General features: G+C 66.8%; 49 protein-coding genes and 1 tRNA gene (2 of these 50 cut by a window edge). 24 read left to right on the top strand and 26 right to left on the bottom strand.

The features are described from left to right. Positions 1-100, bottom strand: partial view of a hypothetical protein gene (locus AC5RU7_RS07515; RefSeq protein WP_494051743.1) — the 5' end (the start) only. The gene continues 149 nt to the left of window position 1, outside the view; 100 of the gene's 249 nt are visible here — the first part of the coding sequence; its start codon is at positions 98-100; the stop codon falls past the left edge of the window. A 170-nt stretch (positions 101-270) separates the two neighbouring features. Here AC5RU7_RS07515 and AC5RU7_RS07510 point away from each other — a divergent pair, with 170 nt between their 5' ends. Further along, on the top strand, positions 271-1,452 hold the full coding sequence (locus AC5RU7_RS07510; protein ID WP_494051742.1) for a zinc-dependent alcohol dehydrogenase: 1,182 nt from the start codon (positions 271-273) through the stop codon (positions 1,450-1,452). 40 nt (positions 1,453-1,492) lie between these two features. On the opposite strand, the gene AC5RU7_RS07505 is transcribed toward AC5RU7_RS07510, so the two are convergent. The 5 genes from AC5RU7_RS07505 to AC5RU7_RS07485 all read right to left on the bottom strand — a co-directional run bounded on the left by AC5RU7_RS07505 (position 1,493) and on the right by AC5RU7_RS07485 (position 7,919). After that, positions 1,493-2,641 (bottom strand): serine hydrolase domain-containing protein, encoded by a 1,149-nt coding sequence (locus AC5RU7_RS07505; RefSeq protein WP_494051741.1) that lies wholly within the window; start codon positions 2,639-2,641, stop codon positions 1,493-1,495. A gap of 89 nt (positions 2,642-2,730) precedes the next feature. Then, a complete protein-coding gene (locus AC5RU7_RS07500) occupies positions 2,731-3,543 on the bottom strand; it encodes a bifunctional allantoicase/(S)-ureidoglycine aminohydrolase (protein WP_494009474.1) in 813 nt (270 codons plus the stop codon). A 16-nt stretch (positions 3,544-3,559) separates the two neighbouring features. Then, on the bottom strand, positions 3,560-4,837 hold the full coding sequence (locus AC5RU7_RS07495; RefSeq protein ID WP_494051740.1) for a DUF6986 family protein: 1,278 nt from the start codon (positions 4,835-4,837) through the stop codon (positions 3,560-3,562). A gap of 3 nt (positions 4,838-4,840) precedes the next feature. Then, a complete protein-coding gene (aceB, locus tag AC5RU7_RS07490; RefSeq protein WP_494051739.1) occupies positions 4,841-6,439 on the bottom strand; it encodes a malate synthase A in 1,599 nt (532 codons plus the stop codon). A 34-nt stretch (positions 6,440-6,473) separates the two neighbouring features. After that, positions 6,474-7,919, bottom strand: coding sequence for an NAD-dependent malic enzyme (locus tag AC5RU7_RS07485; protein WP_494051738.1), 1,446 nt, complete (start codon positions 7,917-7,919; stop codon positions 6,474-6,476). Between the two features lie 210 nt (positions 7,920-8,129). Between AC5RU7_RS07485 and AC5RU7_RS07480 the strand changes: the two genes are divergently transcribed. Together AC5RU7_RS07480 and AC5RU7_RS07475 are read left to right on the top strand one after the other, a co-directional pair. Next, positions 8,130-8,885, top strand: a complete 756-nt coding sequence (locus AC5RU7_RS07480; protein WP_494051737.1) for an IclR family transcriptional regulator — start codon at positions 8,130-8,132, stop codon at positions 8,883-8,885. 114 nt (positions 8,886-8,999) lie between these two features. Next, positions 9,000-9,248 carry an SCO4226 family nickel-binding protein gene (locus AC5RU7_RS07475; protein ID WP_494009469.1) on the top strand — a complete coding sequence of 83 codons (249 nt, stop codon included), beginning with the start codon at positions 9,000-9,002 and terminating at the stop codon, positions 9,246-9,248. 58 nt (positions 9,249-9,306) lie between these two features. Here the strand turns inward: AC5RU7_RS07475 and AC5RU7_RS07470 are convergent, their stop codons facing one another. After that, on the bottom strand, positions 9,307-10,812 hold the full coding sequence (locus AC5RU7_RS07470; RefSeq protein ID WP_494051736.1) for a nucleobase:cation symporter-2 family protein: 1,506 nt from the start codon (positions 10,810-10,812) through the stop codon (positions 9,307-9,309). Positions 10,813-10,981: 169 nt separating this feature from the next. Then, on the bottom strand, positions 10,982-11,896 hold the full coding sequence (pucL, locus tag AC5RU7_RS07465; protein ID WP_494009467.1) for a factor-independent urate hydroxylase: 915 nt from the start codon (positions 11,894-11,896) through the stop codon (positions 10,982-10,984). A gap of 348 nt (positions 11,897-12,244) precedes the next feature. Here pucL and AC5RU7_RS07460 point away from each other — a divergent pair, with 348 nt between their 5' ends. Continuing rightward, positions 12,245-12,424, top strand: a complete 180-nt coding sequence (locus AC5RU7_RS07460) for a hypothetical protein (protein WP_494051735.1) — start codon at positions 12,245-12,247, stop codon at positions 12,422-12,424. Positions 12,425-12,429: 5 nt separating this feature from the next. Here the strand turns inward: AC5RU7_RS07460 and ligD are convergent, their stop codons facing one another. Together ligD and AC5RU7_RS07450 are read right to left on the bottom strand one after the other, a co-directional pair. Then, positions 12,430-13,674: a non-homologous end-joining DNA ligase gene (ligD, locus tag AC5RU7_RS07455; RefSeq protein ID WP_494051734.1), complete on the bottom strand. Its 1,245-nt coding sequence runs from the start codon at positions 13,672-13,674 to the stop codon at positions 12,430-12,432. Positions 13,675-13,792: 118 nt separating this feature from the next. After that, positions 13,793-15,160, bottom strand: coding sequence for an 8-oxoguanine deaminase (locus AC5RU7_RS07450; protein ID WP_494051733.1), 1,368 nt, complete (start codon positions 15,158-15,160; stop codon positions 13,793-13,795). A gap of 404 nt (positions 15,161-15,564) precedes the next feature. On the opposite strand from AC5RU7_RS07450, the gene AC5RU7_RS07445 reads away from it, so the two are divergent. The 7 genes from AC5RU7_RS07445 (at position 15,565) to AC5RU7_RS07415 (ending at position 24,432) form a co-directional block, all read left to right on the top strand. After that, positions 15,565-16,059 carry a nucleoside deaminase gene (locus tag AC5RU7_RS07445; RefSeq protein ID WP_459791214.1) on the top strand — a complete coding sequence of 165 codons (495 nt, stop codon included), beginning with the start codon at positions 15,565-15,567 and terminating at the stop codon, positions 16,057-16,059. Between the two features lie 15 nt (positions 16,060-16,074). Then, on the top strand, positions 16,075-17,595 hold the full coding sequence (locus AC5RU7_RS07440) for an NCS2 family permease (RefSeq protein ID WP_494051732.1): 1,521 nt from the start codon (positions 16,075-16,077) through the stop codon (positions 17,593-17,595). 150 nt (positions 17,596-17,745) lie between these two features. After that, on the top strand, positions 17,746-18,969 hold the full coding sequence (locus AC5RU7_RS07435) for an XdhC family protein (RefSeq protein ID WP_494051731.1): 1,224 nt from the start codon (positions 17,746-17,748) through the stop codon (positions 18,967-18,969). Further along, a complete protein-coding gene (locus AC5RU7_RS07430) occupies positions 18,960-19,892 on the top strand; it encodes an FAD binding domain-containing protein (protein ID WP_494051730.1) in 933 nt (310 codons plus the stop codon). Before AC5RU7_RS07435 ends, AC5RU7_RS07430 begins: the two co-directional genes overlap by 10 nt. Positions 19,893-19,894: 2 nt before the next feature. Next, a complete protein-coding gene (locus AC5RU7_RS07425; RefSeq protein ID WP_494051729.1) occupies positions 19,895-22,717 on the top strand; it encodes a molybdopterin-dependent oxidoreductase in 2,823 nt (940 codons plus the stop codon). A gap of 79 nt (positions 22,718-22,796) precedes the next feature. Beyond that, complete coding sequence (locus AC5RU7_RS07420; RefSeq protein WP_494051728.1) at positions 22,797-23,777, top strand: aldo/keto reductase; 981 nt, start codon at positions 22,797-22,799, stop codon at positions 23,775-23,777. 13 nt (positions 23,778-23,790) lie between these two features. Next, entirely contained in the window at positions 23,791-24,432 is a 642-nt protein-coding gene (locus AC5RU7_RS07415) for a uracil-DNA glycosylase (protein ID WP_494009458.1), read from the top strand. Here AC5RU7_RS07415 and nboR read toward each other — a convergent pair. Continuing rightward, entirely contained in the window at positions 24,421-25,041 is a 621-nt protein-coding gene (gene nboR / locus AC5RU7_RS07410; RefSeq protein ID WP_494051727.1) for a nicotine blue oxidoreductase, read from the bottom strand. The two genes, AC5RU7_RS07415 and nboR, sit on opposite strands and share 12 nt — an antisense overlap. A gap of 88 nt (positions 25,042-25,129) precedes the next feature. Further along, complete coding sequence (gene aceE / locus AC5RU7_RS07405) at positions 25,130-27,871, bottom strand: pyruvate dehydrogenase (acetyl-transferring), homodimeric type (protein ID WP_494051726.1); 2,742 nt, start codon at positions 27,869-27,871, stop codon at positions 25,130-25,132. A 122-nt stretch (positions 27,872-27,993) separates the two neighbouring features. Here aceE and AC5RU7_RS07400 point away from each other — a divergent pair, with 122 nt between their 5' ends. Both AC5RU7_RS07400 and AC5RU7_RS07395 read left to right on the top strand, forming a co-directional pair. Further along, complete coding sequence (locus AC5RU7_RS07400; RefSeq protein WP_494051725.1) at positions 27,994-28,758, top strand: SDR family oxidoreductase; 765 nt, start codon at positions 27,994-27,996, stop codon at positions 28,756-28,758. Between the two features lie 150 nt (positions 28,759-28,908). Beyond that, on the top strand, positions 28,909-29,922 hold the full coding sequence (locus AC5RU7_RS07395) for a putative endonuclease domain-containing protein (RefSeq protein WP_494051724.1): 1,014 nt from the start codon (positions 28,909-28,911) through the stop codon (positions 29,920-29,922). A gap of 78 nt (positions 29,923-30,000) precedes the next feature. Here the strand turns inward: AC5RU7_RS07395 and AC5RU7_RS07390 are convergent, their stop codons facing one another. After that, positions 30,001-30,378, bottom strand: a complete 378-nt coding sequence (locus tag AC5RU7_RS07390; protein ID WP_494009925.1) for a sterol carrier family protein — start codon at positions 30,376-30,378, stop codon at positions 30,001-30,003. A 300-nt stretch (positions 30,379-30,678) separates the two neighbouring features. Between AC5RU7_RS07390 and AC5RU7_RS07385 the strand changes: the two genes are divergently transcribed. The 4 genes from AC5RU7_RS07385 to AC5RU7_RS07370 all read left to right on the top strand — a co-directional run bounded on the left by AC5RU7_RS07385 (position 30,679) and on the right by AC5RU7_RS07370 (position 36,339). Further along, on the top strand, positions 30,679-31,959 hold the full coding sequence (locus AC5RU7_RS07385; protein ID WP_494051723.1) for a glycosyltransferase: 1,281 nt from the start codon (positions 30,679-30,681) through the stop codon (positions 31,957-31,959). Continuing rightward, positions 31,956-33,806: a right-handed parallel beta-helix repeat-containing protein gene (locus AC5RU7_RS07380; protein WP_494051722.1), complete on the top strand. Its 1,851-nt coding sequence runs from the start codon at positions 31,956-31,958 to the stop codon at positions 33,804-33,806. The genes AC5RU7_RS07385 and AC5RU7_RS07380 overlap by 4 nt, the downstream gene beginning before the upstream one ends. After that, positions 33,803-34,885: a right-handed parallel beta-helix repeat-containing protein gene (locus AC5RU7_RS07375; RefSeq protein WP_494051721.1), complete on the top strand. Its 1,083-nt coding sequence runs from the start codon at positions 33,803-33,805 to the stop codon at positions 34,883-34,885. Before AC5RU7_RS07380 ends, AC5RU7_RS07375 begins: the two co-directional genes overlap by 4 nt. A 62-nt stretch (positions 34,886-34,947) precedes the next feature. Continuing rightward, positions 34,948-36,339 carry a UDP-glucose dehydrogenase family protein gene (locus AC5RU7_RS07370; RefSeq protein WP_494051720.1) on the top strand — a complete coding sequence of 464 codons (1,392 nt, stop codon included), beginning with the start codon at positions 34,948-34,950 and terminating at the stop codon, positions 36,337-36,339. Here the strand turns inward: AC5RU7_RS07370 and AC5RU7_RS07365 are convergent. Continuing rightward, positions 36,322-37,338, bottom strand: coding sequence for an asparaginase (locus tag AC5RU7_RS07365; RefSeq protein WP_494051719.1), 1,017 nt, complete (start codon positions 37,336-37,338; stop codon positions 36,322-36,324). The genes AC5RU7_RS07370 and AC5RU7_RS07365 overlap by 18 nt on opposite strands. A gap of 43 nt (positions 37,339-37,381) precedes the next feature. Next, on the bottom strand, positions 37,382-38,950 hold the full coding sequence (locus AC5RU7_RS07360; protein ID WP_494051718.1) for a molybdopterin-dependent oxidoreductase: 1,569 nt from the start codon (positions 38,948-38,950) through the stop codon (positions 37,382-37,384). A 100-nt stretch (positions 38,951-39,050) separates the two neighbouring features. On the opposite strand from AC5RU7_RS07360, the gene purD reads away from it, so the two are divergent. Both purD and AC5RU7_RS07350 read left to right on the top strand, forming a co-directional pair. Beyond that, positions 39,051-40,367 carry a phosphoribosylamine--glycine ligase gene (gene purD / locus AC5RU7_RS07355; RefSeq protein WP_494051843.1) on the top strand — a complete coding sequence of 439 codons (1,317 nt, stop codon included), beginning with the start codon at positions 39,051-39,053 and terminating at the stop codon, positions 40,365-40,367. Position 40,368: 1 nt separating this feature from the next. Then, positions 40,369-41,307, top strand: a complete 939-nt coding sequence (locus tag AC5RU7_RS07350; RefSeq protein ID WP_494051717.1) for a phosphoribosylaminoimidazolesuccinocarboxamide synthase — start codon at positions 40,369-40,371, stop codon at positions 41,305-41,307. A gap of 33 nt (positions 41,308-41,340) precedes the next feature. On the opposite strand, the gene AC5RU7_RS07345 is transcribed toward AC5RU7_RS07350, so the two are convergent. Beyond that, a complete protein-coding gene (locus AC5RU7_RS07345; protein WP_494051716.1) occupies positions 41,341-42,618 on the bottom strand; it encodes a helix-turn-helix domain-containing protein in 1,278 nt (425 codons plus the stop codon). A 130-nt stretch (positions 42,619-42,748) separates the two neighbouring features. On the opposite strand from AC5RU7_RS07345, the gene AC5RU7_RS07340 reads away from it, so the two are divergent. Further along, positions 42,749-42,991, top strand: a complete 243-nt coding sequence (locus AC5RU7_RS07340; protein ID WP_494051715.1) for a hypothetical protein — start codon at positions 42,749-42,751, stop codon at positions 42,989-42,991. A gap of 185 nt (positions 42,992-43,176) precedes the next feature. Here AC5RU7_RS07340 and AC5RU7_RS07335 read toward each other — a convergent pair. From AC5RU7_RS07335 to AC5RU7_RS07315, 5 genes are all read right to left on the bottom strand, one after another. Then, positions 43,177-43,253 (bottom strand) — tRNA-Pro (locus AC5RU7_RS07335). A 76-nt stretch (positions 43,254-43,329) separates the two neighbouring features. Continuing rightward, complete coding sequence (locus tag AC5RU7_RS07330; protein WP_494051714.1) at positions 43,330-45,156, bottom strand: ABC transporter ATP-binding protein; 1,827 nt, start codon at positions 45,154-45,156, stop codon at positions 43,330-43,332. Beyond that, positions 45,153-46,961 (bottom strand): ABC transporter ATP-binding protein, encoded by a 1,809-nt coding sequence (locus AC5RU7_RS07325; protein WP_494051713.1) that lies wholly within the window; start codon positions 46,959-46,961, stop codon positions 45,153-45,155. The genes AC5RU7_RS07330 and AC5RU7_RS07325 overlap by 4 nt, the downstream gene beginning before the upstream one ends. 144 nt (positions 46,962-47,105) lie before the next feature. Continuing rightward, complete coding sequence (locus AC5RU7_RS07320) at positions 47,106-48,050, bottom strand: metallophosphoesterase (protein WP_494051712.1); 945 nt, start codon at positions 48,048-48,050, stop codon at positions 47,106-47,108. A gap of 2 nt (positions 48,051-48,052) precedes the next feature. Continuing rightward, positions 48,053-50,389 (bottom strand): transglycosylase domain-containing protein, encoded by a 2,337-nt coding sequence (locus AC5RU7_RS07315; protein ID WP_494051711.1) that lies wholly within the window; start codon positions 50,387-50,389, stop codon positions 48,053-48,055. Positions 50,390-50,426: 37 nt separating this feature from the next. Here AC5RU7_RS07315 and sp36 point away from each other — a divergent pair, with 37 nt between their 5' ends. From sp36 to AC5RU7_RS07300, 3 genes are read left to right on the top strand one after another with little or no spacing between them, the layout of a single operon-like run. Further along, on the top strand, positions 50,427-50,582 hold the full coding sequence (sp36, locus tag AC5RU7_RS07310) for a Sp36 family protein (RefSeq protein ID WP_009359196.1): 156 nt from the start codon (positions 50,427-50,429) through the stop codon (positions 50,580-50,582). Between the two features lies 1 nt (position 50,583). After that, positions 50,584-51,117: a RidA family protein gene (locus tag AC5RU7_RS07305; protein ID WP_494009939.1), complete on the top strand. Its 534-nt coding sequence runs from the start codon at positions 50,584-50,586 to the stop codon at positions 51,115-51,117. 15 nt (positions 51,118-51,132) lie between these two features. Then, the gene (locus AC5RU7_RS07300; RefSeq protein WP_494009940.1) at positions 51,133-52,044 is read left to right on the top strand and encodes an NUDIX hydrolase; all 912 of its coding nucleotides are present in this window, start codon (positions 51,133-51,135) and stop codon (positions 52,042-52,044) included. 13 nt (positions 52,045-52,057) lie between these two features. On the opposite strand, the gene AC5RU7_RS07295 is transcribed toward AC5RU7_RS07300, so the two are convergent. Both AC5RU7_RS07295 and AC5RU7_RS07290 read right to left on the bottom strand, forming a co-directional pair. Continuing rightward, positions 52,058-52,246: a hypothetical protein gene (locus AC5RU7_RS07295; protein WP_494051710.1), complete on the bottom strand. Its 189-nt coding sequence runs from the start codon at positions 52,244-52,246 to the stop codon at positions 52,058-52,060. A gap of 111 nt (positions 52,247-52,357) precedes the next feature. Continuing rightward, positions 52,358-53,035: a Crp/Fnr family transcriptional regulator gene (locus tag AC5RU7_RS07290; protein WP_009359192.1), complete on the bottom strand. Its 678-nt coding sequence runs from the start codon at positions 53,033-53,035 to the stop codon at positions 52,358-52,360. 186 nt (positions 53,036-53,221) lie between these two features. On the opposite strand from AC5RU7_RS07290, the gene AC5RU7_RS07285 reads away from it, so the two are divergent. Then, entirely contained in the window at positions 53,222-54,406 is a 1,185-nt protein-coding gene (locus AC5RU7_RS07285) for a MarP family serine protease (RefSeq protein WP_494051709.1), read from the top strand. Positions 54,407-54,427: 21 nt separating this feature from the next. Here the strand turns inward: AC5RU7_RS07285 and aroQ are convergent, their stop codons facing one another. The 3 genes from aroQ to acs form a co-directional block, all read right to left on the bottom strand. Continuing rightward, positions 54,428-54,892, bottom strand: coding sequence for a type II 3-dehydroquinate dehydratase (aroQ, locus tag AC5RU7_RS07280; RefSeq protein WP_494051708.1), 465 nt, complete (start codon positions 54,890-54,892; stop codon positions 54,428-54,430). 52 nt (positions 54,893-54,944) lie between these two features. Beyond that, positions 54,945-55,742 carry a DeoR/GlpR family DNA-binding transcription regulator gene (locus tag AC5RU7_RS07275; RefSeq protein WP_494051707.1) on the bottom strand — a complete coding sequence of 266 codons (798 nt, stop codon included), beginning with the start codon at positions 55,740-55,742 and terminating at the stop codon, positions 54,945-54,947. A 92-nt stretch (positions 55,743-55,834) separates the two neighbouring features. Further along, positions 55,835-56,456: the end of an acetate--CoA ligase gene (gene acs / locus AC5RU7_RS07270; RefSeq protein WP_494051842.1), read on the bottom strand. The gene runs 1,379 nt beyond the window's last position; 622 of the gene's 2,001 nt are visible here — the last part of the coding sequence; its start codon lies beyond the right edge, outside the window — the gene reads right to left on this strand; its stop codon occupies positions 55,835-55,837.

Here is a 56,456-nt window from a genome sequence, read left to right as displayed (position 1 = left end):
TGCGGTAGGTATTCACCAGCGCCTCGAGGCTCTCCTCCGTCCACTCGCCCGGGCGTATGCGGGTGGAGATCTCGACCGGTTCCGGCTGGTACAGCGACATAGTGTTCCTCTTTCACTCGCACGGGCGTAGGGCTGGCCCTTCCTACGCTAGAAGCCCCCGGCCGGGACGACAAGTATTTGATCAGCCTGCTTACTTTTTTTGGCACAAGCCGATAGCGTCGAAGAACGGGCGTTCCGCTCGGCGGGAACACCAGAAGAGAAAGGGAAACCGTGAAAGCTCTGACCTGGCAAGGGAAACGCTCGGTAAGCGTCGAGGAAGTGCCGGATCCGGTGATCCAGGAGCCTACCGATGCGATCGTGCGCATTACCTCGACGGCGATCTGCGGCTCGGACCTGCACCTGTACGAGGTGCTGGGCCCCTACATGCACAAAGGCGATGTGATCGGCCACGAACCGATGGGCATCGTGGAAGAAGTGGGCAGCGCAGTCACCAACCTTCGCCCCGGGGACCGCGTGGTGGTGCCCTTCAATATCTCCTGCGGCCGCTGCTACATGTGCGAACAGGGCCTGCAGTCCCAGTGTGAAACCACCCAGGTGAAGGAGAAAGGTTCAGGAGCGGCCCTCTTCGGCTACTCGGAGCTGTACGGCTCGGTCCCCGGCGGGCAGGCCGAGTACTTGCGGGTCCCGCATGCGGACTACGGCCCGGTAAAGGTGGGAACAGAGCTTCCCGATGAGCGCTATCTTTTCCTCTCCGACATCCTTCCCACCGCCTGGCAGGCCGTGGAGTACGCGGACGTCCGGCCAGGCGGCACCCTTGCCGTGTTCGGCCTGGGGCCGGTGGGCCAGTTCGCCAGCCGGATCGGCGTCCACCGCGGCTTCCGCGTGGTGGGTGTGGACCCCGTCCCGGAGCGCCGGGAGATGGCCGCGCGGCACGGGGTGGAAGTGTTCGACTACACCAAGACCATTTCGGACGAACTGCGGGAGATGACCTCCGGCCGCGGCCCTGACGCGGTGGTAGACGCCGTCGGCATGGAAGCCCACGGTTCGCCGGTGGCAGGCTTCGCCCACCAGGCGCTGGGCCTGCTGCCGGACAAGCTGGCCCAGAAGGCTATGGAGACCGCCGGCGTGGACCGCCTGGCGGCCCTGCACACTTCGATCGACGCCGTGCGCCGCGGCGGGACCATCTCGCTGAGCGGCGTGTACGGCGGGCAGGCGAGCCCCATGCCGATGCTGACGCTGTTCGACAAGCAGATCCAGGTGCGGATGGGCCAGTGCAACGTCCGGCGCTGGACCGATGACCTGCTGCCGCTCGTTGAGGACGACGCCGATCCGCTGGGGGTGATGGACCTGGTCACCCACCGCTCAGGCCTGGAAGGTGCCCCTGCACTGTACGAAAAGTTCCAGAAGAAGGAGGACGGCTGCATCAAGGTGGTCCTGAACCCGGGCGCCTGAGCCGTTTACCAGCGGAGGCAGGGGCCGGGAGGCCTGAACGTCAACAGAAGCTGTTCATGGCCTCCTGGGCAACCTCCTGCATCTCGAACAGCAGCGGGTTCACCCCGAGGGTGGGCGGCCCGGGAGGGTAGGCCACGGTGATGGCCAGCTGTTTGCTGCCGTCCTCGCTGGTCATGGCGATGGTTCCGTAGCCGTCCACATCCCCGGGAAGCCCGTAGTAGAAGCGGTTGTTGCAGGTGTTGTTCCAGCGCCGCAGGGCAAAGCCGTAGTACTGCGAGTAGCCGCCCTTCATGGCGGTCACGGTGTCAGGTGCCAGCAGCCTGCCCTGCAGCAGCGCCGCGTAGAACCTGTTCACTTCCTGCACTGTGGATACGGCTCCATTGGAAGGTGCCTCGGCCAGCCAGGCGGGCGCGGCCGCGTCCCTGGGGATGCCCTCGATGGTGACGTAGCCGTGCACCATGCCTGCGGGCTGCGGGCCCCCAAGCGTGGTTGCCTCCAGCCCCAGGGGGCCGGCAATGTCGGCTGCCAGGACCCGCCCGATGTCCTGGCCGCGGAGCCGCTCAACAATCAGGGCCAGCACCGCGTAGTTGGAGCGGGAGTAGTCGAAGATCCGTGCCAGCCTGCCGTCCCACGGCAGGGTGGCGGCGAGGCCCAGCTGCTGTTCGAGGGGGAGCGGCCGGCCCGCCAGCTCCTCCCAGTGTCCGGATGCCAGCAGGGGGAGGGAGAAGTCCGGAAGCCCGGATTCATGCGTCAGCAGCTGCCGGACGCTGACGGGGCCGGGCGGCTTCAGGACGGCGCCGAACTCCGGCAGGTATTCGCTGGCCTGGCCGTCAAGGTCCAGCCTGCCCTCCTCCACCAGCTTCAGCACGGAGACGGCCACCATGGACTCCGTGATCGTGCCGACGTGGACGGGATCGGCCACCGTTGCCGCTTCACGGGTCTCCAGGTTCCGGACCCCGGCGGCGTGGGTCCATGCGTCCTCGCCCATGGTGACGGCGATGAGGACTGCCGGGGCGCCGTCGTCGACCATCCTGGAACTGAAAGCCTCCAGCAGCGCGATGGCGGCGGGCTTGTCCGGGTCCGGGTCCGGGGGCTCTGGCTGCCCGATGCAGCCCGGACCGGCCAGCAGGATGACGGCACACAGCACAGCCGTCATGCACCTTGTGATGCGGCCCCTGCGGCTACCCATGGAACTATTCTTCCCCCAACTAAGTAGCGCCACCTGTCGTTTTGGGGTTCCAAAACGAGAGGTGGCGCTACCTGGTTGGGGAGTGCGGCTCAGGTGAGGCGGACCTGCCGGTTCATGTCCTTGTAGAGCAGGTACCGGAACTCGCCCGGGCCGCCGGCGTAGCAGGCCTGGGGGCAGAAGGCGCGCAGCCACATGAAGTCGCCTGCCTCTACCTCAACCCAGTCGTTGTTGAGCAGGTACATGGCCTTGCCCTCAAGGACGTACAGGCCGTGTTCCATGACGTGGGTTTCGGGGAACGGGATCACGCCGCCGGGCTGGAACGTCACGATGTTGACCTGCATGTCGTGTGCAAGGTCGTTGGAGTCGGTGAAGCGGGTGGTCTTCCAGACGTCGTTGGTGTCCGGCATCGACGTCGGCTCCACGTCCTTCTCGTTGGTGACGAAGGACTTGGCCTCGTATCCCTCCAGGCGTTCATAGGCCTTGCGGATCCAGTGGAAGGAGACGATATCGTCCGAGACGTTCTCCAGGCCCCACTGCGAGCCAGCAGCCAGGTAGGCGTAGCCGCCTTCCTCGAGCTGGTGCAGCTCGCCGTCCAGCGTCAGGTTGAGTTTGCCCTTGGTGACAAAGATGACGCCCTCCACGCCTTCCTCGAACTCGGCGCGCGGTGCTCCGCCGCCCGGGGCGATCTCCACGATCAGCTGGGAGAAGGTGGTGGCAAACCCGGAGATGGGGCGGGCGATGATCCACGAGCGGGTGTTGCTGAAGCCCGGCAGGTTGGAGGTGACGATGTCCGTCAGCACCCCCTTGGGAATCACTGTGTAGGCCTCGGTGACGATGGCGCGCTCGGTGGTGAGGTGGGTCTGCGGCGGCAGGCCGCCTTGCGGGTAGTAGTACTTGCCCATGGAGGGATTCCTTTGCTTAGGAGTTGGAGGTGGTGGCGAGCCTCGGGTGGGCCAGCGCGGTGAGCTGGGGAAGCCCGACGCCGGCGAGCGCCTGGACCTCATCGGCCCCCACTGCACCGCACTGGACGCCGCGCAGGACGAACGCGGCCAGTGCCCGGGCGGTGGCGGGTTCGTCCATGACGCCGCCCGCGGTCTGTTCCACGTAGTTGCGCAGCCGGGCTGCCGCCGCGGGCAGGCCCTGCCGGTAGAAGGCGTACGTGGCGGCAAACCTGCTGGGCAGCTGGGCAGGGTGCAGGTCCCAGCCCTGGTAGTAGCCCCGTTCCAGGGACCGCCGGACCAACCGCCCGTGCAGTTGCCAGGCGTTCTCCACGTTGTCGCCCACGGGGATGATGTTGGTGGAGCCGTCCGAGAGCCGGATGCCGGTGCCGGCCACCGCGAGCTGCATGACTTCCTTCGCGAAGTCCGCCACGGGATGCTCCATGGACTGGTACTCCGCGGAGATCTGCAGCGACGCCGAGTAGTCGTAGGTGCCGTAATGCAGGCCGCTGATCCGGCCGGGCACTGCGTGCGGCAGTTGCGCCACCGGTGACGTGCCCTCCGGACCCAGGATGAGCTGGGGCGTTTCCACCTGGACCTCGAAACGCAGCCGGCCGGCGGGCAGCGAGTGCACCTGCTCCAGCCGGGACACGGCGAAGTCCATGGCCTGGACCTGGGCCACGGTGGTCACCTTGGGCAGGGTCAGTACCAGCCCCTCCGGCAGCTCGCCGGCGGCGGCCAGGCCGGAGACGAACAGGTCCAGTGTGCGCAGCCCGCGGGCCCGGGTGGCCGCTTCGAAGCACTTGAACCTGATACCGATGAATGGGGGAGCGGACCCGGCCGCGGCTGCGGCGGCCACAGCGGAAGCCGCGGCAACCGCCGCTGCGTCCTCGGCGTCGTCGCCCCTGTCTCCGAACCCGTCCTCGAAGTCGAGCCGGAGATCCTCGATGGGTTCGGAGGCCAGCTTCGCTTCCACCCGCGAGGCGACGGCCTCGGCGAGGCCGGGCTCCTGGCCCAGCAGGCTCCCCAGCCTCCCGAAGCCGCCGTGGGCCTCAACGGCAGCCTTGGCTTCGGTGCCCCACTCGGCAGCGAGCGACGGCGTGAAGCGGTCTGCGGGCACGTACACCGTGTGCACGGGCTGGCGCGAGCCGTCGTCGCCGGGATAGTTGTGTTCCAGGAGCCGGTCCGTGTCGGCCAGCTGGCCGTCGATGTGCGCCAGGTCCCCGGGTGTGAGCGAGGGTCTGGGTGATGCGGGCATGCCTCAGCCCACCAGTTCGTAGGCGGGGGTGGTGAGGAAGTCGGTGTAGTCGTCCGAGAGGCAGATGTTCGCGATCAGTTCGCTGGCCGGCTGGTAGTAGCGGCGGAACGCCTCGTCACCGAACTCGGTGCGGAGCCGCTCGGTTTCCTCGCCCAGGATCCGCTCCACCAGCTCCTTGGTCACCGTGTTGCCGGTATCCGCCAGGACGGACTTGTTCCGGATCTGCTGCCACACCTGGGAACGGGAAATTTCGGCGGTGGCGGCGTCCTCCATCAGGTTATGGATGGCCACCGCGCCGTTCCCCGAAAGCCAGACCGCGGTGTAGGCCACGGCGACGTAGAGGTTCAGCCGAAGGCCGGCCTCGGTGACCTGGCCTTCGGCGGAGGAGACGTCCAGCAGCTGGCCGGCGGTGACGTTGACCTCCGGGCGCTGCTTGTCCAGCTGGTTCGGCTTGCTTCCCAGGACGGAGTCGAAGACCTCGCGGCAGGTGGGAACCAGGTCCGGGTGGGCAACCCAGGAGCCGTCGAATCCGTCGTTCGCTTCGCGGGTCTTATCCGCCCGGACCTTCGCAAACGCCGCCTCGGTCACTTCGGGGTGGCGGCGGTTGGGAATGACGGCCGCCATGCCGCCCATGGCGAAGGCGCCGCGCTTGTGGCAGGTCTTGACCAGCAGTTCGGTGTAGGCGCGCATGAACGGCGCGGTCATGGCCACCGAGGCGCGGTCCGGCAGGACGAACTCTTCGCCGGCGTCGCGGAAGTACTTGATGAGGCTGAACAGGTAGTCCCAGCGGCCGGCGTTCAGGCCGGAGGCGTGGTCCCGGAGTTCGTAGAGGATCTCGTCCATCTCGAACGCTGCCGGAATGGTCTCGATCAGCACTGTGGCGCGGATGGTGCCCTGGTGCAGGCCCAGGAAGTCCTGGGCGAAGACGAACACGTCATTCCAGAGCCGGGCCTCAAGGTGGCTCTCCATCTTGGGCAGGTAGTAGTACGGACCGTGCCCGTTGAGGACCAGCTGCTTGGCCACGTGGTAGAAGTGCAGGCCGAAATCCACCAGCGCACCCACGGCCGGTTCGCCGTCAATCAGCAGGTGCTTTTCCTGCATGTGCCAGCCACGGGGGCGGGCCACCACGACGGCGAGCGGCGCGTCGGTGCGGAGCCTGTACTCCTTGCCCTCGTCGGAGGTGTAGCTCAGGGTGCCCTGCGCGGCATCACGGAGGTTGAGGATGGCGTCGATGACGTTGCTCCAGGTGGGGGTGCTGGCGTCCTCAAGGTCCGCGAGCCACACCTTGGCGCCGGAGTTCAGGGCGTTGATGGCCATCTTCGCCGGCGACGCCGGGCCGGTCATTTCCACCCGGCGGTCCTGCAGGGCTGCCGGTGCCGGCGCGACCTTCCAGTCGCCGTCGCGCACGTCCTGGGTTTCCGGCAGGAAGTCCAGCTTTCCGGTCTCCGCGACGCGCTGCCGCTTGGCGGCGCGGGCTGCCAGCAGCTCGTTGCGGGTTCCGGCAAAGCGCTTGTGAAGCTCCTCCACGAAAGCCAGCGCCTTGGGGGTGAGGATCTCCTCGGCGCGGTTGATCGGCCGGGGATCTGTGACGGTGATGGCCATTTCTGGTCCTTTCCTATGGCTGGAAGTCGGGCGGTCAGGCGTTGGCGAGGGCGGCCACGGGAACCTCGGCGGCATCCGTGCCCTTGGTTGCCACGTTGGCGGAACGGGCGGCCCCTGCCACTGCTGCAGCCACGTCGGCGGCCACATGGGGATCGAAGACGCTGGGGATAATGTAGCTGCCATTGAGCTCGTCGTCAGCAACCCGGTTGGCGATGGCCTCGGCCGCGGCCACCAGCATGTCCGGCGTGATGTCACTTGCCCCGGCGTCCAGCAGGCCGCGGAAGAATCCGGGGAAGGCCAGCACATTGTTGATCTGGTTCGGGAAGTCGCTGCGCCCGGTGGCCACCACGGCGGCGTGCTTTGACGCAATGACGGGGTCGATCTCAGGGGTGGGGTTTGCCATGGCGAAGACGATCGCGTCCTCGGCCATGGAGGCCACCTGTTCCTCGCCGATGACGTGCGGGGCGCTGACGCCGATGAACACGTCCGCTCCCTTGAGGGCGTCGTGGAGGCTGCCGGAGAAGCCGTCCTGGTTGGTGTTCGCGGCAATCCAGGTGCGGTGCTCGTCGTCGTACTTTTCGCCCGCGTGGATGGCACCCGAGCGGCCGGCGGCAATGATGTGCCGGGCACCCTGCGCCTTGAGGAGCTGAATGATGGCGGAACCGGCGGCGCCGACGCCCGAGACCACGATTTTCACCTCGGAGAGCTTCTTGCCCACCACCCGCAGGGCGTTGACCAGGGCGGCCTGGGTGACGATCGCGGTGCCGTGCTGGTCATCATGGAAGACGGGGATGTCCAGTTCCTCGCGGAGCCGGTTTTCGATCTCGAAGCAGCGGGGCGCGGCGATGTCCTCCAGGTTGATGCCGCCGTAGACCGGGGCCATGGCCTTGGCGATTTTGATGATCTCCTCGGTGTCCTGGGTGTCCAGGCAGACCGGCCAGGCGTCCACGTTGGCGAACTGCTTGAAGAGCGCAGCCTTGCCCTCCATGACGGGCAGGGCGGCGGCGGGACCGATGTTTCCCAGGCCCAGGACGGCCGAACCGTCGGTGAGGACGGCGATGGTATTGCGCTTGACGGTCAGGTTGCGGGCCGCTGCCGGGTCCTCGGCGATAGCGAGGCAGACGCGCGCGACGCCGGGAGTGTAGGCGCGGGAAAGATCGTCGCGGTTGCGCAGGGCCACCTTGGGGACGACTTCCAGCTTGCCGCCCAGGTGCATCAGGAAAGTGCGGTCCGAGACGTGCTGGACCGTGACTCCGTCAAGCGCGTTCAGGGCGTCCTTGACCCGCGCGGCGTGTGCGTCGTCGGTGGTGTTGCAGGTGACGTCCACAACCAGTGTCTCGTGGTGGGACTCGCTGACGTCCAGGGCCGTGATGGCGGCGCCGGCTGCTCCGACGGCTGCGGCGAGTTCGCTGGTGGCGCTGAAGCTTGACGGTGCTTCCACGCGCAGGGTGATCGAATTTCCGGGGCTGGGGTTCGCCATTGAATGTCCTCCTGTTGGGCCATGTCCGGGTTGCTGACCAACTCGAATGTTTTCGTATTATGGATATTATTATCTACCTTATGGAAAGACAACCCCTGTTTGTGACTGATCGCATCGGCACGGCCCGTGCTGTATCTTGAAACAACTAGGGCAACTCTTTTCACGATGCGGATAAGACTTGTCGGAATCCGAGCCACAGGAGACTTGGTTATGGCTGAGAAAGCCGCCGGAGGCGTGCAGTCCGTTGAGCGCGTCTTCGAACTCTTGGAATTGATCACCGACGCTGGCGGCGACGTCACGCTTAGTGAGTTGTCCTCGTCCACGGACCTGCCGCTGCCCACCATCCACCGGCTCCTGCGCACCCTCGTCGCACTGGGTTACATCCGGCAGTTGCCCAACCGCCGATACGCCCTGGGCCCGCGGCTGATCCGGCTGGGCGAGGGGGCCAACAAGCAGCTCGGTGCCCTGGCCCGCCCGCAGCTCAAGACGCTGGTTGACCGGCTGGGCGAGACCTCCAACATGGCCGTGCTCGATTCGGACATGGTCATCTACGTGGCCCAGGTGCCGTCCCTGCACTCCATGCGCATGTTCACCGAGGTGGGACGCCGGGCGCATACCCATGCCACCGGCGTCGGAAAGGCCATCCTGGCCCAGCTCGACGACGACGTGGTCCGCGGCATCGTTGCCCGCGCCGGCATGCCCACGCCAACAGTCAAGAGCATCCGCGATATCGACGACCTCCTTGCCGACCTGAAGCTCATCCGCGAGCGCGGCTACTCCATCGACGAGGAAGAGCAGGAGCTCGGCGTGCGCTGCTTTGCCATGGCCGTGCCCAACGCCCCCACTCCCACGGCGATCTCGGTCTCCGGCCCGGTGTCCCGCGTGGACGAGCACTTCGCCGACAAGGCTGTTCCAGTGCTGCGCGAGGCGGCCGAGGCGATCTCCGCGGAACTCAACCGCTCCTGACCCCTTCCCCGGCCAGTGGCCTAATGCATGCCTCCGGCGACCGTTGACCGTGTTCGCAGCTGGGCGTACCATGTGCGGCATCCATCGGATTCGAACCCATCGGGGGTTGTCATCATGACGAAATTCATGGACGTTCACCACAACATGGTCGGCATCACTGCCGAACAGCTCAGGGCTGCGCATGATGCGGACCTGGCAATCCAGGGTGAAGAAAGCGTCGATTTCCAGCAGGCATGGGCGGACCCTGAATCGGGCTTGGTCTACTGCCTGTCGGAGGCTCCGTCTGCCGAGGCGGTCCGGCGCATTCATGAGCGGACCGGCCATCCGGCGGACGAGATTCATCCCGTGCCGCTTGTGGTCTGATCCGCAGGAAGGGGGACAGCCCCGGGGCCGAAGGCCCGGGGCTGTCCCTTTGCCTTCTCTAGTGTTCTGACGCCTTCTCCGCAGACTCGATCTTGACTTCCTTGCCGTCGCAGTCGATGAGCTTGCCGCCCTCGAACCGGTCGCCGTCCATCAGGCACTTGATGTCCTGTTCCTGGACTACCCGCTCGGTGCCGGCCACGAACACGGACTGGTTCTCCGAGTTGCCGGCCTTCAGGTGGTTGAATAGCAGGTTCAGCAGGATGGCCATGACGGCGGCGGAGCTGATGCCGGAGTGGAAGATGGTGCCGAACCAGGACGGGAACTGGTCGTAGAACGCGGGGGCGGCGATGGGAATCATGCCGAACCCGATTGAGGCGGCCACGATGATCAGGTTCATGTTGTTCTTGTACTCCACCTTGGCCAGGGTGCGGATGCCACTGGCTGCCACGGTTCCGAAGAGTACGACGCCGGCGCCGCCCAGGACGGGGGTGGGCACCGCTGCGACCACCCGGCCGAGGACGGGCAGCAGGCCGAGGATCACCAGGATCAGGCCGCCGGCGCTGACCACGAAGCGGCTCTTCACCCCGGTGATGGCCACCAGGCCGACGTTCTGGGCGAAGGCGCTCTGGGTGAAGGAGTTGAACAGCGGGGAGATGGCGCTGGAGAGCATGTCAGCGCGGAGGCCGTCGCCGATCCGTTTGGAGTCCACCTTGGTGCCCACGATCTCGCCCACGGCGATGATGTCAGCGGACGTTTCGGTCAGGGTGACCAGGATGACGATCAGCATGGAGATGATGGCCGCAATTTCGAAGACCGGCGGGCCGAAGGCGAAAGGGGTGGGGAAGGCGACGATCTCGCCCTGGCCCACCTTGGAGAAGTCGGCCATGCCGAAGGCGAAGGCGATGGCGGTGCCCAGGACCATGGCGAGCAGGATGGAGAGCCGGGAGATCGCGGCGCTGCCCACCTTGCTCAGGAGCAGGACGATTGCCATGGTGGCTGCCGCGAGGCCGATGTTGGCCATGCTGCCGTAGTTGGGGGCCTTGCTGTTGCCGCCCATGGCCCAGTTGGCGGCCACCGGCATCAGCGTGAGGCCGATGGTGGTGATGACCGTACCCGTGACCACCGGCGGGAAGAACCGGATGATCTTCGAGAACAGCGGAGTGATCAGCAAGCCGATCAGCGACGCGGCTATGACCGATCCGAACACCGCCTGGATCCCGCCGCCCCCGTGCACGATGGCCACCATGGTGGACACCCCCGCGAAGGACACGCCCTGGACCAGCGGCAGCTGCGAGCCGAAGAACGGAACGCCGACGGTCTGCAGAATGGTGGCGAGTCCGCCGACGAACAGGCAGGCCGCAATCAGCAGCCCGATGTCCTGCGAACTCATCCCGGCCGCCGCGCCAATGATCAGGGGAGGGGCGATGATGCCGCCGTACATGGTGAGGACGTGCTGGAAGCCGTAGGCGAAGGTGCTTCCGATCGACAGCCGCTGGTCCTCCGGCCGGGCCTGCTGGGCCCCTTTACCGGCGGCCGCAGCGGCCAGTTTCTTCTTGGTGTTCATGGCAGACTTTCTGGGTTCATGGCAGACGTCATCGTCTGGCTAACTGTGTCTGGCTAACGGGTGTAAATCTGTGGGTCCGGAGTTTTTGTCCACTTATGGGGACTTCAGAGGTACTGAAGTCGACTTATCTGGACAAAAACTCCGGACGGGGTGGGGTGATGCAGGCGGTCTAGCAGAAGCCGGCGATGCCGGACCAGGCGGCCGGGGCCGGGGCGGCATCCTCGCGCTGGACGGTGGCCTCGATCAGGCCGTAAGGACGGTCGGCGGCGTAGAAGACCTCGTTCGGGTTGTCCAGGCCGAACGGGGTGAGGTCCACCAGGAAGTGGTGCTTGTTGGGCATGGAGAACTTGATCTCGTCGATCTCGGTGTGGGCCTCCAGGACCTTCTGGCCCATGTCGAACAGGGTCTGCTGCAGGGCGTGGGAGTACTTCTCGGTGAAGCCTTCGAGCAGGAGTCCCTTGACGTCGTCGTAGCTCTTGTTGAAGTCAAGGTTGCTGAAGTCGGTTCCGGTCTTGAAGCGCCAGCGGGCGGAGACGTCCGTGGCCAGGATGCGGTCCGTGGTTTCCGGCAGGGTGGTGTAGCGGTCCCGCGGGTAGCCGACGAAGCCGGACTGGGTGGACTTCAGGACGGTCAGGTCCTTGAGCCCGGAGACCAGGTGCGTTGTGGCGCCGTCGCGGACCAGGACGGCGGTCCGGACTTCCTGGCCGTTGCGGACGAACGAGTGGTCGTGTTCGCTGCCGTGGGCCTGGATACGGTTCCACGCGTAGGACTCGGCTTCCCACCGGCCGCCGGTCACCCAGTCGAAGCTGGACGTGAAGTGCTCGCCGAGGCGCAGCAGGAAGGCCTCGGGGGAGCCGACGCCGTCACGGGCGAAGGCGTAGATGGTGTTCTTCTGGGTGTCCGTGGCAACCACGTGGGCGTTGTCGCCCTCCAGGTGTGCCGCGGTGAAGTCGCCGCGCAGCTGCGAGGTGACGTTCAGGTCCTCGATCTCGTGGCGGTTGGTGTCGCGGGTGATCTTGACGACGCGGACTTCGGCCTTGCCGTACTGGTTTTCGCCGAGGATGATCTTGCTGCTCATGGTCATTTCCCAATCTCCGGTAAGTGGAACCAAGGTTCCATCACTGAAATTAAGCGCGCGTTTCTGGCGCGTTTCCGGTGGAGCCGACCCAACAAAAAAGAGCCGGCATCCATTGATGCCAGCTCATTACGACCCTGCCTGCTGCTCCCAGGTTACGTGACGTGCGCCACGAGTTGCCTTCCAGCGTACCCCCGCAATCCGGTGGTGTACATCACAAGGCCAAAATTCGTTTTGTGACCGGGCTGGCCTCGGCGCTGCACCAGAAGCTATTGACGGTTTCGCCCCGGCGCGCCTAATCTTTCATATAGCAAGATTTATTTTCCGCCATACGAAAAGCAGCTTGAGGAGGGCCAGATGTACCAGCAGGACGCGACGCCGGCACCAGCACCGGCGGCCGCCCAGACAGCGTCGGAGTTCTACCTCCCGCTTGGCGGCGGAACGGATCCCGATTTCTACGTGCCCGAGGACCGGGTCCACGAACGCGGCCGCTTCTCGCGCTGGATCCACGCGCTGCCGGGATTCAACCGCCGCTGACGCCGTCAGGACGGCGGACGTCCCGGCCACTCCTTTCCGGCCCAGGGGTCGTAATCTGCAATGAGCTCCTCCTGGGGCGGCCGCTCCGCCTCGGGAACGTGCTGCAGGTTCACCCGCACCCGGTACCAGAGCGAGCTTGAGCCGCGCATCCCGTCCACCAGCACGTCGGCCGGGGCGAGTGAAGGAACGACGGCGGCGTGCCGGGTTTTCCACTCGTCCAGCGCAGCCAGGGCCTCCGGCTTCGTCCGGGTCCGGGCCACTTCGATCAGCGGCATCGTGGACTGCCGGCGGCCCGAGCCGTTGGCTCCCCGCGGTGCCTTCTCGGCCGGACCCAGCTCCTTGGCGAGGGCCAGCAGCCCGTCAAGGGAACCGGCGGCGTCGTCGATGCCCGCGTGCGGGTCGCCGACGTCCGCAAACCGCTCCAGAACCGTGGGAACCGTCAACCGCTCCGGCCTGGCAGTGCGGACCTCTTCCCACAACAGCGGCGTTGATACCCGCGCGTCAGGTAATGCCCGGACCGAGTACGCGGAGGCCACCGTCCGGTCCTTGGCGTTCTGGTTGAAGTCGACGAACACGCTCTCGCCGCGTTCCTCCTTCCACCACCGTGCCGTGGCCAGGCCGGGCGCGCGGTTCTCCACTTCCCGGGCCAGGGTTTCGGCGGCGAGCCGCACATCCCGGTAGGACCACTGCGGCGCGATCCGCACCAGGATGTGCAGCCCCCGGGAACCGCTGGTCTTCGGCCATCCAACCAGCCCCACGTCGTCGAGGACCTCCTGCGCGACGTAGGCGACGTCCACGATCTGCGACCACTCCACGCCCGGCATGGGGTCGAGGTCCACCCGCAGTTCGTCGGGGTGCTCCAGGTCCTCTGCACGCACCGGATGCGGGTTGAGGTCCAGGCAGCCCAGGTTGATGACCCAGGCCAGGCCTGCCGCGTTCCGGATCACCGCCTCCTCGGCCGACGTCCCCGACGCGTAATGCAGCGTGGTGGTGTCTATATAAGGAGGGTGGTTTTCCGGTACGCGCTTCTGGAAGAAGGGTTCCTCGCCGATGCCCTTGGGAAACCGCTTGAGCACCATCGGCCGGCCGCCCGCCCCGCGCAGCGCACCGTCGGCAACTGCCATGTAGTACCGCACCAGGTCCAGCTTGGTCAGGCCGGGCTGCGGGAACACCACCTTGTCCGGGCTGGAGATGCGGACCTCTTCACCATCGATGTCCAGGATCTCGGCCGGCGTCTTTGACGGAGTCATGCGGCCACGCTAGCAACGATGTGATCCCGCGGCATAGGCCCGCTTCGACGGTTCACTGCCGGGACGACGTCACCGGACATCGTGTGCGCAGGGAACCGTCGAAACGGCGGAACACGCCCTAGCCGTTCACCAGACGGCGGGCGGCAGCCGAATGCTCGGCGATGAGCCCGGCGACGTCCAGGCCCGGGATCTGCCCCTCCACCACGCGCCACTGCCCGCCCACCATCACCCGGTCGGCCCGGTCCGCCGCACAGAGCAGCAGGGCGGCGAGGGGATCGTGGCTGCCGGAGAAGCGGAGGTCGTCCAGTGTGAACAGTGCAAGGTCCGCCTGCATGCCGGGAGCCAGCTGGCCCAGCCCGCTCCGCCCGAGGACGGCGGCCGAGCCGCGCGTCGCCCAGCCCAGTGCCCGCTCTACCGGGACATCCGCGCCATACCGCAGCCGCTGGAGATACAGCGCCTGCCGGGCTTCCAGAATCATGTTCGAGGCATCGTTCGACGCCGAGCCGTCCACGCCCAGCCCCACCGGGACTCCCGCGTCCTCAAGTTCCAGGACCCGGGCCGTGCCCGAGGCCAGGCGCATATTGGAGGTGGGGCAGTGCGCGACGGCGGTCCCGGCTGCCCCGAGCCGGCTGATCTCGGTGTCGCTGAAGTGGATGCCGTGGCCCAGCCAGGTGCGGTCCGTCAGCCAGCCGACGCTGTCCAGGTAGTCGATGGTCCGAAGCCCGAACATCTCCCGGCAGAAGTCCTCCTCGTCGAGGGTTTCGGCCAGGTGGGTGTGCAGCCGGACGTCCAGGCGCTCCGCGAGGGCTGCGCTTTCGGCCATGATTTCCTTGGTCACCGAGAATGGCGAACAGGGGGCCAGGGCGATCTGGATCACCGCGTCCTCCCCCCGCTCGTGATACGCGGAGACCAGTCGCTCGCTGTCTTCCAGCACCACCTCCGGAGCCTGCACCGTTGACTGCGGCGGCAGGCCGCCGTCGTCCGTCCCCAGGGTCATGGAGCCGCGGGTGAGCGTGGCGCGCATGCCCAGCCGGCGGACCGCCGCAACCTCGATATCAATGGCTTCCTCCAGCCCGGCGGGAAAGAGGTAGTGGTGGTCGGCGGCGGTGGTGCAGCCGGAGAGCAGCAGCTCGGCCAAGGCCACGGTGGCGGCCAGCTCCAGGTCTTTGGGGGTCAGCCGCGCCCAGACCGGGTACAGGTTCTGCAGCCAGGGGAAGAGCGGGGCGTTGGCCACCGGCCCCCAGGCGCGGGTGAGGGTCTGGTAGAAGTGGTGGTGCGTGTTGATCAGCCCCGGCAGCAGGACGTGCCGGCGGGCGTCGAACGTTTCGTGGACGGGTACCGCCGGCTGCTGCCCCGCAGCCAGGACTTCCTCGATCACGCCGCCGCTGACCACGATCCCCCCCGAGGCGTCGAGGCTGTTTGCGGTGAAGGCGGCCTGCGGATCCTTGATCCAGAGGCGGGAGCTGGTGGCAGGGGAGGAGTTCATGGGGCTGTCCCTATCTGAGCGCAGTTGCAGTAAATCCAGCTCAGTGAAGCCCTGTCTGCTGATCCAGGGCCGCGGCTCCGGTGCGGGGCGCGGGTGGCTTCAGCGTAGGGAGCCGGCAGGGTTCCGTCAACGCGCGGATTGTGACTGCCCTCCGTTTTCTGCGCCAGTGAAGGCGTGGAAACACAGATTTCACATTGCGGAATAAAGTTTTCAGAAAACTATGGCGCGGACCACAATCCGGTGCTAATCTCGATTTTGCCAAAGGCGGGCACCCGGTTCCGGGGAAGCTATCTACCAGGCGCAACTTAACCTTCACAGCACATGCTGAAGCCTGGTAACCGTCGCACCTGGTTCTACTGGTACTGCAAGCGGCACCGGGCTTCCCGGCAAAAGGAAGTCGCATCATGAGTACCACCGTCACGGCCGAGCAGTTCCTGGCCAGATCCATCCGGCTGGCAACGGCCAACGTCCTCAACAGCGGCGGGCCCTTCGGCGCCATGATCGTCACCGCGGACGGCAAAACGTTCGACGGCGTCAACCGCGTCACCGCGGACAACGATCCCACGGCCCACGCCGAAGTCACGGCAATCCGCACCGCCTGCCGCGAGCTCGGCACCTTCGACCTCAGCGGCGCCGTCCTCTACACCAGCTGCGAGCCATGCCCCATGTGCCTCGCCTCGGCGCTCTGGGCCCGCGTGGAGCGGGTGGTGTACGCCGCAGACCGGCACGACGCCGCATCCGTCGGCTTCGACGACGCCGTCTTCTACGAATACTTCGATAACCAGGACAGGGATTCCCTGATGCCGGTCTCCAAGCTGGAACTGGGCGATCCCCAGGCGCCGGCGCCGCTGGAGCCGTTCAACACCTGGAACACGCTCGAAACCAGGATCGACTACTAGGCCCGGCGGCTCACCATGACCATCCTGGATTCCTCCCACGAGGAGCATTCGGCTCCAACACCCCGCACCCCCCGGCCGGCACCGCGTTCCCCCAAGCCGCCGGCGTCGAACTCCATCCTTGACCGCTTCTTCCAGATCACACAGCGCGGCTCAACACTGGCGCGCGAATTCCGAGGCGGCCTGGTCACCTTCTTCACCATGGCGTACATCGTCATCCTGAACCCCCTGATCCTGGGCGGCTTCAGCGCGGACAACGCCCCCACCGACGTTGCCGGCGGCTGGCTCTCCGCAGCGCAGGTCGGGGCGGTCACCGGCCTCACCGCCGGCGTCATGACCATCCTTTTCGGCCTGGTGGCAAACCTTCCCTTCGGCCTCGCCGCAGGACTGGGCATCAACTCGTTCCTTGCCGTCTCCGTGATCCAGGAAGTCACCTGGGCCGAGGCAATGGGCCTGGTGGTGATCAACGGCATCCTGATCGTGCTCTTCGGCGTTACAGGTGCCCGTACCGCCATCTTCCGGGCCGTCCCCAAGGAACTGAAGGCCGCCATCACCGTGGGCATCGGCCTGTTCATCGCCTTCATCGGCTTCGTGGATTCCGGTTTTGTCCGGGCCACCGCCGGCGGGCCGCCCGTGCAGCTGGGCGACGGCGGCTCCATCACCTCCGTGCCCACCCTCGTGTTCGTCGTCGGCCTGCTCAGCATGGGCATCCTGGTGGCGCGCAAGGTCCAGGGCGGGCTCCTCATCGGCATCGTGGGCACCACCGTGCTCGCCGCCGTCGTCGAAGCCATCTTCAAGATCGGCCCGGCCAGCGCCACCAACCCCGGCGGCTGGCACCTCAACACCCCCGTGCTCTCCGGGCAGCTGGTGTCCGCCCCGGACCTGGGCCTGGTGGGCCAGTTCGACCTCTTCGGCTCGTTCGCCCGGATCGGCGGACTCGCGGCCACCATGCTGGTGTTCACCCTGGTCTTCACCAACTTCTTCGACGCCATGGGCACCATGACCGGCCTCGCCAAGAGCGCAGGGGTAGCCCACAAGGACGGCACGTTCCCGCGGCTCAAGTCGGCCTTCATCGTGGAAGGCGTGGGCGCGGTGGCCGGCGGGGCAACCTCAGGTTCCTCCAACACCGTGTACATCGACTCCGCGGCCGGCATTGGCGAAGGCGCCCGCACCGGCCTGGCATCGGTGGTCACGGGCGTGCTGTTCCTCGGCTCGATGTTCCTCACCCCGCTTACCAGCGTCGTTCCGCTTGAGGTCGCCGCCGCGGCCCTGGTGGTGGTGGGCGCCATGATGATGGCGCAGATCCGCGAGATCAAGTTCAGCAAGTTCAGCGTGGCCCTGCCGGCGTTCCTCACAATCGTGACCATGCCGCTGAGCTACTCGATCGCCAACGGCATCGGCGTCGGCTTCGTCAGCTGGGCCATTATCGGCGCGGCATCAGGCAAGGCCAAGAAGATCCACCCGCTGATGTGGGTGGTCAGCGCAGGCTTCCTGGTGTACTTCGCCCGCGGCCCCATCAACGTCCTGATGGGCGCCTGATCCGCCGTTTTCCCGGCCGTTTGGGACATCCGCATCCGTCATACGGGTGCGGATGTCCCGGCCATCAGCTTTTCCGAACCAATTGCTTTCCGTACCACCCGACAGGAACGACAATGGACACCACCGCCGCGCGGAAGAAGGAGTGCCGCCATGCTTGACCTGATCCCTTCCCTGGGCGCCTGGCTGCCCCACCTCGCGCACCAGCCGTTCGCGGTGGCAACCATCCTCTCGGCTACCGGCTCTGTTCCGCGGCCCGTGGGCACCTCCATGATTGTCACCGAATCCGGAAACGTGCTGGGCAGCCTGTCCGGCGGCTGCGTCGAGGGCGCCGTGGTGGCGCTCGCCCAGGAGGCAATGGACGACGGCGGGACCCGCCGCCAAGCGTTCGGCTTCAGTGCCGCCGACGCCTTCGCCGCCGGGCTCACCTGCGGGGGGTGGCTGGACATCCATATCGAACCGGTGCCCGCGGGCAATGACGCCCCGCTGCGGACTGCCCTGCACCTGCTCGCGGACCGCGGCCCGGACGAACCCGTGGCCCTGGTGCGCCGGCTGGGCACCGGGGGAGGAGCCGCCGTCGTAATGTCAGATCCGGCCCGCGCCCAGGCACATGCCGGGCTCGCCAACCTGCTGCAGCCCGGCACCGCTCCGGATCCCGAATCCGTCCGCAAGATACAGGCCATCCTCCGCAGCGGCGGAACGGGCGTGGTCCCGCTGGCTGGCGCCGGCACCTGCCCGCCTGACAATTTTGCCCAGGACCTGCCCCGGGACGCGGCGATGGTCCTGGTGGAAGCACGCCTCGCCCCGCCGCGGATGCTGGTGTTCGGCGCCAACGACTTCGGTGCCGCCCTGGTCCCGGTCGCCAGGCTGCTCGGCTACCACGTGACCCTCGTGGACGCCCGACCTGCCTTTACCGCACAGCCGCGGTTCGCGGCGGCCGACGAAGTGGTAACGGACTGGCCGCACCGCTACCTGGCCGCGGAATCGGCGGCCGGGCGGCTGGACAGCCGCGCCGTGGTTGCCGTGCTGTCCCACGACGCCAAATTCGACCTTCCGCTGCTGGAAACGGCGCTGGCCCTGGACCTCGCCTACGTGGGCGCCATGGGCTCCCGCCGCAGCCACCTGCAGCGGGTGGACCACCTGCTTGCCGCCGGCGTCCGTCCCGAACGGATCGCCGAACTTCACTCGCCCATCGGACTGGACCTCGGCGCCGTCACGCCGGCGGAAGTGGCGGTGTCCATCACCGCCGAGCTTCTCGCCTCCCGCAACCGCGCCGCCCGCTGCATCCCGCTGCGGGACACCTCCGGTCCCATCCACCAGCAGCCCGCACCCGGGCAGCCGCACACCGCCACCCCACAGGAGACCGCATGGACATGAACACCATTGAGGCGGTGGTTCCCACCACCGACCCCGCAGAATGGCGCGACGGCGACGCCTGGCTGGCCGGCGGAACCGTCCTGTTCTCCTATGGCAGCCTCGCCTTCGGCCCCCGGCCGCTGCGCCGCCTCCTGGACCTCGGCAGCGCCGGCTGGACGCCCGTCACTGTTTCCGGCGACGGCATCGACCTCGCCGCGACATGCACCGTTGCCGAGCTGTACAAGCTCCCGGAGTCAGCCGAAGCCACGCGCCGCCCCTGGCCGGGGCTGGACCTGGTCCGGCCGTGCTGCGATTCGTTCGTGGCCTCCTTTAAGGTCTGGAACACCTCCACGGTGGGCGGCAACCTGTGCACCTCGCTTCCGGCCGGGCCCATGATCTCGCTCTGCGCCGGGCTGGACGGGGTGGCCACCATCCTGGGACCCGGCGGTGCCAGCCGCACCGTTCCGGTGGCGGACTTTGTCACCGGCGACACGAAGAACTGCCTGGCACCAGGTGAACTGCTCCGCAGCATCCACCTCCCGGCGTCGGCCCTTGCATCGCGGGTGGCGTTCCGCCGCCTCTCGCTGAGCAATCTGGGCAGGTCCGGGGTGCTCCTCATTGGACGGCTCGACGGCGGCACCTCCCTGGTCCTCACCGTCACCGCCGCAACAAAGCGGCCCGTGCAGCTGCGCTTCGACGCTCTCCCGGAACAGGACCAGCTGGCGGCGGCACTTGACGACGGGATACCGCAGGAGCTCTACCACGACGACATCCACGGACTGCCGGCCTGGCGCCGGGACATGACCTACCGGCTCGCCGAGGAAATCCGCGCCGAACTCGCCGCCCCGGAAGGGGCGGCCGGGCTCCAGGTCTCCGGTGACTTCTGGCCACCCCGGGCGCTTCCTCCGCGGTCCGGCCGCGACGCACTTTCGAAAGGGGCCTGAGCATGGCCATCGAGATCAACGGAACATCAGCGGATGCCGCACCCCGCCCGGGGCAGTGCCTCCGGACCTTCCTGCGCGAGCAGGGCGCGCTCGGCGTGAAGAAGGGCTGCGACGGCGGCGACTGCGGGGCGTGTACCGTCCACGTGGACGGCACCCCGGTGCACAGCTGCATCTACCCCGCCGTGCGGGCAGAAGGACACGCCGTCACCACCATCGAGGGCCTGGCCGCCACATCCGGCGCGGAGCTCCACCCGGTCCAGCAGCAGTTCATTGAGCGGCAGGGCTTCCAGTGCGGCTTCTGCACCGCGGGCATGGTGATGACCGCCGCCACGTTCGACGACGAACAACGGGACAACCTGCCCCGGAACCTCAAGGGCAACCTCTGCCGGTGCACCGGCTACCGGGCTATCGGTGACGCTATCTGCGGCCACGCCGGCCACCCCGATCCGCACGGCCCGGGCTCCGGCATCGCCGGGGAAAGCCAGCCCGATCCCGAGCCCGGACGGCTGGGCGACGACGTCCCGGCCCCCGCCAGCCGGGCCGTGGTCACCGGCACCGCCCGGTACACCCTGGATATCCCCGTGGACCAGCAGCAGGCCCTGCTGCACATGAAGATCCTGCGCTCGCCGCACGCGCATGCGCGGGTCATCTCCATCAACAAGGACGCGGCCCTGCAGGTACCGGGCGTCGTGGCAGTCCTCACCCACGAGGATGCCCCGGCCCAAGCGTTCTCCACCGCCCAGCACGAGCTGTTCACCGACGACCCGGACGATACCCGCGTGCTGGATGACGTGGTGCGGTTCACCGGGCAACGGGTGGCCGCCGTCGTCGCCGAATCCGTTGCTGCCGCCGAAGCGGGAGTGCGCGCCCTGCAGGTGGAATACCGGGAACTGCCCGCGGTCTTTACGCCGCAGGACGCCCTGGAGCCCGGCGCACCGCTGGTGCACGGCGACAAGGACGGCACAACTGCCCGCATCTCCCGGCCGGACCGCAACGTGGTGGCCGAACTCCACTCCGAACTGGGCAGCGTGGCGGACGGTTTCGCCGCCGCCGACTTCGTCCACGAGCAGACCTACCGCACCCAGCGCGTCCAGCACGTCGCCCTGGAAACGCACGCCGCCATCGCCTCCGTGGACGATGGCGGCCGGCTCCAGGTGCGCACGTCCAGCCAGGTCCCCTTCCTGGTCCGCCGGACACTGTGCCGGGTGTTCGGGCTGGAGGAGGACAAGGTCCACGTGGTGGCCGGCCGCGTTGGCGGCGGGTTCGGCGGCAAGCAGGAGGTGCTGGTGGAGGACCTGGTGGCGCTGGCAGCCCTGAAGCTGCAGCGTCCGGTCCAGCTGGAGCTGACCCGCACCGAGCAGTTCACCGCCACCACCACCCGCCACCCCTTCACCATCAAGCTCAAGGCCGGAGCCACCTCGTCCGGCGACCTGACCGCCCTGGAACTGGACGTCCTCACCAACACCGGCGCCTACGGCAACCACGGCCCCGGCGTGATGTTCCACGGGTGCGGCGAGTCCCTGGCCGTGTACAAGTGCGCCAACAAGAAAGTGGACGCGCACGCCATGTACACCAACACTGTGCCCGCCGGTGCGTTCCGCGGGTACGGGCTGAGCCAGATGATCTTCGCGATCGAATCCGCCATGGATGAACTGGCTGCGGGCATCGGGATGGACCCGCTGGAGTTCCGCCGCCGGAACATGGTCCGGGAGGGTGACCACATGCTGTCCACCCAGCCGGAACCGGAGGAGGACGTCCACTACGGCAGCTACGGCCTGGACCAGTGCCTCGACCTGGTCCGTGACGCGCTGGACCGGGGCCGCGAACGGTATCGGGCCGCTGGCCTGGACGAGCTGGGCCCGGACTGGCTGACCGGGGAAGGTGCGGCGCTGTCCATGATCGACACCGTCCCGCCGCGCGGCCACTTTGCCCACTCCAGGCTGAGGCTCCTGCCGGACGGGACCTACCAGGCCGACGTCGGAACCGCCGAGTTCGGAAACGGTACCACCACCGTCCACGCCCAGCTCGCCGCCACCGCCCTGTCCACCGAGGCCTCGCGGGTGGCGGTACGGCAGTCGGACACGGACCTGATCGAGCACGATACCGGTGCGTTCGGCTCGGCCGGCACCGTGGTGGCTGGGAAGGCCACCCTGGCGGCGGCCGAGGAACTGGCCGTCCGCATCCGGGCTTTCGCGGCCGGCATCCGGCAGACCCAGGCCGCCGCGTGCGTCCTTGACGGTGACGCCGTGGTGATCGACGGGACGCCCCTGGCCCTGGCGGAACTGGCGCAGGCGGCCGCGGAAGCCGGCGTCGAACTTGCTGCCGAGGGCCGCTGGGGCGGGACGCCGCGTTCCGTGGCGTTCAATGTCCACGGCTTCCGGGTTGCGGTGAACCGCGGGACCGGCGAGCTGAAGATCCTGCAGAGCGTGCAGGCGGCCGACGCCGGCGTGGTGGTCAACCCCCGCCAGTGCCGCGGCCAGATCGAGGGCGGCATTGCCCAGGCGATCGGCGCCGCCCTGTATGAGGAAGTGGTAGTGGACGACGCCGGCAAGGTCACCACGGACATCCTGCGGCAGTACCACATTCCCACCTTTGCGGACGTGCCGCGCAGCGAGGTGTACTTCGCCGAGACCAACGATTCCCTGGGGCCGCTGGGCGCGAAATCCATGAGCGAAAGTCCCTTCAACCCCGTGGCACCCGCCCTGGCCAACGCCATCCGCAACGCCACCGGCGTGCGGTTCGCGTCCCTGCCCATCGCCCGGGACCGGATCTACCTGGGGCTGAAGGAAGCGGGGCTGGTGCCTGCCGAGCGCGTGCTGTCCTGAGGCGACGCGAGGTCACAAAATACCCTCCGGCGCGACATCCTTGGACCGGATGTGGTCCCGCGTTGCATATAGTCGAGGGATGGAACAGCGGATTTTAGGCAAGACCGGGCGGAACGTGTCCGTCGTGGGGCTTGGTACGTGGCAGCTCGGCGCTGACTGGGGCAACGTGGACCCCGCCCAGGCGCAGGCCATCCTGGCGGCTTCTGTGGAAGCCGGCGTCACCATCTTCGACACCGCGGACGTCTACGGTGATGGACGCAGCGAACAGGCCATCGGGAAGTTCCTCGCGGACAACCCCGGGCTGGACATCACCGTGGCCACCAAGATGGGCCGCCGGGTGGACCAGGTTCCGGAAAACTACACCCTCGCGAACTTCCGCCAGTGGGTGGACCGCTCACGGACCAACCTCGGCACCGACACTTTGGACCTGGTCCAGCTGCACTGCCCGCCAACGCCCGTCTACAGCAACGCCGAGGTCTACGACGCGCTGGACACACTGAAGGCCGAGGGTGCCATCCGTGACTACGGCGTCAGTGTGGAACGGACGGACGAAGCACTCGAGGCGATCCGGCATGAAGGCACGGCCTCCGTCCAGATCATCCTGAACGCCTTCCGGCTCAAGCCGCTGGACGAGGTACTCCCCGCCGCGAAGGCCGCAAACGTGGGCATCATCGCCCGGGTGCCGCTGGCCTCCGGCCTGCTGTCCGGCAAGTACTCCAAGGAGACCTCGTTCGCCGCGGACGACCACCGGAACTACAACCGCAACGGCGAGTCCTTCGACGTCGGGGAAACATTCTCCGGCGTGGACTACGAGCTTGGGTTGAAGGCCGTGGCGGAATTCGAGCAGCTGGTGCCCGCGGGGGCCACCACGGCGCAGGCGGCCATCGCGTGGATCGCCGCGCAGGACGGCGTTACCACCGTGATCCCCGGCGCGCGGAACGTCGAGCAGGCGGCGGCGAACGCTGCTGCTGCGTCAGTGCCCATCAGCGAGGAGTTCGACGGCGGCGTCCGCTGGATCTATGACCACTACTTCCGCGAGGCCATCCACCCGCGCTGGTAGGGTCCGCTGCCTGATGAGTCCCGCTGCAGGCCTCGACAGGTTCGTTGCGGCCCTTGCTGCGGCGGAGCCCGGGCCTGCATGCACCAACTTTTTCGACCACTCGGTGCCCGCTAATGCAGTTCGCCGGGCGAACCTGCGGCTGTACCTTTCGGCAATGCTGGATTTCTCGCCGGACGTGCTTCTGGTGGGCGAAGCGCCCGGCTTCCGCGGCATGCGCATCACCGGGGTCCCGTTCACCAACCGGACCATGTTTGAAGGACCGGCCAACAGTTTTGGCCTTTTCGGCGCGGGCACGGGATACGTCCTGCCGCCTGACGCTGCGGGTGTCCCGGCCGAGCCGACAGCAACCGTGATGTGGCAGGTCCTGGCCGAGCTCGAGTTCCTGCCCTTGCTGTGGAGCGCCTTCCCCTGGCACCCGCACCGGCCCGGCCAGCCGCAGACCAACCGGACGCCACGGCCTGCGGAAACAGCCCTGGGGACGCCGTTCTGGCAGGCGCTGGCTGAGCTGTTCGCCATCCGCAGGCTCGTGGCCGTGGGCAATGTGGCGCACCGCAGCCTGCTTCAGGCCGGCCTGGACGTGCCCAAAATCCGGCACCCGTCCCACGGCGGCCGGACCGGCTTCAAGCAGGGACTGCAGGAACTGCTACTGGAGTAGGCTCAACTGGTCCGGGGTGTCCACGTCCCCGCCGGTGGACTGGTCGCTGCAATCCACCTCGTCCACCAGCTCAGGATGCGACTTTAGGAAGGTGCGCGCCCCGGCGTCGCCCGTCACCGTTGCGCTGACCGCCTTCCGCAGCGAGGCATCGATGAGCAGGGGATGGCCGCGGCGCAGCGCAGGCGGCAGGCCGGCGTCGGGCGCCTGCGGGGGGCGGTAGGCGGCGGCGGTGATCCGTCCGGGCCGGTGGGAGGCGAGGAGCCTGCCCACCGTTGTCCGGGTCAGGCCGGGCTGGTCCACGAGGGCGATGAGGAGATGGTCCTCGGGGTCCGCTTCCAGGTCGCCGAGCAGGAACGAACTGCCCATGCCCGTGCGCCAGTCCTGGTTGACGATGACCCGGTAGCGGTCCAGGTCGGCCTTGGCTGCGACGTCCGGTGCGCCCGCTCCAAGGACCACCACCACGTCGCGGCAGCCGCCGTCGAGCAGGGTTCCGGCGACCGCCTCTACCAGCGGCCGGCCGCGGTAGGCGAGCAATGCCTTGGGGCCCAGGCCCAGCCGGGTCCCGGCGCCGGCGGCCAGGACGACTCCGGTGGTGCGCATGTTCCCCATAGCTGCACCCTAGTGGAATTTTTGTCCAGGTACGGCGGGCTTAGGGGCGTTGAAGTCGCTATAACTGGACAAAAACTCCGACCGTGGGTCAGGCCTCTCCGCCGGCTCCTCCGGTGGTTCCGGCGTTCACGTCCAGCAGCTTGTAGCGGTCCATCGCGTACGACGGCGCTGCCTCCTCCACCTCGCCCCTCGCCGCCAGCATCTGCAGGGCTTTGACCACGATGGAGTGGGTGTCGTTCTTGAAGTAGCGGCGGGCTGCGGCGCGGGTGTCCGAGAAGCCGAAGCCGTCGGCGCCCAGGGTGGCGAACTGGTGCGGCAGGAATTGCCGGATCTGGTCCGGGACGGCCTTCATGTAGTCCGAGACGGCGACGACAGGCCCTTGTGCCTCGGCCAGCTGCTGCGCCACGAACGGGATCCGGGCTGGTTCGCCCGGGTTGAGGAAGGCTTCCTCTTCGGCGGCGAGGCCGTCGCGGCGGAGTTCGTTCCAGGAGGTGACGGACCAGACGTCGGCGGAGACGGACCAGTCCTCGGCAAGGATCCGCTGGGCTTCGAGGGCCCAGGGGACGGAGACGCCGGAGGCCAGGAGCTGGGTTTTGGGTCCCTTCGCGTCCGATCCGGACAGGCGGTAGATGCCCTTGATGACGCCCTCGACGTCCAGTTCCTCGGGTTCGGCGGGCTGGACGATGGGCTCGTTGTACACGGTGAGGTAGTACATGAGGTTCTTGTCCGTGCTGTCGGGGCCGTACATCCGTTCGAGGCCGTCGCGGATGATGTGGCCCATTTCGTAGCCGTAGGCGGGGTCGTAGGTGACTACTGCCGGGTTGGTGGAGGCGAGCAGGGGGGAGTGGCCGTCGGCGTGCTGGAGGCCTTCGCCGGTGAGGGTGGTCCGTCCTGCGGTGGCGCCGATGATAAAGCCGCGGGTCATCTGGTCCGCGGCTGCCCAGAAGGCGTCCCCGGTGCGCTGGAAGCCGAACATGGAGTAGAAGACGTAGACCGGGACCAGGGGCACGCCGTGGGTGGCGTAGGCGGTGCCGGCGGCGGTGAAGGCTGCCACGGCGCCGGCTTCGTTGATGCCGGGGTGGATCAGCTGGCCTGCGGGGGATTCCTTGTAGGCCAGGACCAGGTCACGGTCCACGGACAGGTAGTTCTGGCCGCCCGGGTTATAGATCTTCGCCGTCGGGAAGAACGCATCCATGCCGAACGTACGGGATTCATCAGGCACGATGGGAACCAGCCGGTGCCCGAACTTCTTGTCGCGGAGCAGGTCCTTCAGGAGCCTGACGAATGCCATGGTGGTGGCTGCCTGCTGCTTGCCCGAGCCGCGCTTGGCCACCTCGTAAGACTTGGCATCCGGCAGTTCCACGGCCTGGTGGTTTGAACGCCGTTCCGGAGTGAAGCCGCCTAGCTCCCGCCGGCGGTCCAGCAGGTAGGCGATCTCGGGTGCGTCCGCTCCCGGATGGAAGTAGGGCGGGCGATAGGGGTCAGCCTCCAGTTGGGCGTCGGAAATGGGAATCCGGAGGTAATCCCGGAATTCCTTCAAGTCCTGAAGCGTGAGTTTTTTCATCTGGTGGGTGGCGTTGCGGCCTTCGAAGTGGGGTCCGAGTCCGTAGCCCTTGACGGTTTTGGCGAGGATGACGGTGGGTTTGCCCTTGAATTCGGTGGCTGCCTTGTACGCGGCGTAGACCTTGCGGTAGTCGTGGCCGCCGCGCTTGAGGTTCCAGATCTGGTCATCGGTGAGGTCCGCGACCAGGTCCTTGGTGCGGGGGTCCTTGCCGAAGAAGTGTTCGCGGACGAACCCGCCGGACTCGGCCTTGTAGGTCTGGTAGTCCCCGTCGGGGGTTTCGTTCATGATCTTCACCAGCGACCCGTCGGTGTCGCGGGTGAGCAGGTCATCCCATTCCCGGCCCCAGACGACCTTGATCACGTTCCAGCCCGCGCCGCGGAAGAACGCTTCGAGTTCCTGCATGATCTTGCCGTTGCCGCGCACCGGCCCGTCCAGGCGCTGGAGGTTGCAGTTGATCACGAAGTTCAGGTTGTCCAGGTTCTCGTTCGCGGCGAGCTGGAGCAGGCCGCGGGATTCGGGCTCGTCCATTTCGCCGTCGCCCAGGAACGCCCAGACCTGCTGGTCAGAGGTGTCTTTCAGGCCCCGGTTGTGCAGGTACCGGTTGGACTGGGCCTGGTAGATCGCGTTCATCGGCCCGATGCCCATGGACACGGTGGGGAATTCCCAGAACTGCGGCATCAGCCGCGGGTGCGGGTAGGAGGACAGGGCATGGCCCTCGCGGGACTTTTCCTGCCGGAACCCGTCCAGGTCCTCCTCCGAGAGGCGGCCTTCCATGAACGCGCGGGCGTACATGCCCGGGGACGCGTGGCCCTGGAAGAACACCTGGTCCCCGCCGCCGGGGGCATCCTTGCCGCGGAAGAAGTGGTTGAACCCGACCTCGTACAGGGTGGCCGCGCCGGCGTAGGTGGAAATGTGCCCGCCGACGGCGATGTCCGGCCGCTGCGCCCGGTGCACCATCACCGCGGCGTTCCAGCGCATGTACGCCCGGTAGCGGCGTTCGTATTCCTCGTTGCCCGGGAACGGTGCTTCCTGGTCCACCGGGATCGTGTTCACGTAATCGGTGGTGGTCACCATCGGCACCCCGACGCTCTGCGCGCCCGCACGCTGCAGCAGGCTCCGCATGATGAATTGGGCACGCTCGGTACCCTGTTCCCTGATCAGCGCGTCCAGGGACTCAACCCACTCGGCAGTCTCTTCCGGATCACGATCAGGCAGCTGGTTAGTCAACCCGCTGAGGATATGGGAGGTATCTTCTCCTGCAGCCACGGGAGCCTCATTTCATCGTCGAATGGCTCATGTTTTCGTATTGTGAGAAAACATTTCTGTAGAACGATATTAGATAGTATAGAAATTGTGGGTCAATTATGACCGCGGAAGGAGTGCCACAAATGGGAGATACTGATCGGCAGTACGGCAAGGTTGCCGTCGTCACGGGGGCCGGCTCCGGCATCGGCCGTGAAGTGGCCCGGCAGATGCTGGCGGACGGTTACCGGGTGGCCCTCGCCGGGCGCCGAGAGGCGCAGTTGAAGGAAACGGCGGACGGCAGCCCGGACGCTCTGGTGGTGCCGTGCGACGTCACCCGGCCCGACGACGTCGAGCGCCTTTTCGAGGCCGCCCGGCAGCAATGGGGCCGGGTGGACGTGTTGTTCAACAACGCCGGCGTGTTCGGCCCGGCGGCCAGCGTGGATGAGATCAGCGTGGACGACTGGAACGCCACGGTGGCCGTGAACCTCACCGGGTCCATGCTGTGCGCGGCGGCCGCCGTCAGGATCATGAAGGCCCAGGAGCCGCAGGGCGGGCGGATCATCAACAACGGCTCCATCTCCGCGCACTCGCCCCGGCCCCGGACCGTGGCGTACACCGTTACCAAGCATGCGATGACGGGCCTGACCAAGAGCATTGAACTGGACGGTCGCGGTTTCGGCATCACCTGCGGCCAGATAGATATCGGCAACACGGCCACGGAGATCATGGACACTATCGGCGTCGGCTCGGGCGCACTCCAGGCGGACGGCAGCCGCCGGGTGGAACCGATGTTTCCGGTGGCGGACGCAGCCCGGGCGGTACTGATGATGGCCAACATGCCGCCCACAGCCAGCGTGGGCTCAGTGGTGGTAACCGCCGCGGGCATGCCCTTCATCGGCCGCGGCTGACCCCTTCTCCTTCCCACCCATAGAGTTTTTGTCCACATATGGCGACTTCCGTGGCCGCGAGCCCGCCATTTCTGGACAAAAATTCCCGGAGCCGGGGATCTTGCTGTGGATAAGTGATCACCGGTGGTCCGTTGGTGACTCAATGGATGCATGGGAAGACTTTCACCGTTGCCTCCGGAAATCAGCGATAGGCCCTTCGTCCTTCCGGACGCGGTGCAGGCCGGAATGTCGCCGAGCCGGCTGAAGGGGGCCGATCTTTACCGGCCCAGCCGGGGCATCCGGGTACCGAAGTCTTTTTCGCCCGAAATCGCTGCCCTTGTCCGTTCCCACACGTGTCTCGACACGGATACCTTTGCCACCCTCACCACCGCCGCGGAGATTCTTCGGCTTCCCCTGCCCCCGTGGGCCGAGTTCCGGCCCGACGGCGGCGGGCCAGTAACCACCGTCGTCGAACCTGTTCCCTGGGGCAAGAAATCAGGCGCGCATTTCCGTGAGCCCGGCAGGTTCCTGCACTTGTCTCGTCGCGGCGGCGGAACGCTTCCCCGGCGCAAAGGAGTTGCGGGTCACCGGTTGAAGATCCGGGACGGTGACCTCATCGATGTTGATGGGTTGAGGCTTACGTCAGTCGCCCGGACGTGGGTGGACCTCGGTTCAATCTTGCCTTTGGATGACCTCATAGTTGCCGGGGACGCCATCGTCAGCGAGCACAGCAGAAGCTTCGGAGAGGCAAGGCTGCCAATGGTATCCCTGCGGGAACTCAGGAAATTCGTGGAAGGGGCGAACGGGATTCATGGCGTGCGCAAGGCCAGGGAAGCACTGGAGCAATTGCGCGTGGGGGTCGACTCACCGCCGGAAACGAGGCTGCGACTGATGCTGGACGACGCCGGCCTGCCGGAGTTCCTGCCCAACTGCCGGGTTGATGATGCGCTGGGCAGACCCGTCTGGACTGATTTGGGCTGTCCCCGGTTCCGGACCTGCCTTGAGTATGAGGGCCTGCACCATCTGACGCCGGAACAGCAGGGGCTGGATGCGTACCGGGACCAGCGCGTTGGTGAGGCCGGGTGGCGGCAGGTGAAGATCAACCGCATCGACATGGAGCGGGGTGCGGAGTGGGTGGTGTCCAGGGTCCGTCAGGCGCTGCGCAAACAGGGCTGGCACCGCTGAGTTTTTGTCCAGATACGGCGGGTTCAGGCGGACATAACTCGCCATATCTGGACAAAAACTTCAAGGCAGGGAAGGAGCTTAGAGGGGGAGGAGCTCCGAGAGGTCCGCGCGCAGCCCGGACGCTGCCACCTTGCCGGCAGCGACGGCCTCCGCCCAGCCCAACTGTCCCGTCACCATGCCAAGCCAGGTGGCGGCGTCGCACTCAATGACGTTGGGCGGGGTGCCGCGCGTATGCCGGGGACCTTCCACGCACTGCGTGACACCGAACGGCGGCACGCGCACCTCCACCGAATTGCCGGGTGCGCGGGCGGTGACTTCCTCCAGTGAAAAGCGCACAGCCGTAGCCAGCACAGTTCGGGGCAGCGGAGCGTCCGACGGCGATTCGGCGGCTTTCCGCCATGCGGCCAGCGCCGCCGCGCCTTCCTCAACATCGATCCGACGGCGTGCTACAGCCATGTTTCCGGCTCCCATCCGGTAGGAATTCTCAGTATTGCGCCCTGAATGGGCGAGTAGCGGTCCACCGGAAAGACGGGTAGCCGCAAGGGCAATTAGAGTACCGCGGTGACTGGTGGGATCCGAACCCGATCGAGCATGCTCGTAAGGAAGGCTCATCGAAGAGCCGGCAGCAGAAGCCCGGACCCTCAAGAAACGGGGGCATCATCCAGGGCCCGCCACATCTTTCCGTGGCGGCAAGACCTAGCGCCGGCCGTTCAGCCGGCGATTCCCTCACTGATTTTCCCCAGCGAAGGACTGCCCATGCCTACTCTTCCGCCCTACATCGACGACGCATTCAAGCTACTCATCGGCAGCAGCTTCAGTGAGTTCTACGCAGAATTCTCGCCCTACTTTCCGCTGGCCGTGGCAGGCGTCATCGTCTGGGGCCTCTGGCTGTACCGTTTCGTACTGTCCCACCGGGCAGGCCCCATCGTCACGGACTTCCGGGCGTCGACGTCGGTGATTGTCCCCTCGTTCCATGAGGATCCAGACATCCTGATGGGTGCGCTGGAGTCCTGGCGGCAGCAGAAGCCGGACGAGATCATCATTGTCCTTGATGTGGAGGACCTGGAGGCCTACCAGCGCATCACCGCCCTCGGTGACAGCACCATCCGCCCCGTCCTGTTCCACCACCTGGGCAAAAGGTCCGCCCTGGGAGTGGGCATGCGGATGGCCCGGCACGAGATCCTGGTCCTCACGGACTCGGACACGTGGTGGCAGCCCGGCCTGCTCGCCAATGTCCAGATGCCCTTTGCGGACCCGTTGGTGGGAGCAGTGGGCACCCACCAGAACGTGTACCAGCGGGACACCAGCATCTGGCGCCGCATCGCGGACTGGCTGGTCAACGTCAGGTACCTGGACTATGTCCCGGCCATGGGCCGCGCAGGCGCCGTTCCCTGCGTTTCCGGCCGCACGGCCGTCTACCGCCGAAGCGCGGTGTTGGACGTCATCGAGCACCTGGAAAACGAGTACTTCATGGGCCGCCGCTGCATCTCCGGCGACGACGGCCGCCTCACCTGGCTGGTCCTGGCCTCCGGCTACAGGACAGTCCACCAGTCATCGGCCCGGGCCCTGTCCATGTTCCCCGCCAGCTTCCGGGCGTTCATGAAACAACGTATCCGCTGGAGCCGGAACTCCTACCGCTGCTACCTGACGGCCATCGCCAAAGGATGGCTGTGGCGGGTCCCGTTCGTGACAAAGGTGACGGTCCTGCAGATCCTGCTGACCCCTGTCACCATGGGCCTCACCCTGGTGTACCTCATCTTCCACCGACTGGATCCCACCCCCTTTGGTGTCGGCGCCGCCGCCTGCTGGCTACTCCTCGGCCGTGGGATCCGCGGCATCTCCCACCTTCGCCGGCACCCCAAGGACCTCCTGATCCTGCCGGTCCTGGCCCTGACGGTGATCCTGGTGGCGCTGCCCATCAAGATGTACGCCTTCGTAACCATGAACAAGCAGGGCTGGCTCACCCGCCACGCCCACCAGACGGGCGGCGACGGCCAGGACGCCCGAACCCTCAGCACGGGGGAGGTGGCGGCATGAGGGCCCGGCGGGCCATCGCAGCGGCAGGCCTCACCGCGGTGCTGGGGACAGCGGGCTTCATCTACGCCGGCACCCCGGGCGGGGACCCTGCCGCGGAGGCGCTGGGCCGGAACGAGATAGCGGCCAACGGCAACGTGCAGGGCGTGCTGTACCCGGGCAACCCGGCCAGTGAAGCCCGGCTCGTAGAACAGGAGGATGAACGCCTGGTCTACGTCCGGACCATCGCGTCGGCAGCACGCTGGCGGGTGGAAGGGCTGGAAGGTCCCTACCGGATCCGGACAGGATCCAGTTACACGCTGGTCCTGCCCGCCAGGAGTGAGCCGTACACCGTGGCCGACCTGCTCGCCCTTGCCCCCAATGCCTTCCGCCTGCATTCCGACGGTGCGTACCTGCTGTCCGAAAGTATCGCTGTCCTTGCCGGCGCCACCTTGTCCCTTGCCCCGCCGGACCCTGCTGCGGCCCTGAACCTGCGGCTGGAGAGCGGGCCGGAGACTTTCGTGTCCATCGTGTCCCTCGGCGGGTCCCTCGCGCTCGCCGGCTCCGAACCGGCCCGTGTCAACATCACCAGCTGGGACAGTACAAAGGGCGCGCCCGACAGAAGCACCGTGGACGGGCGCGCCTACATCAGGGTGCTGGGCGGCCACGCTTCCTTCGCCTCCGCGGACGTAACCGACATGGGTTTCTGGAGCGGCAATACCGGTGGGCTTTCCCTCACCGGCACCGACGCTGTGGGCACCTTCACGGGGGAACCGCCGACGCCAGCCGAAACGGAGGCCGCCACCGGCGGCGCCCGTCTCCTGCCGGACGCGGACCTGGCGACCCTCACCCAGGAATCAGCACAGGACTACAGCATGGTGACGGCGGGAATCGACAATGTCCGGCTCCGCAACAACGCCTTCGGCCTCTTCGTTACCAACGCCAGGGACATCGCCGTGCGGGACACCACCATCACCGGAAGCCTCGTCGATGGCCTGGTGCTCCACCGGTTTGTCTCCAACGCCACCATCACCGCCACCATCTCATCCGGAAACGCCGTGGACGGCATCAGCGTGGGACGCTCCACCCGGGGCGTCACGCTGGACGGGGTGCAGGCCGCGGGCAACGGACGGAACGGGATCTCGTTGGACGGGCGCGCCCTGGCGGACGGTCCCAACGCCGTCGGAACCGCCGTCGACGTTTATGGCGGCAACACCGTTGCTGGCAGTACCTTCGAAGACAACGCACGTTATGGGATCGAGGTCATCGGCGGTACCGCGCTGGCGCTCAGGGACAACCGCGTGACAGGCAGCGAAGTGGGCATCGTGGCAGCTGACGGCGCCAAAGGCGTCACCATCACGGGAAACAGACTGGCGGACAACGCCCGCCAGTCCATTGCCGTGCGGGACGCGGGCTCCACCGCCGAGGTGAGCGGCAATACCATCACCGGGGGCGACACCGGCATCTATGTCCGCGACGCCGGCGCCAGGATCAGCGGCAACCATCTGAACGGCATTTCCAACCACGGCATCAGCTTGCTGGGGGAGGTGCCCACGACCACGGTGTCCGGCAACTCCATCGCCGGCAACGGGTCCACCGCCATCTGGATGGAAGCCTCGGCAGGAGCGTCGCTGGGCGAAAACGACGTTCTGGCCTGGACTCCTGCGTTCACGGTGGAACGGGCGGTCAAATCCGTTTTCCAGCCCCTTACCTTCATCTGGTTGGTCCTCGCGGCGCTACTGCTGGTCACCGCCGTCGCCCGCGGCAGGAACGCCGAGCGCGTCATCCGCAGCCCCTACGCGGACCACGTCCCGCTGACCTCCCTGGGCAGGGGAGTGGTGGCATACGACGACGTGAGGCAGCCGACGTGACCAGCCGCCGGATCACACCCGGAGCCTGGGCAGCGCTCGCCGCAGTCCTGGCCGCCCTGGTGATTGGAGCTCTGGCCATCATGAGCATTGAGGACACCGGACCCCAAGGCGGCGGCGCACCACCGGCAGGGACGGACGGAAGCCTAGAAGGCCCCGCGCCTTCCGTCGGCGCCAGTGTTCCGGCCGTCCCCGCGCCATGCCCTCCCACGACAGTGACGGTGACGACGGCGGCGGAGCTCGCCGCCGCCCTGGCCGCCCCGGCGCCCGGCACCGTCATTCATCTGGCTGACGGCACCTACCTGGGCAACTTCCGGGCAACCGGGGCAGGAACCGCAGGGCAGCGGATAACCCTCTGCGGCGGGCAGGGGGCTGTCCTTGACGGCGGCGGCGTGGAGGACGGCTACGTCCTCCACGTGGAACAGGCCTCGTACTGGGTACTGCAGGGCTTCACCGTCCGGAACGGGCAAAAGGGTGTCATGGCCGATGAAACAGACCACTCGGTTTTCCAGGGGCTGACGATCGAAAACGTCGGTGACGAAGCCATCCACTTGCGGAAGTTCAGCACCGACAACAAAATCACCGGCAACACCATCCGCGGCGCCGGACTCCGAAAGCCGAAGTTCGGTGAGGGGATCTACATCGGCACCGCGGAAAGCAACTGGTGCGGCGTCGCCTCCTGCGAACCTGACAAGAGCGACAGGAACGAGATCCGGGGCAACACGGTCTCCAACACCACCGCCGAAAGCGTCGACATCAAGGAAGGCACATCCGGCGGTGTCCTGGCCGGGAACGTCTTTGACGGCACGGGCATGACGGAGGCCGACTCCTGGGTGGACGTCAAAGGCAGGGGCTGGAAGATCGAGGCGAATTCCGGCAGGAACTCGCCGCAGGACGGATTCCAGACACACGAGATTATTGACGGCTGGGGCACGGACAACGTCTTCCGCGGCAACGTGGCCGAAGTCAACGGGCCCGGACTCGGCTACTCATTGAAACCCGCGCGCGACAACATCGTCGATTGCAGCAACACAGCCTCGCAGGCTGGCCAGGGACTGTCCAACATCACCTGTACCAGCTAGGGGACCTGCCGGCCATCCGGCGCAACACCCGCTCCTCCCTCCGAGACGGAATCGAGAAACCAATGAACACCCTTCCTTCCTTCAGTGCGCCCAAAATCACGGTGGTCGGGACCGGCTACCTCGGTGCCACGCACGCCATCTGTATGGCGGTCATGGGCTTTGACGTCCTGGGATTCGATGTTGACCAGCGCAAGATCGCGCAACTGTCCGCCGGCGAAGTCCCCTTCTATGAACCCGGGCTTCCGGAGAAGCTGGACGAGGCGCTGGCATCCGGGCGGCTGATGTTCACCACCGACCTGGACGAGGTGGCGCAGTTCGGCGACGTGCACTTCATCTGTGTGGGAACACCCCAGGCGCCCAACTCGTCGGCCGCGGACCTGACCTATGTGGACGCCGCCTTTGCCGGCCTCGCGGCGCGGATCAACCGCAAGGCCCTGCTGGTGGGGAAATCCACGGTGCCCATTGGTACAGCCGCCCGGCTCGCGGGGATGGTTGCGGACATCTCGCCCCTGGGGCCGGAGCTGGAGGTGGCGTGGAATCCGGAGTTCCTGCGTGAGGGGTTCGCCGTGCAGGACACCCTGCACCCGGACCGGCTGGTGTTCGGGGTGGCATCGGAATGGTCTGAATCCATCCTGCGGCAGGCCTTCGAACCGCTGCTGGCGGCAGGCACCCCGCTGATCGTGGCGGACATGCCGACGGCGGAACTCGTTAAGGTGGCAGCAAACTCCTTCCTGGCCACCAAAATCTCCTTCATCAACGCCATGGCCGAAGTCTGCGAGGCAACCTCCGCGGACGTCAGCATGCTGGCCCAAGCCCTCAGCCTGGACGACCGGATCGGCGGCAGGTTCCTCAAGCCCGGGCTCGGCTTCGGCGGCGGTTGCCTGCCCAAGGACATCCGCGCCTTCAAGCACCGGGCCGAACAGCTGGGGGTGGGTCAGGCTGTCAGCTTCCTGGGCGAAGTGGACTCGATCAACAACCGACGTCGCGTCCGCACCGTGGACCTGGTACGGGAACTTGCAGGGGGAAACCTGGCCGGGGTCCGGGTGGCTGCGCTGGGTGCCGCCTTCAAACCGAACTCCGACGACGTCCGCGACGCACCCGCCCTGGACGTAGCCCGGATGCTCTACCTGGAAGGGGCGTTGGTCACGGTGTACGACCCTGAGGCAAATGCCAATGCACACCGGCTGTATCCGGACCTGAACTACGCGGCTTCACTGGCCTCCGCCGTCGGGGACGCCGACGTGGTGGCGCTCCTGACGGAGTGGGACGAGTTCCGGTCCGCCGAACCGGACTACCTGGGCAGCCTGGTCCGGCACCGCCGGATGGTTGACGGCCGGCACGCCCTTGATGCAGGCCGGTACCGTGCCTGCGGCTGGGAATACCGTGCCCTGGGCCGGCCGTACCAGGCCGCACTGGCACGGCAGGAAGCGGAGGGGTCAGTCCAGCAGCGCTGATACGGCGGGTCCGAGCCGGATCCTGCCCACCGGCCGTCCGCCGCCGAGAACCGGTTCCACCACCCGTTCCAGGACACTGGCGACGCCCGGAATGTCGACGGCGCCGGCCGCGGCAAGGAGCGTCAGGGCCACCAGCGAGGTGGCCCTGACGTTTCCGTCCAGGATCTTGACCGCCACGGACACGCCCTGCGCGGTGGCCATGGCCAGGACCCCTTCCGCCCCGATCTTGGCAATGATTCCCAGCTCGTCCATCACCATGGTGTTGGCTTCACCCACGCCCTGGACTGCCCACGGGTAATCCAGCATGGAGGTTGCAATGGTGGCTGCGCGGGCGCTGTATGCCTGGTCGCCTGGAGCCTTGGCCAGCTGCGAGTAGCCCCGGGCCACACCCGTCAGGGAAACTGCCGCCACCGGGGCGCCGCAGCCGTCGATGCCCAGGTGGGCGATCTTCTCGCCCGTGTATTCTTCGATGACGGTGCGGACCCGCTGCTGCAGCGGATGGTTGGGCTCGAGGTAGCTGTGGGTGTCCCAGCCGTTTTCAGTGCAGGCCCAGAGGAAGGCCGCATGTTTGCCGGAACAGTTGTACGCCAGCCGCGACTTGCCCTTTTCCGAGCGGACCAGCCAGTTCCTGGCCGTCTCGTCCTGCGGCCACGCCTCCGGGCACTGGAGCTGGTCCTCCCGGACACCTGCAGCCTTCAGCATTCCGGCCACCACGTCCATGTGGTCCAGCGATCCGGTGTGGCTGCCGCAGGCAATCGCCACCTGGGCTCCGCGCAGCGGGACGCCGGACTGCATGGCCGCCAGCGCCTGGAACGGCTTCAGGGCGGACCTGGCGTAGATGGGCGTGTTGATGTCGCCAAGCTCGGTGACCACCGATCCGTCGGCGGACAGGAGGACGGCTGAGCCGATGTGCCGCGACTCCACGAAACCGCTGCGCTCGATCACGGCCAGTTCGACGGCGGAGTCCACGGTGAACGTGGCGTGCGGATTGTGCGGCATGGTGCCAGTCTAGGGGCCGCCCGCAGGAATATCGCGGAAGGTGCTACTCCACCGTGACCATCACGGACTGCCAGCCGGACGCACCGTCGGGCACGGGATCGGCCCGCTGGTCCGTCTGCACCTCGCCGGTGCCGTCCGTGGCCCGGACCTTGATGTAGTGGGCGCCCGGCGCGGCATCCCACTCGTAGGACCATTGCCGCCAGGTCACCAGTGATGCCTTGGTGGACAGCTCAGCCTCCACCCAGTCCGCATTGTCGATCTGGATCTCCACCTTCGTGATGCCGCGGGTCTGCGCCCAGGCCGTGCCGCCCACCGCGACCTTTCCGGCCGGAACCTTGGCGAACGATTTCGGCACGTCCACGCGTGCCATCGTCTTGATGGGGCCGCGCTCGGACCAGCCACGCTCGGTCCAGTACGCCTTGCTGTCCGCGAAGCGGGTTACTTCCAGGTCAACCACCCATTTGGTGGCGGACACGAAGCCGTACAGCCCCGGAACCACCATCCGCACCGGGTAGCCGTGCTCCAGCGGCAGCGGCTCATCATTCATCCCGATGGCCAACATCGCGTCACGGTCATCCTGCAGGACCTCCAGCGGGGTGGAAGCGCTGAAGCCGTCGATGGAGGTGGAAAGCACCATGTCGGCACCGTCCTTTGGCCGGGCCCGGCGCAGCACCTCCCGGATGGGCAGGCCCAGCCACTTCGCATTGCCCGCCAGGTTGCCGCCCACCGGATTGGACACGCAGGTGAGGGTCACGTGCGACTCGATCAGGTCGGCGTCGAGCAGATCCTGGAAGGTGAGGCGGACCTCCTCCTCCACCAGTCCGTGGACGCGGAGCTCCCATTCCTCGGCGTTTATCTCCGGCACGCTAAGGGCGGTATCGATGCGGTAGAACTCGTTGTTGGGGGTCACCCAGGGCGGCACGCCGGCCACGTCGGACTGTACGCCGGCGGGAACGGGGGGTGCGGCTTTGGCCGGGGACGGCAGCTGGAGGGCCTCCCGGGCCTTGGCGATGTTGCTGCGGGCGGCACCGAGAAGGCGTCCTCCCGTTGCGGCGATTCCGGCGGCCGCCGCGGTGATGCCCGCCGCAGCGAAGAATCGGCGGCGGCTGGTTGCCGGATTGCCTGGGGCAGCATCGGCCGGTGCCTCCGGCCACTGTTTCATGCCATGCAGCGGGGCCAGCAGCCGCCGCAGCACCACCAGGCCAGCGAGCGTTCCGAGCACGCTGGGCACCGCATCCACCGGTTCGACGCCGGCGCGGGTCACCACGCTGGCCACAATTACCGCGCCCATGAACAGGATGCCCAGGACGCCCAGGGCCCACCGCCGGTAGGCCACGACGCCCAGGACGCAGGCGAGCGCGGCGATGGTCAGCCCCATGCCCACAAACAGGGCGGCCTTGTCGTTGGTGCCGAACGTGGCAATGGCGAAATCCTTGAGCCAGGGCGGCGTGAAGTCGATGAATGTTGAGCCCAGGGCGAGCAGCGGTGCTGCCCGGGCGGTGAAGAATGCGCCAGCCAGCTCCGCAACGGCAAGGACGACGGCGGCCGCCACCACCCCTGCCAGCGCAGACAGTGCGGGTGGGCCTTTGAGCCAGTTCCGAAGCTTCGTCATGGCAGTTGTTCGGAGCGGCACAGGCGGCGGACTTGTCGCGGGATCCGGAAGCGGTCACAGCTTAGGAGCGGGCAGGGTGCACAAAGTACCCTTGGTGACTGTGAAGGTACTCGTCATCGGCCCCGGAGGCCGCGAACACGCCATTGTCCGCTCCCTGCTCGCAGACCCCAACGTGTCCGAGGTCCACGCAGCGCCCGGCAACGCAGGCATCAGCAAGCTGGTCCCCACGCACAACATCAACGGCAACGATCCCGACGCCGTGGCGGCGCTCGCAACCAAGCTCGCAGTTGACCTGGTGGTGGTTGGCCCCGAGGCCCCGCTCGCCGCGGGCGTGTCGGATGCCGTCCGCGAGGCCGGGATCCCCGTGTTCGGGCCCAGCAAGGCCGCCGCGCAGCTTGAGGCCTCCAAGGCGTTCGCCAAGGAAATCATGGCCGAAGCCGGAGTACCCACCGCCATGGCCATGGTGGCCACGAACGCTGAAGAGGCCGCCTCGGCACTTGATACCTTCGGCGCACCCTACGTGGTGAAGGATGACGGACTCGCAGCCGGCAAGGGCGTAGTGGTTACCAAGAACCGCGAGGAAGCGCTCGCCCACGCGCAGTCCTGCTTCGACGCCGGCGGCTCGGTGGTCATCGAGGAGTTCCTGGACGGGCCCGAGGTCTCCCTTTTCGTGCTCTGCGACGGCCACAACACCGTGGCGCTCTCTCCGGCCCAGGACTTCAAGCGCATTTTCGACAACGATGAGGGCCCCAACACCGGCGGCATGGGAGCGTACACGCCCCTGGAATGGGCTCCGGACGGCCTGGTGGAGGAAGTCCTTGAGCGGGTTGCCCAGCCCACGGTCAACGAGATGGCCCGCCGCGGCACCCCCTTCGTGGGCGTCCTGTTCGTGGGACTCGCCCTGACGTCACGCGGCACCCGCGTCATCGAGTTCAACGTCCGCTTCGGCGACCCGGAGACCCAGGCCGTCCTCGCCCGCCTGAAGACGCCGCTCGGTTCCCTGCTCCTGGCGGCCGCGAAGGGCGAACTGGACAAGGCGGAGGAGCTGCGCTGGGCGAAGGAAACCGCCGTCGCCGTCGTCGTGGCCTCGGAAAACTATCCGGACACGCCGCGCACCGGCGACCGTATCCGGGGGCTGAAGAAGGTGGAGGAGTTGGAGGGCGTGCACGTCATCCACGCCGGAACCGCCCTTGACGACCAGGGCAAGGTCATTTCCGCCGGTGGCCGGGTGCTCGCCGTCGTCGCACTGGGCAGCGACCTGGTGGAGGCGCGCGAACGGGCTTACGACGGCGTGGAGCTGGTGCAGCTGGAAGGCTCGCAGTACCGCACTGACATTGCAGGGAAAGCAGCCCGCGGGGAAATCATGGTTCCGTACGGAGCCACCGGTTCCCTGCCCGTGACGAAAGCGAAGGCCTGACATGACGGACACCCCCGCCCCCCGCGGCTTCAACACCAGCACCCTGGACCTCCCGGGCTGGAAGCACGTCTACTCCGGCAAAGTGAGGGACCTGTACGAGCCCGCTGACGAGTCCATCGTCCAGCAGGTGGGCCAGGAATGCGTGCTGGTGGTTGCCAGCGACCGCATCAGCGCCTACGACCATGTGCTGTCCAGCGAGATTCCGGACAAGGGCCGCATCCTCACCCAGCTGAGCCTGTGGTGGTTCGACCAGCTGGGCGTGGAGCACCACGTGCTGGCCTCGACGGTTGAGGGCGGCGTGCCCGCAGAGGTCGAGGGCCGCGCCATGATCTGCAAGAAGCTGGACATGTTCCCGGTGGAATGCATCGCGCGCGGCTACCTCACCGGGTCCGGGCTGCAGGAATACCGGGCGTCCGGCACCGTCTGCGGCATCCCGCTGCCGGAGGGGCTGGTGGACGGTTCCAGGCTGGAGCATGCCATCTTCACGCCCTCGGCCAAGGCCGAAGTCGGCGAGCATGACGAGAACATCACGTATGACGCCGTTGTGGCCCTCGTGGGTGATGACATCGCGGGCCGGCTCAGCGAACTGACCCTGAAGATCTACACGACGGCGGAGCGCATCGCGCGAGAACGGGGCATCATCCTCGCCGATACCAAGGTGGAGTTCGGGTACGACGCCGTCTCCGGGTCCATCACCCTGGGCGACGAGGTGCTGACACCGGATTCCTCCCGGTTCTGGGATGCCGCCACCTACAAGCCGGGGCAGGCTCAGCCGTCCTACGACAAGCAGTACGTCCGGGACTGGCTGACATCTGCCGAATCCGGATGGGACAAGTCCTTGGACATGCCTCCGCCGGCGCTTCCGGCCGATGTTGTTGAACGCACCCGCAGCCGCTACGTCGAGGCCTACGAGAAAATCACCGGCAAAACCTTCGTCTGACCGGAGCCCCGGCTGCTCCGGCGGACGGCCTGGCTAACCGGCTTGCTTGGCGGGTTTGGGGGCTGATCCGGCGCGCTTTTGTGCCAGCCGGATTTCCAGGATCGCGTCCAGCGCCTGCTGGACGCGGTCCCCGGCGCCCGCGGCGCTGAAGGCCTTTTGCGCCTCTTCGAGGTGCACCAGGGCCTCGTCGGGTTCGCCGGCAGCCTTAAGGGACTTGCCGAGCAGAAGCGAAACCTCGCCCGCGGTGTGCTTGGCCAGGGCAGCGCGGTCGGCATGGATCTCGCGGAGTTTTTCGACGGCGGCAACGATGTCTCCGGTGAGGTACAGCCACCGGGCGCGGATGAAGGCGACCTCCAGCGCATCACTCTTGGTCCCGCTGACGATCGAGAAGGCAAGCTCCGCGCGTTCGATGGATGAGAGGGTTTCCGGCTCAACAATGCCGGCCTGCAGCCTGACGGCGGCGGATGCCTTGTTGAAGCGGGCCCACATCTCGATGTCATTGGCGGGGGACAGCAGTTTTGCCGCCCGCTCATGGTGCCGGACGCCTTCCACGTAGTCGTGGCGCATGAACGCCACGTTGCCGATGACCCACGCCACTTCGCCGGCAAGCTGCGTCATGGCCTCTTCATCCACCTGCTCGTGCAGCTTCTGGCAGTACTTCCAGGCCTCTTCAAGCCGGCCGCTCTCCGCCAGTGCCCCGATCAGGACCCGCAGGGCGCCGGTGATGATGGTGGAACTCTTCGGCAGCTGCTCGGACAGCCTGACCGCTTCCATTGCCTCCTCCACGGCAGCCGGCAACTGCCCGCGGCGCTGCAGGACTGCCGCGAGCATCTGGTGGGCGCGGACGCCCAGCCCTACCGATTCCCGGGCCATGGGGTGCTCGATGAGCCTTTCCACGATCCGCTGGCACTCCGTGAGGTCGTCTTGCCTCATCAGGCACTCGGCCTGCATGTACGTCATGTTCCACCAGGCGCTCGTGTTCCGGCCTTCGAGCGCGAGCTGCGCGGCCGTGGCGGCGTGGCTGGCCGCCAGGGCATAGTCCCGAAGGTCCCAGGCCTGCCTGGCGTAGAGGCCGGCAAGGACGTATTCGGCGTCGCTGGCGGAGATCGGCTGGCTCCACGCCTCCAACGCCTTGGGAGCCAGCTCCAGCCGGCGGGCCAGTTCCTCAATGACCTCAGCGGTGGGCTCCCTGCGGCCGGTTTCGAGCAGTGAAATGTAGCTGGGGGAGTACAGGTCCTTACCCAGTTCGGCCTGCGTGAGGCCTCGCTCCAAGCGCTCCGCCCGGAGCTTCTCCCCGAATCCGTTGCCCACGGGACTTCCTCCTTGTTCCGGACAGCTCAGAAATAGCGCTTGACAGCGCCTGTGGAAAACATTTTACAATGTATGTCAACAAGGGCAGTGCTGACTTTGTAACGAATCCGACTCGTATTGAGGAACCAACATGTTCAAGAAATTGGTCACGGCCACGGTCCTGGCTGGCGCCCTAGCATTTTCTGCCGCGGCTCCGGCCGTACTGTCTGCGGGTTCTCTGGCGGATAATTCCGGTACTGCTGTTGCCACCGGCAACTGGCCGAATCCCATGTCCACCAAGGACAAGAAGAAGGACAAGAGCACCGACACCAGCACTGAGACCAGCGACACCTCGTACATCACGTACACAGGAAACTGGCCCAACCCCATGTAGGAACCTCCTCACCAAGGAGGCGACGAAAAGCCCCGGAGCCCCGGCTCCGGGGCTTTCTTTTGGTCCAGGTGTAAAGGTTTGGTGATGGATCCGCGTGGGGCCCTTTTGACTTGCATACCGGGAATATTGTGCTGGGTAACGAAACGAAAAAGAGGGCCTTCTCAGAAGACCCTCTTTTTTCTCTTTGGTCGGGATGACAGGATTTGAACCTGCGACCTCTTCGTCCCGAACGAAGCGCGCTACCAAGCTGCGCTACATCCCGATCCGCTGCAAAAGCAACTTTACAAGGATAGCTGATGCCCGGCCCCGATGTGAAATCCGGACCGCGGTACCCGGGGCTAGACCAGTGAGTCCTTCCAGGCTCCGTGAAGTTCGGCGAACCTGCCCCCGCCGCCGATCAGCTCGGTGGGGCTGCCATCCTCCACGATGCGGCCGTCGTGCACCACCAGGACCCGGTCCGCCGTCTCGACAGTGGACAGACGGTGGGCGATGATCAGGGCAGTCCTTCCCGCGGATCCGGTGCCGGCGAGCAGCCGCGCCAGCCCGTTCTGCACCAGCCGCTCGGAGGGGATGTCCAGTGACGAGGTGGCCTCATCCAGGATCAGCACGGCCGGCTTTGCCAGGAAGGCCCTGGCGAAGCTGATGAGCTGCCGCTGCCCGGAGGACACGCGCCCGCCGCGCTTGTTCACATCGGTGTCGTAGCCCTCCGGCAGGGCCATGATGAAGCCGTGGGCGCCCACCGCCTTGGCCGCTTCCTCGATCTCCGCCCGGGAGGCCTCCGGCCGGCCCAGGGCAATGTTGTCCGCCACGGAGCCGCTGAAGAGGAAGGCCTCCTGGGTGACCATCACGATGTTCCGCCGCAGGTCAGTGGTGCTGAGGTTCCGCAGATCCACGCCGTCGAGGGTCAACGAGCCGGACGTGACGTCGTAGAAGCGGGCAATCAGCTTGGCCAGGGTGGACTTCCCGGCCCCGGTCTGGCCCACCAGGGCGACGGTCTGCCCGGCAGGAATATGCAGGTTCATCGTCGGAACAATGACAGGGCCGTCGCCGTACCGGAACTCCACGTCCTTGAAGTCGATCTCGCCGGCGGCGTCCTTGAGCGCCACGGGGTTCCGGGGCGGCCGGACCGTTGGCACCTCTTCGAGCAGTCCCGAGACTTTCTCGAGGGCAGCCTGGGCGCTCTGGAACGAGTTGTAGAACATGGCCATCTGGTCCACCGGCTGGAAGAAGCGCTTGGTGGACAGGATCAGGGCCAGCAGCACGCCCACGGCAAGGTCGCCGCCGAGGACCCGGAAGCCGCCGAAGAGCAAGACGACGGCCACGCAGACGTTGCCGATCAGCACCAGCCCGGGCTGGAAGATGCCGTTGAGGTTGATGGAGCGGACGGTGGCCTGCCGGTAGTCCTCGGCGAGCTGCCCGTACTGTTCGGCGTTCTCCCGTTCCTTCCGGAACGCCTTGACGGCGCGGATGCCGGTCATGGTTTCCACGAAGTGCACGATCAGCCGGGCGGACACCACCCGGGACTGCCGGAACGCGATCTGCGAGTGCTTCTGGTACCAGCGGGCCAGGAGGAACATGGGCACGCCGGCGGCCAGCACCAGCAGGCCGCTGCGCCAGTCCAGGGCGAAAACGGTGACGGCGGTGAACACCATGAACAGCAGGCCCGAGGCCAGCGAGCTCACCCCGGAATCGAGGAGTTCGCGGAGGGCCTCAAGGTCGGAGGTCTGCCGGGCGATGATCCGGCCGGAGGTGTACTTCTCGTGGAATTCCAGGCTCAGGCGTTGCGTGTGGCGGAAGACCCTGACGCGCAGGTCCAGCAGCATCGACTGGCTGAGCTTCGCCGTGGAGGTGACGTACAGGGCGGTGAGTCCCGCTGTCGCGATGGCTGCCAGGAGATACGCGACGCCGGTGAGCACCAGGGGAAGGTTGTCCCCGGCGCGCAGCGCGGGCAGGGCGTGGTCGATGCCGAACGCGATGAGCGCCGGGCCCGCCACTCGGGCCGCCTGCGAAAGGACCACAGTGGCGATAGTCAGCCAGAACCGTACCCGCACCGGACGGATCAGGGACCGCAGCAGGGCGAGCGACCGGCGCCGTACCGCCCTGCTGTCACTCTTGCTCAGGTGGGCGTTGTCCTCATTGGCGGTGCCGAACGTGGCGGTGCTCATCGGATGGCTTCCTCTGCATGGTCCTCGAGGTCCGAGAGCTCCGAGTCCAGATCCCGGGGTTCCTGGTCCAGGCTGGCGATGACATACCGGTAGTGGTGGTTGCCTGCCAGCAGTTCCGTATGGGTTCCGACGGCGGTGATGCGGCCTTCCTCCAGCAGCGCCACGCGGTCAGCGAGGGCCACGGTGGACGGCCGGTGGGCCACGATCAGTGTTGTGGTGTCCTTGAGGACCTCCCGCAGGCGCGTCTCCACCAGTTCCTCGGTGTGCACATCCAAGGCGGACAGGGGATCATCCAGGACCAGGATGCGTGGGCGCGCTGCAATGGCGCGGGCCAGTGCTATCCGCTGCCGCTGGCCGCCGGAGAGGCTGAGGCCCTCCTCGCCGATCAGGGTGTCCACGCCCTCCGGGAGGGAGTAGGCGAAGTGCGCCTGTGCCACATCCAGTGCTTCCTCGAGGACGTGGTCGGTCCGCTCCCGGGCGCCCAGCAGCACGTTGTCCCTGACGGAGCTGGAGAACAGGGTGGTGTCCTCGAAGGCCACACCCACAATGCGCCGGAGTTCCGCGACGTCGAACGCGCGCAGGTCCACGCCGTCGATGGTGATGGCGCCGGCGGTAACGTCATACAGCCTGGGCACCAGTTGGATCAGGGCGCTCTTGCCGCTGCCCGTGATGCCCACCAGGGCCATGGTTTCGCCGGGCCGGACCTCGAGGTCGATGTCCTTGAGGATGGGCTTGTCCGGAGCGTCGTCGAAAGCGAAGGACGCGTTGTTGAAGCGCAGCGCACCGTCCAGCCTCTCCGGCATGCACGGTTCGGGTGGACTGGTGATGGTGTTCTCCGTGTCCATCACCTCGTAATGGCGGTCGACGGCGGTCTTGGCCGTGAGTGCCATGGCCAGCAGCATGCCCGAGAACTCCACGGGGGAGGCGATGACGGCTGCGGTTGCGAAGAATGCCACCAGCGCACCGATGTCCAGCTGGCCGGTGGCGCAGAGCATCACGCCCACCACCAGCCCGGCACCGAGGGCGAGCTCCGGCAGGAGCGTGACCACCATGGTGAAGGTTGCCTGGTGCCGGGCCTTCTGGATCTCGGTCTGGCGGAGCTCCTCGGCCTGCTCGTTGAAGCTTTCCAGTGCTTCGCGGCTCCGGCCGAAGGCCTTCAGCACGCGGATGCCGTGAACCGATTCCTCCACCGTGGTGGCGAGGTCACCGGCCTGGTCTTGGCTGCGGCGGGTAACTTTGCTGAAGCGTGTCCGGAACCGGAAGCTGTAGGCCATGATGGGCGCCGCGGCCGCCAGGAAGATCAGCGCCAGCTGCCAACTCATGGCGAACATGATGGCAATGCCGATGATGACGGTCAGGGTAGTGACCACCAGCATGATGGCGCCGAAGGCCATCCACCGGCGCAGGAAGTTCAGGTCCGTCATGGCCCGGGACAGCAGCTGGCCTGAGCCCCAGCGGTCGTGGAAGGACACGGTGAGATCCTGCAGATGGCCATACAGGGACACCCGCATCCGGGTTTCCACTGTGGTGGCCGGGTTGATGACGAATTGGCGGCGGAGCGCCACCAGGCCTGCTTCCGCCACGCCGAGGACCAGGATGAGGCCGGCGGAAGTCCAGACCGCTTGCGTGGCGCCGCCGGGCTTCAGGGATTCGTTGATGAGGACCCTCAGGACCTGCGGAATGGCCAGGGCAACCACACTGGCAAGGAGGGCGCAGAGAAGGCCCAGCAGCAGCCGGGGAATGATGGCGCGGACATGGGGATAGAGACGGCTGATGGATCGAAAAAATGGAGTTTGCTCGGCCATGCCCGCTTCTCAAGCTCTGAATCGAAGGTAGTTTCCCTTAGCAACTACCCTATGCCATGGCCTTGGACGATTCACAGGGTTTACAGCCCGGTCGGCACGCTTGCTTACTTATTGCAGTCCGTGATGGCTTGCGGCTGGTGCGGCTCAGGCAGGCGAGGTAAGCGTCAGCAGGACTGCCTCAGGTTTGCAGGCGATCCGGACCGGGGAGAAGCGGGAGGTGCCGATGCCGCCCGAGACGTTGACAGGCGTCGTGCTTCCATTGCTGGACCAGTCATTCAGGCCCTTCGCACGCCAGGCGGGGAGGTCGCAGTTGGACACCAGCGCCCCGTAGCCGGGGATGCAGAGCTGGCCGCCGTGCGTGTGGCCGGCGAGCAGGAGGTCCGCGCCGCTTTCGGTGAAGTGGTCAAGCACGCGCTGGTAAGGGGCATGGATCACGGCGATCTTGAGGTGGTCGTTGGCATCCTGGTTGATGGTTCCCTTGGGCCAGCCCGCATAGCGTTCGCGGTTCAGGTGGGGATCGTCCACGCCGGAGAAATCGAAGCGCATGCCATTAAGGACCACTGACTGGTGGCGGTTGGTCAGGTCGATCCAGCCGGCCATCCCGAAGCCCGACCGCAGCCGCGGCCAGTCCAGGGGGACGGTCTTGGGCTTGACCTTTGACGGTCCCAGCAGATACGAGGCCGGGTTTTTAGGGCTGGGGGCGAAGTAGTCGTTGGAGCCGGGGACGAAAACGCCGGGAAACTCAAGCAGCGGGCGCAGGGCGGCAAGGAGCGGATCCACCGCCTTGGCGTGGCTCAGGTTGTCGCCGGTGTTTACCACCAGGTCTGGCTGGAGTCCGGCCAGGGACTCCAACCAGGCTGCCTTCTTTTGCTGCCCGGGGACAAAGTGGATATCGCTGAGGTGGAGGATGCGGAACGGGTCCCGGCCCGGAGGCAGGATCTCCAGCGTCTCTTCACGCAGCACGAACTGGTTCTTTTCCCACAGCCCGTACCCGGCGGCGGCCAGTCCGACAGCCGCCCCGGCTCCCGCGGTGACGGCAAAGCCGCGCCCGATGGTACGGACGCGGCCGGCCAGCTCATTCAGGGCCACGGCTAGCCGTTTCCGTTGCCGTTGTCGTTGTCATCGCCGTTCCCGTTTCCGTTGCCGGTCGGCTGGGGCGCGGGCTGTTGGGTGGGCTGCTGGGCGGGTGCCGGTGCCGGAGCCGGCGCCTGGCTCGCTTGGGGGGCGGTGGTGGCGGGCGTGGTGTTGCGGTTGGAACCGTTGAGCAGGTTGCCGGGCGGTGCCGGGAACGGCTCCGTGCCATAGGCGGGAGCGATGCGGGACATGAAGTTGGAGAACATAGGGCCGGCGATCATGTAACCGTCGATGCCCTTGTAGAACTTCCCGTTTACGGTGATGTTCTGGCCCGGCCGGTTCTGGGCGCCCAGCGGATCACCAAACCAGGCCGCGGTGGCCAGGCCGGTGGTGTGGCCAACAACCCACGTCGATTCATTCATGTTTGACGTACCGGTCTTGGCGCCGATGGGGAAGTTGGTCCGGGTGGAGATCCGGGGCTGGATCAGTGAGCCGGAACCACGGTTGAGGACTTCCTGGAGCGCGTAGTTCACGCCGCGCGCAACCTCAGGCTTGACGGCGTCCCGGCAGCTGGTGGACTGTGCCGGCAGCTGCTTGCCCGTTGCGTCAGTGACGGAGGTGATGGCGATGGCCTCGCAGAACTTGCCGTCGTTCGCGAAGGTGGCGAAGGCGCTGGCCATGGTCAGCGGGGAGGTCTGCGTGGAGCCCAGCAGGTTGCCCAGGAGGGACATGTTGATCTTCGGGTTCGGGTCCCCCTCAGCGGGCAGGCCGCCGTGCAGGCCGGTGGCGTCCACGATCTTCTGGATTCCGCAGAAGTCCACCTGGGCCGCCGAGGCGAAGGTCACGGTGTTAATGGAGTTGTAGAGGCCCTCAAGGACGGACAGCGGGCGGTACCACTGCGGCTCGGCGTTCTGCAGGTCATCAGCCGTGCCGAGGCCCTGGTTCTTCTGCGCGGTGCTGTAACCGCCGGTCACCTTGCCGCAGGTGTGGCGCCAGGGGAAGCTCAGGGGGTAGACGCGCTGGGCCGAATTCACCACGGTGTTCATGGACTTGCCCTCGTTGAGCCATTCGGCGAACGTGAAGGGCTTCATGGTGGAGCCGGGCTGTGCGCCGCCCAGGCCGTTGAGGTCGTTGCCGTCCTTGTCCAGCTTGTCCACGTTGAAGTTCACCTGCGAGTCGAAAGAGCCCTCGGCAGGCAGGAAGGTGGTGTTCTGCGCCATCGAAATGATCTTGCCGGAGTTGGGCTGCACGGAAACCATGGCAGCACCCCACTTGTCCGGGTTGGCGCCGGCGGAGGCGTTGACCTGCTCCTGAGCCGCGGCCTGGGCAGCCGGGTCCAGGGTGGTGGTGATGGTCAGGCCGCCGCCGTAGATGAGGCGCTGGCGCTCCTTGGGGTCCGCGCCGTAGGCAGGATTGTTCTCCAGCAGGTGCAGGACGTAGTCACAGAAGTACGGTGCCGTGGAAGCGTAAGCGCAGCCCTGGCGGGCGGGGGTCACTTTGGTTTCCACGGGAGTGGCCACCGCGGCGTCGTAATCGGCCTGCGTGATCCTGCCCTGGTCCAGCATGAGTCCCAGCACCAGGTCGCGGCGCTGCTTGGAGCTCTCCGGGTTGTTGATGGGATCGAACGCGGACGGGCTGTTCACGAGCCCGGCCAGCAGTGCGGCCTGGGGGAGCGTGAGGTCCTTGGCGGAGGTGCTGAAGAAGAACCTGGAAGCAGCCTCGATGCCGTAGGCGTCCCGGTTGAAGAACACGATGTTCAGGTAGCCCTCAAGGATCTGCTCCTTGCTGAATTCCTTTTCCAGGGCGATGGCGAGCTTCATTTCGCGGAGCTTGTCGCCCACGCCCTTGTTCACGCCGTTGAGCTTGATCTGGTCCTCGTTGCCCTCGGCCGCGAGGTTGGCGTTCAGGACGTTGTTCACGTACTGCTGCGTGATGGTGGAGGCACCCTGGCGGTTGCCGCGCGCGGTGCTGACCAGCGCCCGGAGGATGCCGGTGGTGTCCACGCCGCCGTGATCATAAAAACGGCTGTCCTCGACGGCGATGACAGCTTCCTTCACGAACGGTGAGATCTGGTCCAGGGCAACCTTGGTGCGGTTCTCCGTGTAAACGTTGGCAATCTCGCTGCCGTCCGCCGCCAGGATCCTCGTGGTCTGGTTCGGCGGGTCAACCTTGAGCTCCGCCGGAAGTGTGTCGAAGAACTCGATGGAACCGCTTGCAGCACTGCCCGAAACTGCGGCCGCGGGGACCAGCAGGCCAGCTACCAGGACACCGCAAATCGCACTCACGCCAAGGAAAACTAGGATCTTTCCGAGGGTGGTGGCAGTATCGAATAAGGGGTTCTTACGAGTCGCCATGTTTTCCACTTTACCGGCAACGACTAGTCTTTCTCTCATGACCAAATGGGAGTACGCGACGATTCCGCTCATTATCCACGCCACAAAGCAGATCCTGGACCAGTGGGGAGAGGACGGATGGGAGCTCGTCCAGGTTGTCCCCGGCCCCGACGGCAACGGCCTCGTTGCCTACCTGAAGAGGGAGAAGCAGTAGCATGAGCACCCCCGCAGAAGCCCGTTCCGGCGCGGCTACACAGCCCGTTTCCGCCGTCGAGCAGCGCCTCGCAGAACTCGGATTGACCCTTCCCCAGGTGGCTGCCCCCGTGGCCGCCTACGTCCCGGCCATCATCTCCGGCAACCACGTCTACACCTCCGGGCAGCTGCCCTTTATTAACGGCAAACTCGAAGCTACCGGCAAGGTGTCGGCAGGCGCCGAGGGTGCCGCGGACGAGCCCACAGTGTCCCCCGAGGACGCCCAGCGCTACGCCGCCGTATGCGCCGTGAACGCACTGGCCGCGGTCAAGAGCGTGATCGGCGACCTGGACCGGATCACCCGCATTGTTAAAGTTGTGGGCTTCGTCTCCTCGGACCCGTCCTTCACCGGGCAGCCGGCTGTCATCAATGGCGCGTCGGAATTGCTGGGCCGCGTCCTCGGTGACGCCGGCCAGCACGCCCGTTCCGCCGTCGGCGTTGCCGTCCTGCCGCTCGACTCGCCGGTTGAAGTCGAACTGATCGCCGAATTCAGCTAGGACCGGTCGCTTCCCTTGCCACAGCTCGCCCGACGCCTTTTTGCACTTCCCCAGGATCTTGAAGGGGCAGCGCAGAGCTGGCTCGAACACGGCGAACGCACCCCGCGCGCCGCGCGCTTTGCCTCCTCCGTGGTCCTGCTGCGGGATTCCCCCACCGGCCTGGAAACCTGGCTGGCCTACCGGCCAGGTTCCTCGCCGCTGGGGGTCCTTGCGTTCCCCGGCGGTTCCCTGGACGCCGCCGACGACGATCCGATCGGCTGGCTGGGCCCGTCACCGCAGTATTGGGCCGAGCAGATGGGGACGGACGACGTCGGGCTTGCACGACGGCACGTGGTAGGCGCCATCCGCGAACTCTTCGAGGAGACGGGCGTGCTGCTGGCCGGCCCGGACAATGCGGGCACCGTCGAAGCCACCTCCACCCCGGAGTGGATGCGCGCCAGGCTTGCGGTGGCCGAGCAGGAAAAGACGCTCGCGCAGGTCCTGGAGAAGCGCGGGCTCTCGCTCCGGACCGACCTGCTGAAATCCCTCGTCAACTGGCGCAGCCCCGACTTCGCCCACCGCAGGTTCGACACCCGCTACTTCGCCGCCACGGTGCCGCTTGGCCAGGAGCCCACGCTGCTGGAAGGCAAGGGAGTCTGGGGCCGGTGGGTGAACGCCGCCAAAGTCATCGAGGAACGGAACAGCACCATCCTCGGGGAAGAGGTGGGCCAGGAAAACACGGTGGGCCGCACCCTCGGCGAACTGATGGTGCCGGGGTCCGAGATCATGCTCGAGAAGATGGCCACGGCCAACGGCTGCATCGCCTACCTCAGCTACAAGCGCAAGGCCCACGTGTACCAGCCCACGCTGGTGGTGGAGGACGGCAGGATGCTGCTCGAAGTGGAAGCCGCGAAGACCATGCCCGGCGATCCCCAGCGCGAACGCTGAGTGCCGCGGAACGCTAGATCCTGGGCAGCGTGGAATAGGGGCGGCTGGGCAGCGTCCCGGCTGTCCAAGGCCGGATGGAGGGTTCCGGCGGAATTTCGCCCCGGCCGTCGCGGATGACGAGGACTATCGTTCCGGCGATGGCGGCCACGGCGGCCACGCCCAGCAGGATCAACAGGACAAACATAGCCACGGACATTGCCATGCACCTCTGGCTTCCATTTTACCGCCCGTAGTTCCGGCCGGGATGGAGTGTGCGCAGTCAGGGCGCAGCGAAAAGGCCGCCCCGTGGGGCGGCCTTTTGCTTGGCTTTTGCCTAGCGGGAGCGCTGGCGGAGGCGCTGCATATCCAGGATGACGACGGCGCGGGCTTCCAGCCGGAGCCAGCCGCGCTGGACGAATTCGGCGAGGGCCTTGTTGACGGTTTCGCGGGAGGCGCCCACCAGCTGGGCCAGCTCTTCCTGCGTGAGTTCGTGGGCTACCAGGACGCCGTCGGTGGCCGGGCGGCCAAAGCGGTCGGCCAGGTCCAGCAGGGCCTTGGCAACGCGGCCCGGAACATCCGAGAAGACGAGGTCGGAGAGGGAGTCGTTGGTGCGGCGCAGGCGGCGGGCCAGGGCCTGCAGCAGCTGGGCCGAAACCTCGGGGCGGGTGCGCAGGAGGTTGTTCAGGCTCTCGTTCTTCAGGCCTGCCAGCCGCGTTTCGGAGACGGCGGTGGCCGTGGCGGTGCGCGGGGAGGGGTCGAACAGGGCCATTTCGCCGAACAGTTCGCCCGGGCCCAGGATCGCGAGGAGGGATTCGCGGCCGTCGGGGGAGGTGCGGCCGAGCTTTACCTTGCCGGAGACGATGAAGTAGAGCTGGTCACCCTGGTCGCCTTCACGGAAGACCGAGGCACCGCGGGAGAGGTCCACCTCGGTGAGCTCGTCCGTCAGCAGCCGGAATGCGTCGTCGTCAAGCGTGGCGAAAAGTGGTGCTCGGCGCAGTACCTCGATGTCCATAAAATCTCCTGAGTAAAAGTATCGGCTGTGGCGCTTTTGCCATTGTTTCAGAATTTTCAAGGTTCTGTGACGAACTTGGCACCCGATCCGCCGTGATGACGGGCTCACTGACTCCGCAGGCAACCCCGGAAGATTGTCAGGGAGCGCCATTAGAATGAGGTTTCAACTGTTAATAAGGAGCCCCTCGTGGTCGGCTTGACTGTCCTGGACCTGATCCTGATCCTGGCGCTGCTGTCCTACCTGGTCTACGGCCTGCGCAACGGCTTCCTCGTCACGGCAGGCGGCATCGCCGGTTTCGCCGCCGGTGCGGTAGCCGCATTCTTCGCCGTTCCCCTGGTCAGCGGCTTTGTTGAGGACTCCGGCTGGCGGCTCACCGCCATTGTGGCGGCCGCCGTCGTCCTTGTGGTCCTGGGACACGGTCTGGGAACCATGGTGGGACGGCAGATCCGGGGTGCCGTGCGGATCCGGCCGCTGCGTGCGGTGGACCGGGCTGTGGGCGGCGCCGTGAATGTCGTGGTGTCGGCGCTGGTCATGTCCATGCTGGCGTTCAGCATCAGTTCGCTGGGTGTCCCGCTGGTGTCCCAGCAGCTGGCCGAGTCCAAGGTCATCCGCTTCATCGACGGTCTGACCCCCACGCCCGTCAAGGCCACCATGGCTGAGCTCCGCTCCGCGGTGATCGGCAACGGGATCCCCACCCTCATCGAGGGGCTGGAACAGGGCCCCGCCGTCCCCGTGCCCAACGCGAGCACTGACACGCCTGCCCTCAACCGGGCGGCAGAATCCGTCCTTCGGATCGCCGGGACCGCCTACGAATGCGGCCAAAACCAGACCGGCACGGGCTTCGTAGTCTCCGAGGACCGCGTTGTCACCAACGCGCATGTCGTGGCGGGAGTGTCGCAGCCCGTGGTGGAAATGTCCGACGGCGGCGCGATGCCGGGGCGGGTGGTCTACTTCGACACCAAGCATGACATCGCCGTGCTGGCCGTGGAGGACCTGCCCGCGCAGCCGCTGCCGCTGAGTGCCGATCTCCCTGGCGGCAGCCCGGCCGCGTTCGCTGGGTACCCGCACGGCGGCCCGTTCCAGTCCAAGCCGGCCACGGTGCAGGACATCACCACGGTGCTGGTTCCGGATATCTACGGCAGCAACCCCACGCCTGAGGAGATCTACCGGCTGGCGGGCGACGTGCAGCCGGGCAACTCCGGTGGACCGCTGCTTACTACCGACGGTGCGGTGGCCGGCGTGATCTTCGCCAAGGCAACGTCGGATACGGACATGGGTTTCGCCATCACCATGGACGACCTCAACCCGGTGGCCGCGCAGGCCCCCGCGCTGACCGCAACTGTGTCGTCGGGCCAGTGCATCCAGAAGTGACGGTCCGCCGGAGCTGTCCGCCTAGAGGACCTCAGCCAGGTAGTCGATGGCCAGCCGGTACCCGGTAACGCCTGCTCCGACAATCACTGCCGAGCACACGGGGGACAGGTAGGAGTGGTGCCGGAATTCCTCGCGCTGGTGAACGTTGGTGATGTGCACCTCGACGGCGGGAAGCTGTACGGCGGCGAGGGCGTCGCGTAGCGCCACGGACGTGTGCGTGAAGGCGCCGGCATTGATGACGATGCCGGCGGCGTTTTCGCGGGCGGCGTGGATGGTGTCCAGCAGAACGCCTTCATGGTTGGACTGGACGCACTCCACCACAAAGCCGTGGGTTTTCGCGGCCGCCGCGGCCAGGTCCTCCACGTCGGCAAGGGTGGAGGTGCCGTACTTTTCCGGCTCACGGGTGCCCAGCAGGTTCAGGTTGGGGCCGTTGATTACCAGGATGGTGCCGCGGCTGATATCGGTGGCGGAGGAAGGTTCGGTCATGGGTGCCAATCTATCCTTAGGTGACGGGGGTGCTGTGCATGCTCCGCACCTGTCACGGTTCCCGCCAGGCGGGTGCAACCCGAAGCTTGGTCTTTTCACCGAGTATGCGTTGGGCGTCGGCACCAAGGCCAGCATCGCTGATGACCTCATCCACGTCGTCGAGGGCGGCGATGGAGCTGATACCCAGCATGCCCCACTTGGTGTGGTCGGCCAGGACAACCGTCTTGCGGGCTGCCGCCACGAAGGCGCGGTCTGTCTCCGCTTCCAGAAGGTTGGGCGTGGTGAATCCGGCGTCGGCGTCCATGCCGTGGACGCCGAGGAAAAGGATGTCCAGGTGCAGCTGTTTCAGCGCGCCGGTGGCGATGGGACCCACCAGGGCATCCGAGGGCGTGCGCTCGCCGCCGATCAGGATCACTGTGGACGCGTAGCGCGCCGAACCGGACGACGATGCGTGGTGGAACTGGTCGGCAATCCGCACGGAGTTGGTCACCACCGTGATCCGGGGACCGCCGGCAAGTTCCTTGGCCAGCGCCCAGGTGGTGGTACCGGCGCTCAGGCCCACCGCCATGCCTTCCTGCACCAGCGCCGCGGCCTCCACGGCGATGGCCCGCTTCTCCGCGGTCAGCTGCGTGGATTTCTGTTCAAAGCCGGGCTCGTACGTGCTGGCATCGCCCGGGAGCTTGGCTCCGCCGTGGATGCGCTCCAGCTTGCCGCCCTCCTCCAGCTGCTCGATATCGCGCCGCACGGTCATGAGGGACACGCCAAGCTGCTGGGCAAGGTCCGAAACCCGCACCACCCGTTCGCGCTGGACGGCGTCCACAATGGCCTGGTGACGTGCAGCGGGAAGCATCAGGGCGCATCCTTCGGGGCAGGGGACAGGTCTGCTCCCAGCATACGGCGGCGGCGCCTCCCCACCGCCGGGGAAGCGCCGCCGCCGTCGTCCTACTTCCGGAGGCTCGCCGCGATCTGCTGCATGATCGTGGGATCCGAAAGGGTGGTGGCGTCGCCGGGGTCGCGGCCTTCGGCGACGTCCTTGAGGAGGCGGCGCATGATTTTGCCGGAGCGGGTTTTGGGCAGTTCGGGGACCACGAGGATGTTCTTGGGTTTGGCGATGGGGCCGATTTCCTTGCCGACGTGGTTGCGGAGTTCGGTGATGGTGTCTTCGCCGGTGTCCACGGCGTCGCCGCGGAGGATGACGAACGCGACCACGGCCTGGCCGGTGGTTTCGTCGGCGGCGCCCACGACGGCGGCCTCGGCCACGGCGGGGTGGGAGACCAGGGCGGACTCGATCTCGGTGGTGGAGAGCCGGTGCCCGGAGACGTTCATGACGTCGTCCACGCGGCCCAGGAGCCAGACGTCGCCGTCTTCGTCCTTTTTGGCCCCGTCGCCGGCGAAGTACATGTTCTCGAACCGGGACCAGTAGGTGTCCTTGAACCGTTCGGGGTCGCCCCAGATGCCGCGGAGCATCGCGGGCCAGGGTTCGCGGATCACCAGGAAGCCGCCGTGGCCGTTGGGCACGGAGGCGCCGTTTTCGTCCACGACGTCCACGGCGATGCCGGGCAGC

This window comes from Arthrobacter sp. K410C (genome assembly GCF_059090105.1).
This window is presented reverse-complemented; position numbering and strand designations above follow the sequence as displayed.

Coding starts and splice junctions, on each gene's coding strand:
- AC5RU7_RS07480 (WP_494051737.1), top strand. CDS start 8,130: ATGGCTGAGAAAGCCGCCGGAGGCGTGCAGTCCGTTGAGCGCGTCTTC.
- AC5RU7_RS07470 (WP_494051736.1), bottom strand. CDS start 10,812: ATGAACACCAAGAAGAAACTGGCCGCTGCGGCCGCCGGTAAAGGGGCC.
- pucL (WP_494009467.1), bottom strand. CDS start 11,896: ATGACCATGAGCAGCAAGATCATCCTCGGCGAAAACCAGTACGGCAAG.
- nboR (WP_494051727.1), bottom strand. CDS start 25,041: ATGGGGAACATGCGCACCACCGGAGTCGTCCTGGCCGCCGGCGCCGGG.
- AC5RU7_RS07390 (WP_494009925.1), bottom strand. CDS start 30,378: ATGGCTGTAGCACGCCGTCGGATCGATGTTGAGGAAGGCGCGGCGGCG.
- AC5RU7_RS07450 (WP_494051733.1), bottom strand. CDS start 15,160: ATGAACTCCTCCCCTGCCACCAGCTCCCGCCTCTGGATCAAGGATCCG.
- AC5RU7_RS07395 (WP_494051724.1), top strand. CDS start 28,909: ATGGGAAGACTTTCACCGTTGCCTCCGGAAATCAGCGATAGGCCCTTC.
- AC5RU7_RS07315 (WP_494051711.1), bottom strand. CDS start 50,389: ATGGCGACTCGTAAGAACCCCTTATTCGATACTGCCACCACCCTCGGA.
- AC5RU7_RS07425 (WP_494051729.1), top strand. CDS start 19,895: ATGGCCATCGAGATCAACGGAACATCAGCGGATGCCGCACCCCGCCCG.
- AC5RU7_RS07475 (WP_494009469.1), top strand. CDS start 9,000: ATGACGAAATTCATGGACGTTCACCACAACATGGTCGGCATCACTGCC.
- AC5RU7_RS07370 (WP_494051720.1), top strand. CDS start 34,948: ATGAACACCCTTCCTTCCTTCAGTGCGCCCAAAATCACGGTGGTCGGG.
- AC5RU7_RS07440 (WP_494051732.1), top strand. CDS start 16,075: ATGACCATCCTGGATTCCTCCCACGAGGAGCATTCGGCTCCAACACCC.
- AC5RU7_RS07400 (WP_494051725.1), top strand. CDS start 27,994: ATGGGAGATACTGATCGGCAGTACGGCAAGGTTGCCGTCGTCACGGGG.
- AC5RU7_RS07435 (WP_494051731.1), top strand. CDS start 17,746: ATGCTTGACCTGATCCCTTCCCTGGGCGCCTGGCTGCCCCACCTCGCG.
- AC5RU7_RS07485 (WP_494051738.1), bottom strand. CDS start 7,919: ATGGCGAACCCCAGCCCCGGAAATTCGATCACCCTGCGCGTGGAAGCA.
- AC5RU7_RS07415 (WP_494009458.1), top strand. CDS start 23,791: ATGAGTCCCGCTGCAGGCCTCGACAGGTTCGTTGCGGCCCTTGCTGCG.
- AC5RU7_RS07505 (WP_494051741.1), bottom strand. CDS start 2,641: ATGGGTAGCCGCAGGGGCCGCATCACAAGGTGCATGACGGCTGTGCTG.
- aceB (WP_494051739.1), bottom strand. CDS start 6,439: ATGGCCATCACCGTCACAGATCCCCGGCCGATCAACCGCGCCGAGGAG.
- AC5RU7_RS07305 (WP_494009939.1), top strand. CDS start 50,584: ATGAGCACCCCCGCAGAAGCCCGTTCCGGCGCGGCTACACAGCCCGTT.
- AC5RU7_RS07295 (WP_494051710.1), bottom strand. CDS start 52,246: ATGGCAATGTCCGTGGCTATGTTTGTCCTGTTGATCCTGCTGGGCGTG.
- AC5RU7_RS07350 (WP_494051717.1), top strand. CDS start 40,369: ATGACGGACACCCCCGCCCCCCGCGGCTTCAACACCAGCACCCTGGAC.
- AC5RU7_RS07420 (WP_494051728.1), top strand. CDS start 22,797: ATGGAACAGCGGATTTTAGGCAAGACCGGGCGGAACGTGTCCGTCGTG.
- AC5RU7_RS07500 (WP_494009474.1), bottom strand. CDS start 3,543: ATGGGCAAGTACTACTACCCGCAAGGCGGCCTGCCGCCGCAGACCCAC.
- AC5RU7_RS07360 (WP_494051718.1), bottom strand. CDS start 38,950: ATGACGAAGCTTCGGAACTGGCTCAAAGGCCCACCCGCACTGTCTGCG.
- aroQ (WP_494051708.1), bottom strand. CDS start 54,892: ATGACCGAACCTTCCTCCGCCACCGATATCAGCCGCGGCACCATCCTG.
- AC5RU7_RS07445 (WP_459791214.1), top strand. CDS start 15,565: ATGAGTACCACCGTCACGGCCGAGCAGTTCCTGGCCAGATCCATCCGG.
- AC5RU7_RS07330 (WP_494051714.1), bottom strand. CDS start 45,156: ATGAGCACCGCCACGTTCGGCACCGCCAATGAGGACAACGCCCACCTG.
- AC5RU7_RS07460 (WP_494051735.1), top strand. CDS start 12,245: ATGTACCAGCAGGACGCGACGCCGGCACCAGCACCGGCGGCCGCCCAG.
- AC5RU7_RS07365 (WP_494051719.1), bottom strand. CDS start 37,338: ATGCCGCACAATCCGCACGCCACGTTCACCGTGGACTCCGCCGTCGAA.
- sp36 (WP_009359196.1), top strand. CDS start 50,427: ATGACCAAATGGGAGTACGCGACGATTCCGCTCATTATCCACGCCACA.
- AC5RU7_RS07340 (WP_494051715.1), top strand. CDS start 42,749: ATGTTCAAGAAATTGGTCACGGCCACGGTCCTGGCTGGCGCCCTAGCA.
- AC5RU7_RS07290 (WP_009359192.1), bottom strand. CDS start 53,035: ATGGACATCGAGGTACTGCGCCGAGCACCACTTTTCGCCACGCTTGAC.
- AC5RU7_RS07385 (WP_494051723.1), top strand. CDS start 30,679: ATGCCTACTCTTCCGCCCTACATCGACGACGCATTCAAGCTACTCATC.
- AC5RU7_RS07430 (WP_494051730.1), top strand. CDS start 18,960: ATGGACATGAACACCATTGAGGCGGTGGTTCCCACCACCGACCCCGCA.
- AC5RU7_RS07325 (WP_494051713.1), bottom strand. CDS start 46,961: ATGGCCGAGCAAACTCCATTTTTTCGATCCATCAGCCGTCTCTATCCC.
- AC5RU7_RS07275 (WP_494051707.1), bottom strand. CDS start 55,742: ATGCTTCCCGCTGCACGTCACCAGGCCATTGTGGACGCCGTCCAGCGC.
- ligD (WP_494051734.1), bottom strand. CDS start 13,674: ATGACTCCGTCAAAGACGCCGGCCGAGATCCTGGACATCGATGGTGAA.
- AC5RU7_RS07495 (WP_494051740.1), bottom strand. CDS start 4,837: ATGCCCGCATCACCCAGACCCTCGCTCACACCCGGGGACCTGGCGCAC.
- AC5RU7_RS07380 (WP_494051722.1), top strand. CDS start 31,956: ATGAGGGCCCGGCGGGCCATCGCAGCGGCAGGCCTCACCGCGGTGCTG.